Genomic DNA, 57,671 nt, shown 5'->3' on the forward strand with positions numbered 1-57,671 from the left:
CCCCCCCCGGGGCCAGGGCGCTCGACGAGCCCACGCATACGGCGACGGCCCGGTGCCGGAGGAGATCCTCCAGCACCGGGCCGTCGTCGTCGGGCGGGCGGGCCTCAGCCCCCGGAGACGCTCAGCTCGGCCTCGCGCAGCTTCTCCTCGAACTCCTCGGAGAGCTCGCGCGAGTCCAACCACCCGTAGGGCAGGTGCGGCTTCTTGGGCGAGCCCGCACGACCGCGCTGGCCCTCTGCGGCCTCGCCCGGGTACGGCTGGTCGAGGTCGAGCGCGTCGAGCTTGCCGCGCAGCTCCTCGAGCGTGGAGACCATCGCGAGCCCCTGCCGGGCCTCACCGCCCACGGCGTACCCCTTGAGGTACCAGGCCATGTGCTTGCGCAGGTCACGCATGCCCTTGCCCTCGTCGCCCCCGAAGTACTCGATCATGAGCTCGCCGTGGCGGTAGATGGTCTCGGCGACCTCGCGCAGCCCTGGCGTCACGCGTGCGTCCGAGCCCGCGAAGGCCGCCGCCAGGTCGGCGAAGAGCCACGGGCGCCCCTGGCACCCGCGCCCGACGACGACGCCGTCGCAGCCCGTCTCACGCACCATGCGCACGGCGTCCTCGGCCGACCAGATGTCACCGTTGCCGAGCACCGGGATGTCGGTCACGGTCTCCTTGAGGCGCGCGATGGCCGACCAGTCCGCGGTGCCGCTGTAGTAGTCGGCCGCGGTCCGGGCGTGCAGCGCGACGGCCGCGACGCCCTCGGCCTGGGCGATGAGCCCGGCCTCGAGGTACGTCAGGTGGTCCTCGTCGATGCCCTTGCGCATCTTGATCGTCACGGGCACGCCGTACGGCTCGGCAGCCTTGACCGCTGCTCGGACGATCGAGGTGAACAGGTCCCGCTTCCACGGCAGCGCCGAGCCGCCGCCCTTGCGCGTCACCTTGGGCACCGGGCACCCGAAGTTGAGGTCGACGTGGTCCGCCCTGTCCTCGCCCGCGATGATCCTGACCGCGGCACCGACCGTGGCCGGGTCGACGCCGTAGACCTGGGCCGAGCGCGTCGTCTCGTCGTCCTCGAACGTGACGATCCGCAGCGACTCCTCGTTGCGCTCGACGAGCGCCCGGCTGGTCACCATCTCGGCGACGTACAGCCCGGCACCGTGCTCGCGGCACAGCCGGCGGAAGGCCGCGTTGGTCACGCCCGCCATGGGGGCCAGGACCACGGGGGTCTCGACGACGTGGGGCCCGATCCGCAGGGGCGGCAGCACGTGTCCGGTTGCGGGCGCCGGGGTCTCGGGCGCGCGCGAGGCGTCGGAAAGGGTGGGGAGGGTCACCGGGCCATTCTCCCACCATCCCCCCGGCAGACGAAAAGGGCCGCCGTCCACGGCTGGACGGCGGCCCTCACGCCCCGGAGGGCGGGCGTGCTAGGCGCCGAGCAGGCGTGCCGCCAGGTAGGCGGTCACCTGGTCGAGCGCGACGCGCTCCTGCTCCATGGAGTCGCGGTGACGGATCGTCACGGCCTGGTCCTCGAGCGTGTCGAAGTCGACCGTGATGCAGAACGGCGTGCCGATCTCGTCCTGGCGGCGGTAGCGACGACCGATCGCGCCCGCGTCGTCGAAGTCGACGTTCCAGTACTTGCGCAGCTCGGCGGCCAGGTCGCGCGCCTTGGGCGAGAGCTGCTCGTTGCGGCTGAGCGGCAGCACGGCGGCCTTGACGGGCGCGAGGCGCGGGTCGAGGCGGAGCACCGTGCGGACGTCGGTGCCGCCCTTCGCGTTGGGTGCCTCCTCCTCGTGGTACGACTCGACGAGGAACGCCATGAGCGAGCGCGTCAGGCCCGCGGCAGGCTCGATCACGTACGGGACGTACTTCTCGTTCGTGACCGGGTCACGGTAGGTGAGGTCCTTGCCGGAGTGCTCCGAGTGGGTCTTGAGGTCGAAGTCGGTGCGGTTCGCGACGCCCTCGAGCTCGCCCCACTCGGACCCCTTGAAGCCGAAGCGGTACTCGATGTCGACCGTGCGGGTCGAGTAGTGCGACAGCTTCTCCTTGGGGTGCTCGTAGAGACGCAGGTTGTCGCGCGAGATACCGAGGTCGACGTACCAGTTGGTGCGCAGGTCGATCCAGTACTGGTGCCACTCCTCGTCCGTCCCGGGCTCGACGAAGAACTCCATCTCCATCTGCTCGAACTCGCGCGTGCGGAAGATGAAGTTCCCGGGCGTGATCTCGTTGCGGAACGACTTGCCGATCTGGCCGATGCCGAACGGCGGCTTCTTGCGTGCCGCGCCCACGACGTTCTGGAAGTTCACGAAGATGCCCTGCGCGGTCTCGGGGCGCAGGTAGTGCATCCCGGACTCGTCCTCGACCGGGCCGAGATACGTCTTGAGCATCATGTTGAAGTCGCGGGGCTCGGTCCACTGGCCGCGCGTGCCGCAGTTGGGGCAGGCGATCTCGGCGAGGCCGCCCTCGGGGGCGCGGCCCTTCTTCTCCTCGAACTCCTCGATCATCTGGTCCTCGCGGAACCGCTTGTGGCACGAGAGGCACTCGGTGAGCGGGTCGGTGAAGACGCCGACGTGGCCCGAGGCGACCCAGACCTCGCGCGGGAGGATCACCGAGGAGTCGAGGCCCACCACGTCGTCACGGCTCGTGACCATGGTGCGCCACCACTGCTTCTTGATGTTCTCCTTGAGCTCGGTACCCAGGGGCCCGTAGTCCCAGGCGGACCGGGTACCGCCGTAGATCTCGCCCGAGGGGAAGACGAACCCGCGCCGCTTGGCGAGGGAGACGACGGCATCGAGTCGAGAGGGCGCAGTGGCCACGGGCGATCACTCCAGGAAATCGTGTGTACCCCGCACGTGGCTTCGTGCGGGACGGTGCAGGACAGGCGCCCCGGTCGCCGCGACGAGGCGGGCGAGGGTCCGTGGGCGCCAACGTCCCAGGCTACTCGGTCTTTCCCGGCGAGGTGAGTCCGGGGTGACCCGCAGGCCCGACGGCGCGGGCGCCGTCGGGCGGTCGCGTCACCCTGGGTGCGGTGTCACCCAGGCCACACCACCTCTTGTTGACATCCGTTATCAATATCAACGAACATGGAGCCATGCCACTCCTCTCCCGATCGCACCGTGCCGCCCTCGTCAGCTCCGTCGCCCTCGCGACCACGCTCACCCTGGCGGCCTGCGGCTCCGGAGGGACGTCGGGCGGCGGCGGGTCCGGGGGCGACGGCTCGGTCGAGGTGCTCGCGTCGTTCTATCCCCTGCAGTTCGTCGCCGAGCGCGTGGGCGGTGACCGCGTCGAGGTCTCCAACCTCACCCCGCCCGCGGCCGAGCCCCACGACCTGGAGCTCTCGCCCGCCCAGGCACGCACGGTCGGCACGGCCGACCTCGTGGTCTACCAGTCCGGCTTCCAGGCGGCCGTCGACGAGGCCGTCGAGGGCCGTCAGCCGGCTCACGTGGTCGACGCGTCCGAGGCAGCAGGCCTCGAGGCGCACCCGGGCGAGGCGTCCGCCGACGCGAGCGAGGCCAGCGAGGGCACGGCCGACGAGCACGCCGACGAGGAGGGCGCCGACGACGGGCACGACCACTCGTCGGAGAGCGGCCTCGACCCCCACTTCTGGCTCGACCCGACACGACTGGTCCCGGTCGCCGAGCAGGTCGCGGCCGAGCTCACCGCGATCGACCCCGACGGCGCGGACGAGTACGCGGCCAACCTGGCCGACCTCACGGCCGACCTGACCGCACTCGACACCGAGTACGCCGAGGGCCTCGCGAGCTGCGCGAGCCCCTACCTCGTGACCTCGCACGAGGCGTTCGGGTACCTCGCGGAGCGCTACGGCCTCGAGCAGATCGGCATCACCGGGATCGACCCGGAGGCCGAGCCGTCACCCGCCCGCCTGCGCGAGGTCGCCGACATCATCCGCGACCACGGCATCACGACGATCTTCTTCGAGACCCTCACGAGCCCCAAGGTGACCCAGACCCTGGCCCAGGACGTCGGGGTGCAGGCCGCGGTCCTCGACCCGCTCGAGGGCCTGAGCGACACCGGCAGCGACTACCTTGACGTCATGCGGAACAACCTGGAGGCGCTGCGCACCGGCCTGACCTGCGCATGAGCACCTCACCTCAGACCCCACCGGCGATCGAGGGCCGCGGGATCCACGTGACCCTCGGCAACAGCGACATCCTGCGCGGCGTCGACCTCACGGTCGAGCGCGGCGAGGTCGTCGCCCTGCTCGGCGCGAACGGCTCGGGCAAGTCGACGCTCGTGAAGTCCCTCGTGGGGATCGTGCCGCTCGCGGCGGGCCACGTGCGCCTCCTGGGCGCCGACCTGGGCCCGCAGGTCCCGTGGGCCGAGCTCGGCTACGTCCCCCAGCGCGTCTCGGCACAGGCCGGCGTGCCCTCGACGGCCGAGGAGGTCGTCGCGTCGGGCCTCCTTCACGGCCGACGCATCCGGCTGCCCCGCGGCTGGCGCGCGACGGCCCGCGAGGCCCTGGACCGCGTCGGCCTCGCCGACCGCGCGCAGAGCGCCGTGCACGAGCTCTCCGGCGGCCAGCAGCAGCGCGTCCTCATCGCCCGGGCGCTCGCCCGCGACCCCCGGCTCCTCATCCTCGACGAGCCCGTCGCGGGCGTCGACCAGCCCAGCCAGGAGGCGTTCGCCGCGACGCTGACCGAGCTCACGCGCGGCGGCATGACGGTGCTCGTCGTCCTGCACGAGCTGGGCGCGCTCGCGCCGCTCATCCAGCGCTGCGTGGTCCTGCGCCACGGCCTGGTCGTCCACGACGGCGCCCCGCCTCAGGTCACCTCGGCGCACGCCGGACCCGACCACGAGCACCTGCACCCGCACGGCGACGACCCCGAGCGCAGCGCGTCTCCCGGGTCCGACATGGGCCTGACCGACGCCCCGCTCAGCCGCCACTCCCCCACCCCCGCCCGTATCGACCGTGGAGCCGCCTCGTGAACGCCCTGGACGAGCTCGTCGGGATGCTCTCCGACCCCTTCATGCAGCGCGCCCTGATCGCGGCCGTGCTCGTCGGGGTGACCGCGCCCGTCATGGGGACGTACCTCGTGCAGCGCAAGCTGTCCCTGCTCGGCGACGGGATCGGGCACGTGGCCCTGACCGGCGTCGCGCTCGGCTGGCTCGTGGGCGGAGCCATGGGGGTGGTCCCCAACGACGCCCTGGCTATCCCCGGTGCCGTTGTCGCGGCCGTGATCGGCTCCGTGGTCATCGAGCTCGTGCGCGAGCGCGGCCGCACGAGCGGCGACGTCGCGCTGGCCCTGATGTTCTACGGCGGGATCGCGGGTGGCGTGCTCCTCATCGGGGTCGCCGGCGGCAGCTCGGGCAACCTGATGCAGTACCTGTTCGGCTCGATCTCGAGCGTCTCGCCCACCGACCTGTGGCTCACGCTCTTCCTCGGTGCGCTGATCCTCGCGGTCGGGATGGGGCTGCGTGCCGCGTTGTTCGCGGTGAACTACGACGAGGAGTTCTCCCGTGCGTCGGGCCTGCCCGTGCGCGCGCTCAACATCGCGATCGCGGTCATCGCGGCGCTGACCGTGACCGTGGCCATGCGGGTCGTGGGTCTGCTGCTCGTGAGCGCGCTCATGATCGTGCCCGTCGCGATCGCTCAGCTCGTGACCGTCTCGTTCCGGCGGACCATGGCGCTGGCCATGGCCATCGGGGTCGTGGTCTGCGTGGTCGGACTCTCCGTCACGTACTGGCAGACTCTGTCCCCGGGGGCCACGATCGTCGTCCTGGCGATCGCCCTGTACGCGGTCGTGGCGATCCTGCGGCCGGTGCTCCTGCGGCGCAAGCCGCGCGTGTCCCACGACCCGCACCCCGACATCCCCGACGACGTCCACGTGGAAGGTGGCGAGCGATGCAGCGCATGACCCGTCAGCGGGCAGCAGTCTCCGACGCACTCGAGGACCTGCCCGACTTCCGCAGCGCGCAACAGCTCCACGAGCTGCTGCGCGCTCGCGGCGATGCGGTGGGTCTGGCCACGGTCTACCGCACGCTGCAGACGCTGGCCGACGGCGGGTACGTCGACGTCCTGCGCACCGAGGACGGTGAGAGCCTCTACCGCAAGTGCGAGCGCAGCGAGCACCACCACCACCTGGTGTGCCGTGAGTGCGGCACCGCGGTCGAGATCGACGGCCCGACCGTGGAGACCTGGGCCTCGCAGGTCGGGGCAGCCCACGGCTTCACGGACATCCAGCACACCATCGAGCTCTTCGGCACGTGCGCGGCGTGCCGGGCGAAGCAGGACGCGTGAGCGCGGTGCCGGCACTCGTCGGGGCGCTCGCGGACGTGCTCGCCGGCCCGACGGCGTCGCTCACCTCCTCGGGACCTGTCACCTCGGTCGTCTCGGCGGCAGGTGACGAGTCGTCCGGGATCTTCTCGATCGACGGCGTGCCGTACTGGATCATCTACGCCGCGGCGTTCGCGATCGTGTTCGTCCGCGCCCAGGCCACCTACTGGGCCGGCCGCGGCGTCGCCCGAGGGACCGTCAACACGTCGTGGTCGCGGCGCCTCGAGAGCGAGCGCGCCCAGCGCGCGATCTCCACGATCAACACGTGGGGCCCCATCGCCGTCACGCTGTCCTTCTTCACCGTGGGTGTGCAGACCGTCATCAACCTGACGGCGGGCTACACCCGCATGAGGTTCTCCCGCTACCTCGCGGCCCTGCTGCCGGGCTGCGCCATCTGGGCGGCGATCTGGACCACGATCGGCATCGCCACGTTCAACACGGCCGTGCTGCTCGCGGCCCGCAGCCCGGTCGGGCTGGCGGTGATCGTGCTGCTCGTCGTCGGGCTCGTGGCATGGATCGTCGTCGCCTCGCGGCGTCGACGCCGCGCCCGGGCGGCCGACGCCTCCCGGGGGCAGGACGACTCGCCCGAGGGCGACGGCGGCGCGGCGGGCGACCAGCCTGCAGCGCAGGGGGCGGCAGGCACGCAGCCGCACGGAGCCAACCCGTTCGGCGACGTGGCCGACCTGCTGCTCGACTCCACGGACGATGCGCACGACCCCGCCCGCGGCGCGGGCGGGCAGGACCCGAAGCCCTCGCAGGCCGACCGCTCGCGCGACTGACGGAAGCCGACCGTCACGGTCGATCAGGCCGGGGCCCGCCGTGGTCGGCTCGGGAGAGCCGGCCCGTTCAGGAGATCTCGGTGGCCGTCTCGTCGGGCTCGCCCAGGCAGAACTGGTTGCCCTGCGGGTCGGTGAGCACCGACCACCTGTAGCCCGGGATGGTGTGCTCTGCCACGAGGCCCGCGCCGTCGGCGACCAGGCGCTCGACCTCGGCCGCGCGGTCCGGCGCGGACAGGTCCAGGTGGATCTTGTTCTTGCCCGGCGTCGGGTCCTCGACCTTCTGGAAGCCGAGCACGGGGCCCTGGCCGTCGCCCGCAGGCGCGACCTCGAGGAACCAGCCGTCGGCCTCGTCGACGAGACGCCCGCCTGTCTGCCGTGCCCACCACTGCGCCAACGGACGCGGGTCGGTCGAGTCCACCGTGACCATGCCGATCGAGAGTGTCATACCCGGCAGGCTAGCGAGAGGTACCGACACGCGCAGCACGTGCCCCACCAGGGCGCCGGCCGCGACCACCGGGCACACGTTCCTCGGTGAAGGGCTGCCGCCTCGGGAGAGGAACCCTGCGTCTCCCGCGGCGACAGCGCTCCTCCGCGCGTCAGGGGAGGTCGGCCGACTTGTCGATCGCGCCGCCGTAGCGCCGGTCACGGCTCGCGTACTCCTCGACCGCACGCCACAGGCTGCGGCGGTCCACGTCCGGCCAGTGCTCGGGCAGGAAGACCATCTCCGCGTACGCGGCCTGCCAGATCATGAAGTTGGACGTGCGCTGCTCACCCGAGGACCTCAGGAACAGGTCCACGTCCGGCAGGTCCGGCTCGTCGAGGTACTTGGCGACGGTCTTCTCGGTGACCTTCCTGGGGTCCAGGCGACCGGCCGCGACCTCCTGCGCGATCGCCTGCGCCGCGTCCGCGATCTCGGCCCGGCCCCCGTAGTTCACGCACATCGTCAGGGTGCAGGTGTCGTTGCCCGCGGTGATCCGCTCGGCGTCCTCGAGCTCCTTGATGACCGAGCCCCACAGGCGCGGGCGTCGCCCCGCCCAACGCATCCGGACGCCCCAGCTGCTCATCTCGTCGCGTCGACGACGGATCACGTCGCGGTTGAACTGCATGAGGAAGCGCACCTCCTCGGGTGAACGCTTCCAGTTCTCGGTCGAGAACGCGTAGGCCGAGACGTGCTTGACGCCGATCTCGATGGCTCCCGCCACGACGTCCAGCAGCGCGGCCTCACCGGCCTTGTGACCCTCGGTCCGCGGCAGCCCGCGCTCGTTGGCCCAGCGGCCGTTGCCGTCCATGACGATCGCGACGTGGTTGGGCACGAACCGGGCCGGGATGTTGGGCGCGACGGCCCCCGACGGGTGCGGCGGGGGCGGCTGGATCGGTCGGGCCATCAGGCCTCTCCTCCGGCCCGCGGCGTGACCGCTCCGTCTCGTTCCACCATCCGCAGTGATCGCAACGTTCTCTCCAGGTGATATTGGCTGTAGGCGGCCACGAGGCCGCTGGCTTCCTTGCGGTGGCGCGCGTCGGACGCGTCCGCCACGTCCCACTCGCCCGCGAGCAGCGCGGCGAGCAGCGTGAAGGTCTCGGGGGCGGGGGCCGTGGACCCCGGGGGGCGGCACCGACCGCACACCGCCCCGCCCATGGCGACCGCGAACGAGCGGTGCGGGCCGGGCTCACCGCAGCGCGAGCAGTCCGTGAAGCTGGGCGCCCACCCTGCGATCGCGAAGGCGCGCAGCAGGTAGGAGTCCAGGACCAGGCCGGGGGCGTGGGCGTTGACCGCGAGCGAGCGGACGGCCCCCGCGAGCAGCCAGAACTGCTGCACCGCAGGTTCCTTCTCGGCCTCGACCAGGCGGTCGGCGGTCTCCAGCATCGCGGTTCCCGCGGTGTAGAGGCCGTAGTCCTCGCAGATCGCCCGAGCGTAGGGCCCCACGGTCTCCGCCTGGGTCACGACGTCGAGGCTGCGTCCGACGTGCAGCTGCACGTCGACGAACATGAAGGGCTCGAGACGCGCGCCGAAGCGCGACGACGTGCGCCGCACCCCCTTGCCCACGGCCCGGACCTTGCCGTTCTCCCGCGTCAGCAGGGTGACGATGCGGTCGGCTTCGCCCAGCTTCTGGGTGCGGAGCACGATCGCTTCGTCTCGGTAGAGGACCACTCCCCTATTGTCCGCCATGCCACCCACGTCGCGGTGCACGCACCCGGCTCGTGGGCCCATGTGCACAGGTCCCTCACGGATCCGTACCCGTGGGCACGGAGCCACCGCGGGACACGCGAGGCGTGTCGCGCCCGAGCTCCGCACCCACCGGAAGCCGACAGGATCCGCGGTCAGACCGCGGCGCGCTCCGCGCGGTTGACGGCCGAGACGATCGCCTTGAGCGAGGCCGTGGTGATCGACGGGTCGATACCGACGCCCCACAGCACCTCGTCGCCCACCTGGCACTCGACGTAGGCCGCCGCGTTGGCGTCCCCGCCCTCCGACAGAGCGTGCTCGGCGTAGTCCAGGACCCGCACCTCGACCCCGACGTGCGCGATCGCGTCGACGAACGCCGCGACCGGCCCGTTGCCCGAGCCGTCGAGCGTCAGCTCGTCACCACGGTCGAGGACGTCGACGGCCAGGGTGTCCGGCCCGTCCTCGGTCGACGACGCCCGGGTGCCGCGCAGCTTCAGACGACCCCAGGGCTCGAGCCCCGAGCCCGGGTCGACCGGCAGGTACTCGTCCGAGAAGATCCGCCAGATGTCGTCACCCGTGACCTCCTGGCCGCCAGCGTCCGTGAACGCCTGGACGACACGCGAGAACTCGATCTGCAGCCGACGCGGCAGGTCCAGGTGGCGCTCGGACTTGAGCAGGTAGGAGATGCCGCCCTTGCCCGACTGCGAGTTGACCCGGATGACGGCCTCGTACGAGCGCCCGACGTCCTTGGGGTCGATCGGCAGGTACGGCACGCCCCAGACCAGGTCGTCGACGCCCTTGCCCGCGGCCTCGGCCTGCGCGGCCATGGCGTCCAGGCCCTTCTTGATCGCGTCCTGGTGCGAGCCCGAGAACGCCGTGAACACCAGGTCGCCCGCGTACGGGTGACGCTCGTGGACCGCGATCTGGTTGCAGTACTCGACCGTGCGGCGCACGCGGTCCATGTCGGTGAAGTCGATCTGGGGGTCGATCCCCTGGCTGAACAGGTTCATGCCCAGGGTCACCAGGCAGACGTTGCCCGTGCGCTCCCCGTTGCCGAACAGGCAGCCCTCGATGCGGTCCGCACCGGCCTGGTAGCCCAGCTCGGCCGCCGCGACCGCCGTGCCGCGGTCGTTGTGCGGGTGCAGCGACAGGACCACGTTCTCGCGGTGAGCGAGGTGGCGGTTCATCCACTCGATCGAGTCGGCGTAGACGTTGGGCGTGGCCATCTCGACCGTCGCGGGCAGGTTGATGATGACCTTGCGGTCCGCCGTCGGCTCGAAGACCTCGATGACCTCGTTGCAGATCCGCACCGCGAACTCGAGCTCGGTGCCCGTGTACGACTCGGGCGAGTACTCGTAGAAGACGGCCGTCTCGGGGATGGTCTCCTCGAACTTGCGGCAGAGCTTGGCACCCTCCACCGCGATGTCGACGATGCCGTCCTCGTCGGTGCGGAACACGACGTCGCGCTGCAGGCGCGACGTCGAGTTGTACAGGTGCACGATCGCCTGCTTGGCACCGCGCAGCGACTCGTACGTCCGGGCGATCAGGTGCTCACGGGACTGGGTCAGGACCTGGATCACGACGTCGTCCGGGATGTGCCCGTCCTCGATGAGCAGGCGCACGAAGTCGAAGTCGGTCTGGGAGGCCGACGGGAAGCCGACCTCGATCTCCTTGTAGCCCATCTCGACGAGCAGCTGGAACATCTTCAGCTTGCGCTCGGCGTTCATGGGCTCGATCAGTGCCTGGTTGCCGTCCCGCAGGTCCACCGCGCACCAGCGCGGGGCCTTCTCGATGCGCTTGTCCGGCCAGGTCCGGTCCGGCAGCGACACGTCGAACTGCCGGTGGAACGGCTCGTACTTGTGCACGGGCATGCCGGACGGCTGCTGTGCGGAGCGGGAGCTGGTCTGGGGGGTCTGCGCCGTGGTGCTCATCATGTCCTTCGCGATCTCTTCGTCGGTGCTGTTCAGCCGGCACACCAACCACCGCGACGAGGTTGCGGCCTAGAGGGCCTCGTCGCGGCAACGAAGGAGGAGCAGCTGCGTCAGGTGCACGTTGTCACCATACCCCCGTCGGGGACGATGCTCGCGGACGTCCCGCTGGATGACATGCGAGAGGCGGACCCGACGACTCGCCGGAGCGACGTCGTCGGGCCCGCCTCAGCGTGTCCCGTCCGGGTCAGCGACCGCGCGAACGCAGCGCCGCGTCGACCGCAGGGTCTCCCAGGTTGCCGAGCCACTCGAGCAGCGCCGGGTACGTCGACGGGTTCGCCGCGACCTGAGGCCGGAGGTGAGGAGCCTCCTGGACGATCTGCGCGAGGACCTCGAGCGGCGTCGACGGGTCGAGCGCCTGCGCGGCGCTGAAGCCGACCGGCTGCGGGTCCTGGTAGGCCGGCAGGACCGCGGTCTCCCCGGCGGCCTGGGCCGCGTAGCCCGGCCGGGCCGCGTAGCCCGAGCGCTCCTGGACGGCAGGCTGCACGGGGCGTGCGGACTGGACCCCCTGAGCAGGCAGCACCTGCGTCGGCTGGTACTGCTCGACCGGGCGCACGGGCTGGGACTGAGGTTGGGCCGGGCTGTACGGCTGCTGGTTCTGCGCGACCGGCTGCGCCGGCTGCTGGGTCTGTGCAGGACGGTACGGCTCCTGCGCGACGGGCTGCGTCGGCTGCTGGGTCGGCTGGGCCGAGCGGTACGGCTCCTGAGAGACCGGCTGCGCCGGCTGCTGGGCCGGGCTGTAGGGCTGCGCCGAGGTCGGTCGCGACGCGGGGGCGACCGGGTCCTGCTCGTACGCGCCGGCCACCGGACCGTGTCCGTCAGGACCGGTCGCGTAACTCCCGTCGCCGTGCGGTCCGGCGACCGGCTCCTGGGCGGGCTGGGGACGCGCCGGACGAGGCGCCGGCGGCTGCCACACGTAGGCGCTCGGCGCCGCGTCGGCCCCGACGAGGGACGCGGGACGGTTCTCGGCGAAGTGCGTGCGGACCTCGGCGGGCACCATGAGCGCGAACGCCGTGATGGCCGGCAGGCCGAAGGCCAGCAGCAGCAGGTCGATCCCGACCCCGATCCCCAGACCGGCCTGGTTCGCGACGACGATCAGGAGCACGATGGCGAGGACCGCCACGACGCCCGCACCGCCGAGCGCCAACGTCCTGCCCGACACCGCGTCCCGGGCGAGCGCACGACGCGCGACGAGGGTCACGCCCACCATGAGGAGCCCCAGGACGAGCGCGAGGATCACGACGACCCCGCTCAGCCCGGCCGCGAGCCACAGGATCGCCCGGACCACCAGCACCGCGGCGACGAGCAGGACCAGGTCCAGGGTGTTGACCGCCACGGCGACCCACGTCCGGACGGGAGACTCCGACGTCGTGCTGCGGGCGACCGCGGGCGAGGCGGCGACCGCGGCGACCGCCGGGACCAGCAGCAGACCGAACTGTCCACCGCGCAGGCTCTCGTAGCTCACGAGAAGGCTTCCCGTGTTGAGGACGAAGAGCACCGCGAGCGCGATCCCGAGACCGACGAGCACCAGACGCCAGGACTCCTGCTTGCGCAGCACTCCCCACACGGGCAGGCCGACGAGGCCGATCGCGAGCACGGCGACGACCAGGCGCGCGAAGATCCCGACGACGCCGAGCCCCAGCGTCAGGCTGAAGACGAACGCGACGACCGCACCCACGACCGCGAGCGCACCGAGACCGATCAGGACCTTGACCCAGGTCTGGGTCACCGCGCGGTCCTGGTCGACCGGGCCGAGCTCCGCCTGGCGGGGCTGTGCGGCCAGCACGGCCCCCGCGAGACCGAGCGCGAGCCCGGTACCGAGACCGCCCCACCCGTTGCCGGCCGTACCGTTCACCAGGTCCAGCACGAGGTAGACGCCGACCAGCAGCCCGTAGGGCGCGTTCGCCAGGAGGCGGGCCCTGCGGGTCGTGTGCACGGTCCACGTCGTGGGCAGGACACCTGTGCGCGCCAGGTAGGGCAGGGCGAGCGAGAGCAGAGAGAGGACCGAGACGAGGATGACCTCGACCTTGTCCGACGCAGGGTGCCCGAGGTCCCACGGCATGGTCAACGAGACGAACAGCAGGAGCGCCGCGACGCCGTCGCGCACGTAGTCGCTCACCGGGATACCGGCGAAGGGGTTCGCCGGAGCGGCCGGTGACGCGGCGGCGGGCTCGGACGCCTTCTCCTCGGGCTTCCCGGACGGCTTCTCGGACGACGTCGCCGCAGCGTCCGTCGACGAGGCCGTGACGACCTCGGGCGACGACTCGTCGGGTTCCCGGACCGAGGCCCGGGCGAGCGGACCCGTCCCCCCGTTCGATACCTGCTGATCGGGGCCGGGCCCCGGGTCGGTCTCGTTGGTCATCGTGCTCTCCCTACAGGTCGCCCCGGCCTCGGGATCGGTCGAGCACCGGATTCAGGCCATGACGGCCCCGTCAGTTTCTACCGGTTGATCACCGATGGCTCAAGTCTCCCACCAGGAGACCGGTCGACCCCTCAACCTATCCGGACCACTTCCGTGTCCGTGACCGCGAAGAGCTGCCCCTGTGCCGAGACGACTTCTCGGTACGTGGGATCGAGGACGTCTCGCCACTCGAGACCGCCGTCGAACAGGTTCAGCGAGACGAGCTCGGACGACCCCTCGTCCGGGTCGTCCGAGCGACCAGAGATCGTGCTCGTCAGGAGCAAGGAGTCTCCGTCGGTGAACGCCCGGTGCACCTCGCTCGGCAGCCAGCGCCGCCACAGGTCTCGACCCGTGCGCGTCTCGATCGCGATCAGCCGTGACCCCGACTCGACGACCAGGACGTCGTCGGTCTGGAGCCAGATCATCTCGGGCCACTCCTCCCGGTGCCACAGGCGACGCCCCGAGAGCGTGTCGTACCCCGTGAAGCCGGGTGACCGGACGACCAGGACGTGCGGCACCGTCCCGTCGGTCACCGCGGGCACGAACGGCTCACCCGGCAGGACGTACCGCTCGCCGCCGTCGGCCTCGAGCACGTGCACCTCCTCGACCCGACCCGAACGAGGGTCGATCGCGGCCCGGACGCGCAGGTCGTCCGGCAAGGGCCCGCCGGCGGCCCAGCCACCGGGCACGGACCGAGGGCGCGCGTAGCCGGTCGCGTACTCTCCGGACGCGTCGAAGGTCTCACGCAGGTCGGACGCACGGACGTGGAGCAGCCCACGCAGCCCGTAGAGGTCGATCGTCCCGACGTCGTCCTGGCCCGTCGAGCCGACGGCGTCGACCGGATAGCCGGCGGCGTGCAGGACGCGCGTGCGCACGAGCGTCCCGTCGAGGGCCTCCTCCCAGCTCACGACGGCGCGGTCGCCGTCACGCCGCGCGGTCGCCACGAGCCCGCCTGCGAGGGGCGCTGCGGCGGCGGTCGTGCCCGCGAGCTCTCGCGCCCCCACGACCTGCCCCGCAGGGTCCAGGACGGTCACGACGAACGCGGGGCGCGAGGTCGACGGCTCGGCGGGGTCGGCCGGGCCGCCCACGCTGCCCGCCGGCTCCCCTCCCGGGGCCGGGTCGACCTCCGTCACGCACACGAGCGGCGAACCCACGCTCCCCGGGTCGAGCAGGTCCGGCCCGCACGCGCTCTTCCCCCGGGGCAACGAGGCCGACCACAGCGGTTCGCCCGTCGCGACGTCGAGGCCCTGCAGGTCGCCGTCGGCCTCGAGCACGACCTGCCCTTCCACGGCCGCGGGCCATCCACCGCCGGTCGACGCCCGCCAGACGACGTCGGGGTCAGGGGGGACCGACCACAGGCCGCCCGGCTGGGTCGCGACGAGCACCGCCTGATGTCGGTCGGAGAGGCCCCCGACGACCAACGACGCGCCCGTGCCCGCGACGGCGACCGCCACCGCGGCGACGACTAGGGCGCGTACCGGGACCCGGCGAGCACGGGAGGGCAGCGCCTCCCCGCCCGGCGTCGGCGACCCGGAGAGCACCACGGTGCCCGGCGCGCCGGCGCCTTCTCGCACACGACGTCGAGCCCTGCCCGGACCATCCGTGCGGCCCGTACCCGGTCCCGGCGGCGACGGCACGCCACGACCCCCGCCCGTCGCGCTGGGCCCACCAGGTGATCGTCCCCAGACCGCGTCGAAGTCGTCGTCGAGCTCGGCCACTTCGACCAGCTCGACGGCGTGGGCGGAGTGCTCACGACGGCGTGGGGCCACCCTTTCCACGGTAGACCTGATCCGACCGGATGGGGCCGCCGGGCCCCGGTCGTCTCAGCCCAGCCCCAGGAGTCCCCCCTCGTCGGTCACGAGCACGAGCCTTCCCCGGGCGCTGAACGTCCAGGTCGAGAGCTCCGGGACGTCGGCCTCCCAGAGCTCCTGGCCCGAGTCGACCGAGATCGCGGTGACCCGTGTCGCGCCGGTCCCGCTCTGCCCGACCAGGTAGAGGTCCGTGCCGTCCGTGAAGGACTGGCCGTACGCCAGGGTTCCCTCGGCCTCCCAGACCCGTTCGCCGGTCGCCAGGTCGACCCCCCACAACCGGCCGGCACCTGACAGGACGCCGACGTCCCCGACCTGGGCGACCGCACGCTCGAGGGTCCCGTCTGCGGTCCAGAGCGTCCGCCCGGTCCGGCGGTCCAGGGCCGAGAACGTGGGCCGAGCGATCGTCCCGGCCGCGTCCATGACGTCGCCCCCTGCCGAGACGAGCAGAGGTACGTCCGCCGACCCGTCGGTCACGTCGAACAGGACGAGGTTCCCCTCGACGCTGAACGCCCCGTGACCGTCCGGGGCGAAGACCGTCCAGGTCCCGTCGCCCCCCGTCGAGACCCTGCCACCGTCGGGCAGCGTCGAGTCCCACGACATCCCTTCCCGCGCACCGACGGAGCTGCCGTCCGCGTCCAGCGTCGCACTGAGGCCGGTCGCCTCGACACGGAGCTCGTCACCGTCGGGCCACCCCTGCAGGTAGCGCGGGCTCTCCACCCCCTCCCCCGGTTCGGGGACGAGCTCCCGTGACCAGCGCAGCTCCCCCGTGGCCAGGTCCTCGAGCGTCACCACGACCTGACCACCAGAACCCCACGCGAACGTGGCCAGGCCGTCCGTGAAGGCGACGGTCGCCGCAGTGGTCTCCTCGTCCACGGATCGCGCGGTCAGCACGTCTCCCGTCACCGGGTCGACGACCTCGATGCGACGCAGGTGCGCCTCCTCGGAGGTCTCGCCGAAGATCGTCACCGGGCGGTAGCTGGACGTCGTGCAGACGACGGGTCCGGAGTCCGAGCGGGGCCCGCTGCCGATGCACCTCGTCTGGTCCCCGCTGCGGGCTCTCTCCGACGCCGCCGACGACTCCGACGCGCTCCACAGCCGTTCCCCCGTCGTCGGGTCGTAGCCCGCTACGGGATCCCCTGGGACCACGAGCACCCCGTCCACCACGGTGGGCTGGCTCCAGCGGCCCAGGTCCGGCGCGTTGCCGCCCGCGACGGGGTCGATGCGCCAGACCACCGCGACGTCCGGCCCCAGGCTCCGGACACCGCCCGACGACGCAAGGACCCGCTCGATGCGCGCGGCCTCGTTCCGTTCTCCGACCACGAGCCCGCCCACGACGAGCACGATCACGGTGGCGATCGCGGCGCCCAGCAGCGCCCGGGTCCTGCGCGACGGACGACGACCCGACCGCGCTCGACCGGGCACGTCGCGCGACGCCGGACCGTGCGAGACGGACGGGAGGCGAGCTCCGTCGTCGGGCACGCCGCCACGACCGGCTCCCGTCGCCTGCGTCCCACGGGCAGGCAGAGGCCCTGGAGGCTCGTCGACGTCCTCCTCGGCCTCCTCGAGCGCGAACGAACGCATCCGCCCCTCGGAGCCGTCCTTCGTACGTCGTCGCATGACTCGACCCTAGGCGTCCGTCACGTCCGGCGTCAGATGCCCAGCTGGTAGACGCCCCAGTAGGCGAGCGTCACGAGCAGGATCGTGGACCCCGCGACCGTGGCCCACAGCGTCGTGCGCGCACCCACCCCCGTCGCCGGGCGCACCACGACCCCACCGCCCTCGGGGGAAGCCACGACCGCCTTGCGCGCCTGGCGCAGGTCCGACAACCGGTTGATGATGAACGCCGCCGCGACGACCGTCGCCAGGCCGAGCAGGCGGACAGCGATCCACCCTCCCTGGACCACCCAGGAGTCCGTCTTGTAGTCGAGCGCGAGCCGCGCGACCGCGACCAGGTACACGACCAGCCCCACCATCGTGGCGACCGACCCCACGGCCAGCCCCGCGAGCGGCCACCGCAGCCCGGGCGCGAGACGGCCGGCGGCGTGCGGGGCGCGCCGGACCCGGCGCACCGCCCCCGCGACCAGCCACACCAGCGGGCCGACCACGAGCAGCACCCCGCCCACGATCACGAACCCGATGACGATGTCGCCGTTGCCGTACCAGCGAGGGTTGGGCACGGCCGAGGCCAGGTACAGCTGGTTGGGCTGCCCGCCCGCGACCGTCGGCGGGGCGCCCGCGGTCCCCGGCAGACCCTGCACCCAGGCGCTGACGTCCCGCGGGAACTCCGGGACCATGACGTCGTCGATCTTGATGCCGTGGTTGGCACCCTCGTAGTAGCGGACCGTGACGTCGTGGTTACCGTTGGCGCCGGCGTCGGCGATGATGCGCAGCGCGCCCTGCTCGACCGGCATCGACGGGTCGGCCGTGCCGTACGCCACGAGCGTCGGCACCGAGAGCCGCGCGAGGTAGGGCGTGACGTCGAAGTCCGCGTACTCGAACCCGCCGCCAGGCATCTCCATGCCCACCGCGCGCGGGATCGCCCGGAAGACCCCCTGCGGCACCCCCGTGTTGCGCAGGTAGGAGTCGACCGCGAACCCCGCCTGCTGGCGCGGCGGCACGACCGGGGCCGAGACCAGGACGACGAACGAGACGTCCTGGTCCTGGTCCGCGAGCACGGGCGCGACCCAGGTGCCCTCGGACTCGGCGTAGAGCCCCACCCGCTCGGGATCGACCGAGGGCCTGGCGCGCAGGAGGTCGACCGAGCGCTGGTAGTCGTCGGCCATGTCGACGTAGTCCCGGTGCCGCGTCGTGTAGGTGTCGAGCCGCTTGGACGGCACGAGCGTGACCACGCCCGCGCTCGCCAGGTCCGTCGCGACGTCGACGAACGCCTCGTCGGCCGACCCCGTGCCCGCTCCGTGGAGGAAGACCACCCCCGGCAGCCCCTCGGGCGCGTCGACGGGCTCGCGCACGATCCCGTCGACGCTCACCCCGTCGAGCTGGACGACCACGGGGGTCTCCTGCACGGCATAGGTCCCGACCGGCTGGACGTCGGGGCCCTGCCCGCCGATCGTCGTGTCGGGCGTCGAGGGCTCGAGGTGGTCGGTGACGGGCACGGGATCCCACTGGGGGCCCGTGACCGCACCGACCAGTGCGAGGCCGATCGCGAGGGCGGCGCTCGTGGCGGCTGTCCGGAAGATCACCTCAGGATCGTATCGAGGTGTGCTGCAGCGCCGCCTGCGTTCGAGCAGACAGGCGGGGCGTCCCGAGAGCCGACCGGGGGCCCACCCTAGAAGCCGAGCCTGCGCAACTGCTTGGGGTCGCGCTGCCAGTCCTTGGCGACCTTGACGTGCAGGTCGAGGTAGACCCGCGCGCCGAGCAGCGCCTCGATCCCCTTGCGCGCCTCGGTCCCGACGTGCCGCAGCCGCGACCCGCCGCGCCCGATGATGATGGCCTTCTGGCTGTCGCGCTCGACGAACAGGTTGACGCGCACGTCCAGGAGCGGGGGCCTGCCCGCCGCCGGGTTGCCCGAGCCCTCGCGGGGCGTGATCTCGTCGACCACGACCGCGAGGCTGTGCGGCAGCTCGTCGCGCACGCCCTCCAGGGCGGCCTCGCGCACGAGCTCGGCCACCATGACGGCCTCGGGCTCGTCGGTCAGCTCGCCGCCGGGGTAGAGCTCGGGGCCCTTCGGCAGGTGCTTGACGAGGACCTGCTCGAGGACCTCGACCTGGAATCCGTCCACGGCCGAGACCGGGACGATGTCCTGCCACTCGCCCAGCTGGTCGACCGCGAGCAGGTGCTTGGTCAACGTCTCGCGGTCCACGAGGTCCGCCTTGGTCACGACCGCGACGACCGGGGTGGGACGCCGGCCCTTCATCAGGTCCGCGAGCTGGGCCGCGATGTACTTGTCGCCCGGGCCGACCTTCTGGTCTGCGGGCAGGCAGAAGGCGATCACGTCGACCTGCGCGAGCGTCTCACGGACCAGGTCGTTGAGCCGCTCGCCGAGGAGCGTGCGAGGGCGGTGCAGCCCGGGCGTGTCCACGAGGATGAGCTGGGCGTCGGGTCGGTGCACGATGCCGCGGATCGTGTGCCGGGTCGTCTGCGGGCGCCCGGAGGTGATCGCGACCTTCTGCCCGACCAGTGCGTTCGTCAGCGTGGACTTGCCCGCGTTGGGCCGTCCGACGAAGCACGCGAAGCCGGACTTGTGCTCGGGTGCTGCAAGGTCGTTCTGGGTCACCGGTGTGCTTCTCTCTCGTTCGTCTGGCCCGCGCGGCGCGGGTCCTCGCTCGTCCTCCCGGCACGCTCGGCGCGCTCGGGGTGTGTCTGGTGGTCGCGCTCGGAGCGCTCACGGTGGTCGTGGCGCTCCTGGCGATCGGTACGGCCCGACGGCGTCTCGTCCGCCCCGTCCGCCTCGTGCTCCGGGGCGACGGCGCGCACGAGGACCGTCGCGAGCTGCTTGCGCCGTCCCTCGACCCGTTCGCCGACCATGTGCACGCCCTGCGCCTCGGCGACCGATCCCGGGAGCGGGACCTTGCCCAGCGCCTTGGCGAGCAGACCGCCCACGGTGTCGACGTCGTCGTCCTCGATGTCGAGGTCGAACAGCTCGCCGAGCTCGTCGAGCGGCAGCCGCGCCGGGATGCGGAACTCACCGTCGCCCAGGTCCTCGATCTCGGGCCCGGACTTGTCGTGCTCGTCGGTCAGCTCGCCCACGATCTCCTCGAGCGCGTCCTCGATCGTGACGAGCCCCGCGACACCGCCGTACTCGTCGACGACCATCGCGATGTGCGAGGCCGAGGCCTGCATCTCGCGCAGCAGGTCGTCGACGGGCTTGGACTCGGGCACGAAGATCGCAGGACGGGCGACGTCCGCCACCCGTCGCGAGCCGGCCTCTGGCGAGGCGGTGACGACCTTGACGACGTCCTTGAAGTAGACGACGCCCACCAGGTCGTCGACCGACGTGCCCGTGACGGGCAGGCGCGAGAACCCGGAACGCAGGAACAGCGACAACGCCTTGGACAGCGGGGTCGTCGCCGGGGTCGTGATCATGTCGGTCCGCGGGACCATGACCTCGCGGGTCAGGGTGTCGCCCAGCTCGAAGACGGAGCGGATCATCTCCCGCTCCTCCTCCTCGATGATCTCGGACTCGTTCACGCGGTCCACCATGTCGCGCAGCTCGCGCTCGTGCGGGCCGTCGGAGTCGTCCTTCGGGCCCGTGACGCGTGCGACCCAGCCCGTGAGCGCGACCGCCGGCGCCAGCACGCCCGAGAGCAGCAGCAGGACCTGCACGGGGTGCCGACGCCCCAGCGCGCGCGGCGCGATGCGCGCGAACACGAGCGCGACGACGACCGCGAAGACCAGCGCCGCGAGCAGCGCCTGCCACCAGTCCTCGAGCCACACCGAGACCAGGAGCGTGACGCACGCGGCGGCGACCATCTCCGCGACGACGCGCAGGAACGCGAGCGCGGCCGCGGTGTGCGGCGGGTCCTCGGTCAGCGAACGGACACGACGCGCGCGGGCGACGCGCGGCGGAACGGGTCCGCCTGCCCCGCCGCCGGACGTTCCCGCGGTCCCCGTGCCGGCCTCGGCCTCCGCAGCCGCCTCGGCGACCGCGGCACGCGTGACCCGCATGACCGCGCTCTCGCCCGCGCCGAGCGCGCCCGCGAGGACCACGCCGAGCACGGCGAGGACGAGGAGCAGCGCGACGGGGACCTCGGTCATCGGCTGGCGAGGAAGGTCAGCAGGAGCTTGCGCTGGAGCGCGAACATCTCCTTCTCCTCCTCGGGCTCGGCGTGGTCGTACCCGAGCAGGTGCAGGATCCCGTGCGTGGTGAGCAGGAGCATCTCCTCGGCCGTGGAGTGCCCGGCCGTGACGGCCTGCTGGGCCGCGACCTCGGGGCACAGGACGATGTCGCCCAGCTCGCCCGCGGGGGTCACGTCGCCGTCGCGACCGGGGCGCAGCTCGTCCATGGGGAACGACAGGACGTCGGTGGGGCCCGGCTCGTCCATCCAGCGCACGTGCAGCTCGGTCATGACGTCGGTCTCGACGAAGCGGATGCCGAGCTCGCTCTGCGGGTGGACGTGCATGGCGTCCAGGACGTAGCGGGCGAGGGCCGCGAACTCTGCCTCGTCGACCTCGTAGCCGGACTCGTTGTTGATCTCGACGCTCATCAGCGTGCCCCTTGCTCTCGTTGGTCTCGCGGTCTGCCCTGGCGGGAGGTGCCTCCGCGCGCCGAGCCGTGCTGGTGGTTGCCGCCGTCGCGTGCGGGCGGTGCGCTGCTGACGTCCCAGCGGGCGTAGGCGTCGATGATCTCGCTCACGAGGCGGTGGCGGACGACGTCGGTCGACGTGAGCCGGCAGAACTCGACGTCGTCGACCCCGGTCAGGACGTCCTCGATGACACGGAGCCCCGAGGTGGTGCCCCCGGGCAGGTCGACCTGCGTCACGTCGCCCGTGATGACCATCTTGGAGCCGAACCCGAGGCGCGTGAGGAACATCTTCATCTGCTCGGTCGAGGTGTTCTGGGCCTCGTCGAGGATGATGAACGCGTCGTTCAGGGTGCGGCCACGCATGTAGGCCAGCGGGGCCACCTCGATGGTGCCCGCCTCGATCAGCTTGGGGATCGACTCGGGGTCGATCATGTCGTGCAGCGCGTCGTACAGCGGACGCAGGTACGGGTCGATCTTCTCCGAGAGCGAGCCCGGCAGGAACCCGAGCCGCTCGCCGGCCTCGACCGCGGGGCGCGTCAGGACGATCCTGCTGACCTGCTTGGCCTGCAGCGCCTGGACGGCCTTGGCCATCGCGAGGTAGGTCTTGCCGGTCCCTGCGGGACCGATCCCGAACGTCACGGTGCTCGCGTCGATCGCGTCGACGTAGCGCTTCTGCCCGACCGTCTTGGGCCGGATGGTCCGCCCGCGGTTCGAGAGGATGTTGAACGTCAGGACCTCGGCGGGGCGCGACGCCGTCGCGGCCGTGAGCATCGCGATCGAGCGCGTGACGACGTCGGCCGAGAGCTGCGTGCCCGACTCGACGACCTCGACGAGCTCGTCGAGCAGCCGCGAAGCGAGCGCCACGTCGCCGACCGGCCCCTTGACGACGATCTCGTTGCCCCGCGCGTGGACGTCGACCGAGGGGAACCCTGCCTCGACGGCGCGCAGGACGGAGTCACCGCTGCCGAGCAGCGCCGCCATGGAGACGTGGGACGGGACGACGATCCGGTGCTCGACCCGTGTGCTGGGGTGCTGGGCGCCCGGGGCTCCCCGGTCGTCCGTGCCGTTCGTCCTCTGCTCGGTGCGCGCGCGCCCCGGGTCGCGGGAGGAGCCTCCGGGGCCGGGCGTCGACGAGCCGTGCGGCAAGGATGGTGTCGAGGATGGCATGAGCCGGCTTGCGCCGAGGCACTCCTTCTGCAGGTCGGGGAGATTTCGTGGTGCATCCATGGTAACGAGCGCAGCGCCCTGGGTCAGGGCGAATAACGCCCTGACGGGTGTGTCCTGCGCCCGGGACCTCCGTGGGCCGCGACGCGGGTCAGGCGGGGCTCCAGCCCAGCTCCTTGCCGCCGATCACGTGGCCGTGGACGTGGAAGACGCTCTGGCCTGCCCGCGGGCCCGAGTTGAAGATGAGCCGGAACTGGCCGTCGGCCTGCTCGCTCGCCACGGCGTCCGCGAGCGCCACGACGCCCGAGAGCAGCTCGGGGTCGGCGGCCGCGAGCTGTGCGATGTCGCCGTGGTGCGCCCGGGGCACGACCAGGACGTGCAGCGGGGCCTGCGGGTTGATGTCCTTGAACGCGACGGCCTGGTCCGTCGAGGCGACGACCGTCGCGGGGATCTCCCCTGCGACGATCTTGCAGAACAGGCAGTCCGGGTCGGTGGGCCGGGAGGTGTCGTTGCTCGTCATGTCGGCAGGCTACCCCCGGTCACCGGGCCGCAGCCCGGTGACCGCCGGTGCGGTGCGGCGTGCGCTCACGCGGGCGTGCCGTCCCAGCGGCCGAGCCGCTGGACCAGCAGGGCGATCGCGACGGGTCCGGCGGTCGAGGTCCGCAGCACGTGCGGGCCCAGGCGCGCCGTGAGGGCGCCGGCCTCGGTGAGCGCGTCGACCTCCCGCTCGGAGATCCCGCCCTCGGGCCCGACGACGACGAGGACCTCGGGTGCTCGGCCCTCCGCGGCGTCGGCCGGGGACGCGGGGACGGGCAGCGGCACCTCGGCGAGCGGGGCGCTGGCTTCCTCGTGCAGGACGATCACGGCGCCGCCTGCCGCGACGACCTCGCGCGTGCGCTCGACGAGCCCGCGCGTGTCGATCGCGACGTCGACGCGGGGCAGGCGCGCACGGCGGGCCTGCTTGGTCGCGGCGCGCACGGTCGCGAGCCAGCGCGCGCGCGACTTGGCGGCACGGTCCCCGCGCCACACGACGATCGAGCGCTCGGCCTGCCACGGCACGACGGCGTCGGCCCCGACCTCGGTCGCGGCCTCGATCGCCATCTCGTCGCGGTCGCCCTTGGCGAGGGCCTGGACGAGGGTCACCACGACGTCGGGCGCAGGTTCGTGCACGACCTCGTCGACGCGCAGGCCGACCTGGGCGGCCTCGACGGTCTCGATGACGCACCGCAGCCGCAGCCCGTCGCCGTCGACGACGTCGACGTGCTCACCGACCCCCCGCCGCTGGACGACGCCCGCATGGCGCCCCTCGGCGCCGTCGAGCACGTAGAGCGACCCCGCGGGGTACTGCGCGAGCCCCTGGGGCTCTGCGCCGCTCGGCTCGGCGAGGAAGACCGGTGCGCTCATGCCTCAGCGCCCCGAGAGCTTGTCGCGCAGGCGGGAGAAGACTCCCGGGTGCGCGGCCGACAGGCGCGGGTCCGGGCGCTCCTCGCCGCGGGCCTTGGCGAGCGAGCGCAGCAGCTCCTGCTGCTCGTCGTCGAGCCCCGTGGGGACCTGGACCTCGACGTGCACGTTGAGGTCGCCGCGGCCACCCGTGTGCAGGTGGCCGACGCCCAGGTTCTTGAGCGTGACGATCTGACCGGGCTGGGTGCCGGGACGCAGGTCGATCTCCTGCGGGCCGTCGAGCGTCTCGAGCTCGAGGACCGTGCCGAGCGCGGCGGCGGTCATGGGGACCTGGAGCGTGCAGTGCAGGTCGTCGCCGCGGCGCACGAAGATCTCGTGGTTGCGCTCGCGGATCTCGACGTACAGGTCGCCCGCGGGTCCGCCGGCCGGGCCGACCTCTCCCTGCGACGTGAGCTTGATGCGCGTGCCCGTGTCCACTCCCGCGGGCACGTTCACGGTCAGGGTGCGGCGGCTGCGCACGCGTCCCTCGCCCGCGCACTCGGCGCAGGGCTCGGGGATGACGGTGCCGAAGCCCTGGCACGCCGCGCAGGGAGCGGTCGTCATGACCTGCCCGAGGAACGAGCGGGCCACGCGCTGGACCGTGCCGCGCCCGTTGCAGACGTCACAGGTACGGGGCGAGGTGCCGGGGCGACAGCACGAGCCGCTGCACGTCCCGCACACGACCGCGGTGTCGACCTGGAGCTCGCGGCGGGCACCGAACGTGGCCTCCGAGAGGTCGATGTCGAGGCGGACCAGGGAGTCCTGGCCGCGGCGGGCGCGCGGGATGGGGCCGGACTGCGCCTGTCCCCCGCCGAAGAACGTCTCGAAGATGTCCTGGAAGCCGAAGCCCCCGCCCATGCCGCCACCGGCGGCGGACGGGTCCGAGCCGAGGTCGTACTGCTGGCGCTTGTCCGGGTTGGACAGGACCTCGTACGCGCGGGACACGTCCTTGAACTTGTCCTCGGCGGCCTCGCCCGCGACGTCAGGGTGCAGCTCACGGGCCAGCTTGCGGTAGGCCTTCTTGATCTGGTCCTGGCTCGCGTCCCGGGGCACGCCCAGGATCTCGTAGTAGTCGCTCACAGGTCACTCTCTACTAGCGCACGCCGACGGTGGATCGGCGACTTCCGACAACGCCCCGCAGCACGCGCCGGGCCCGAGGGCCCGGTCGCCGCACCCGGTGGCGCAAGAACCATGCTCATGCTGTCAGGACGCGCGACAGGTACCGCGCCACGGCGCGGACCGAGGCGATCGTCCCGGGATAGTCCATGCGGGTCGGTCCGATCGAACCGATCAGCGCGACCGAGTCGCCCTCGTTACCGTATCCGCTCGTCACGACAGAGGTCTCCGCGAGGCCCTCGAGCTGCGTCTCGTGACCGATCCGCACGCTCACCCCGGACTCCGCGGCCATCTCGGTCAACAACCCGAGCAGCACGACTTGTTCCTCGAGCGCCTCGAGGACCGGGCGCAGCGCGTGCTCGAACCTCATCCCGACCCGGGCGAGGTTGGCGGTGCCGGCCAGCACGATGCGTTCCTCGGACTCCTCGGAGAGGGTCTCCTCGACCAGCAGCGCGAGCGAGCGGGCCAGGTCCTGGTGCTCGGGGCGGAACTGCTCGGCGACCTCGGCGAAGCCCTGCCCGAGCTCCGCGAGACGCTTGCCCGCCGCGACCGCGTTGAGCCGCGAGCGCAGCTCGGCGAGCGTCGCCTCGTCCGGGGCCGCGGCGACCTCGAGCGTGCGCTGCTCGACCCGGCCCGTGTCCGTGATGATGACCACGAGCAGGCGGCGGTCGCCGACCGGCACGAGCTCGAGGTGGCGCAGGCCCGACCGACGCAGCGACGGGTACTGGACCACGGCCACCTGGCCCGTGAGCTGGGCGAGCAGCCGCCCCGCCCGCGTCACGACGTCGTCGAGGTCGACCGCCTCGGACAAGAAGGTCTCGATGGCCCGACGCTCGGGCGACGACAAGGGCTTGACCGTCGAGAGCTTGTCCACGAACAGGCGGTAGCCCTTGTCCGTGGGGATGCGCCCGGCAGACGTGTGCGGCTGGGCGATGTAGCCGTCCTCCTCGAGGGCGGCCATGTCGTTACGGATCGTGGCCGGGGACACGCCCAATCGATGCCGCTCGGCGAGGACCCGCGACCCCACCGGTTCCCTGGTGAGGACGTAGTCCTCGACGATCGCACGCAGCACATCGAGCCGTCGTTCCTCGCTCATGACCACCTCCTGCCGATCGTCGCGCGTTCGCACTCTCTACCGTCGAGTGCTAATTCTACGCGGTCGCGAGGAGGTCGCGGGCGACGTGCACATCCTTCTCACGCTCTCTCCGGGAGGTGGCCCGAGAGGGAGGCGCGGCCGACCACGCGCCCCCCGCTCCGCCGTCGGGCCCGACTCCCCCGCCAGGTCTCACCGCGCTGCCCAGGCCGCACCGCGCCCGACGGCGGCGCTCACGTCGCGGACGTCACCTTGCCCTGGGGTGCGGCGTGCGCTCGCGCCCGCAGGTCCACGATCGCGACCACGAGCGAGACCGCGACGAGCGCGACCGTGATGAGCATCGCGGTGCTCGCCGCGACCGCGCCCGTCGAACCACCCGCCTTGAGCGAGTAGTACGTCGAGAGGACCACCGCGATGCCCATGGCCGAGCCCACGCGCTGCCCGAGCTGGAGCATGCTGCCCGCGACCCCCGCGAGCTCGACGGGGACCCGCGCGAGGGTCAGCGTCTGGTTCGGGGAGATGACGGTGCCGCTCCCGATCCCCGCGACCATCATGGTCAGGGCGATGGCCCACCCTCCGGCCGACGCGTCGTCGCCCGTGCCACGGATCGCGAGGATCACGCCCGCGAGCCCGACGAGCACCACGACCAGCCCCGCGACCACGAGCGGACGCCCCCAGCGTGCGACCCCGCGCCCCGCGAGCCACGACGCGACGCCCGACGCGATCGCGAACGGCATGCCGATGAGCCCGGCGTGCAGGGGCGTGAAGTGCAGGTCGTTCTGGAGGTACAGCGTCGCGACGAGGAAGATGCCCGTGAAGCCCGCGAAGTACGTGATCCCCAGCAGCGTGCCGTTGCGGAAGGAGGTGAGCGACAGCACGCGGGGGTCCAGGACCGGCGCACCCGTGGTGCGCTGGTAGCGCCGCTCCCAGAGCACGGTCGCGGCCACCGCGACCGCCCCGACCGCGAGCCACCACCACCGTCCGGGGTCGTCGTCCTGCCCGGACGTCGTGACGAACGGGAGCATGACCGCCACGGTCGCGACCGCGATGAGGACCAGGCCGACCGGGTCGAGCTTGCGCGGGCCGGCCTTGCGCGTCGCCGCGGGCAGGAAGCGGATCGCGAGCGGCAGGACGACCGCGATGATCGGCACGTTGATCCCGAAGATCCACCGCCACCCGTTCTCCTCGCCCGCCGCCTGGATGATCAGCCCGCCGAGCAACGGCCCCAGGGCCGTCGAGATGCCGATCGTGGCGCCGAACATGCCGAACGCCTTGCCGCGCTCGTACCCCGAGAACATCTGCTGGATCAGACCGATGACCTGCGGGTTGAGCAGGCCCGCGCTCGCGCCCTGCAGGAGCCGCGCGATCGCGAGCCACTCGTCGCTCGGCGCCAGGCCCGCGGCGAGGCTCGTGAGCGCGAAGCCCACGAGCCCGACGATGAACAGCGCCCGGCGCCCGCCCGCGTCGCCCAGACGGCCCGCGGGGACGAGCGCGAGACCGAACGCGAGGGTGTAGCCCGCGACGATGAGCTGCAGCTCGGTGGGTCCCGCGTCGAGCGCCTTCTCGATCGAGGGGAGCGCGACGTTGACGATCGACACGTCGAGCATGGTGATGAACCCGACCGCGAGACACAGCCCCAGGACGCGCCAGCGCTGGGGGTCGGGCGCGGCCTGACCGCTCGAAGTGCTCACCGGCCAGTCGTACCACGCCCCGCGCCACGGCACCCGGCGAGCCGCGGAGAGGTTCGCGGGTCGCCGCGCGCCCCTTCCAGGCGCGGGGCCGACCACCGCCTAGGGTGAGGCGGGTGAGCTTCGATCGCTACGGTGCCGACGTCCTGTCCAGCGCGACCCCCGCCCCGGTCCCCCACCGCAGGCGCCCCGTCTCGCGACCCCAGGCCGCCGAGCGCGGCCTGGTCGTCGAGGACGTCGAGACCGGCTGGGTCGGTGCGGTGGTGCGGGTCGAGAAGTCGGGCGGCATGCACATCGTCGTCCTCGAGGACCGCGCCGGTCGCACCCGCACCTTCCCGCTCGGCCCCGGCTTCTGGGTCGACGGCGAACCCGTCGAGCTGACCGCGCCCGTGACCACGCGCGCACCGGCGGCGCCCACGCGCACCGCCTCGGGCTCGCGCGCGGTCGCGGACGTCCGGGCCCGCGTCGCCCGCGGTTCGCGCATCTGGGTCGAGGGCAAGCACGACGCCGAGCTCGTCGAGAAGGTCTGGGGCGACGACCTGCGCATCGAGGGCGTCGTGGTCGAGCTCCTCGACGGCGTGGACAACCTCGCGGAAGCCCTCGAGGACTTCAGCCCGACGGCGGAGCGCAAGGTGGGCGTCCTGGTCGACCACCTGGTCCCGGGCAGCAAGGAGACGCGCCTCGTCGCCGAGGCGCTGCGGGGCGTGCGCCCCGGCACGGTCAAGGTGCTGGGCCACCCCTACGTCGACGTGTGGCAGGCCGTGCGACCAGAGCGCTTGGGCCTGACCACCTGGCCCGTGATCGAGCGCGGCACCGAGTGGAAGCGCGGGATCCTGCGCGAGCTCGGGTGGCCCGCTGCCGAGCAGGCCGACGTCGCCCGAGGCTGGCAGCGCATCCTGGGCACCGTGCGGACCTACGCCGACCTCGAGCCGTCCCTGCTGGGCCGGGTCGAGGAGCTCATCGACTTCGTGACGGCCGACTGAGCTACTTCACGATCCGCACGTCGACCGGGTACCGGGTCGTCTGTCCCTTGCCGACCGTCTGGAAGTTCAGGACGCCGAACACGAGCGACGTGACCCAGACGCCGAAGACCACGAGGCCCTCGATGAAACCGGGGAGCACGAGGTTCGCGCCGACCAGCACGATCGCCACGAGGATCTGGAAGTTGAGCGCCTTCTTGGCCTCGCCGTCCACGACGTAGCTGCGCTCCCGGAAGACCAGCCAGATCACGAGGGGCGCGAGGAAGCCGAGGATGCCGCCCAAGAGGTGCGACAGGCTCGCCCACGTCCTGGTGTCCGCCGGAGAGAGCGGCTGGGCCGGTCCCGGCCGGCCCTGCGGCGGGTACTGCCCCTGCGCGGGGTACTGCCCCTGCTGTCCCGGCTGGGAGTACTGGCCGGCGGGCGGCCCGTAGCCGCCGGCCTGCCCGGGGTAGCCGTTCTGGCCCGGCTGCCCCTGGGGGCCCGGGGCGCCGCCCTGGCCGGCCGGTGGGACGTACTGCCCGTAGTCCGGGACCTGGTCGGAGGAGTGCTGGTCGCTCATCGTGGCCTCTCTGCGGTCGAACCGGACCCTTCGTGACGGACCGGGCGCCCCAAACTAGCCGGTCGCGATCATCGAGGGCCAGCCCGACCAGGTGGTGGTCGGGCTCGTCCTGCGAGCACGGCTCGGGCAGCGGCCGGCCCCGCACGGGGCGACCAGCTCGAACGCCACCGGGCCTCGCCGCCGCTCCTGGGAGCGGCGGCGAGGCCCGGTGGCTTCGTGCGACGTGCTCGGGTCAGACCGGCTGCTCGCCGATCAGACGACGGTAGGCGTAGGCCACCGCGATGTAGGACAGCGGGATCGTGACCAGGAGCCCGATGAAGCAGGCGATGAAGCCCACGATGTTGATGCCGAAGAGCGCCAGGAGCAGCAGGAAGACCGACCCGAAGTTCTTCGCCACGAGCGACCAGCTCGACTTGATCGCGGTGATCGCGTCCTGCTCCTTGTCGAGCGTGAAGTAGTAGACGAAGGTCGAGAAGAGCAGGACCGCGAGACCCGGCAGGACGCAGAGGATCGTGCCGACGGCAGCCATGATCCCGACCAGGAAGGCCGCGAGGATGACGTTCACCACGTTGCCGATCCGGAAGAACGCCGCGACGTCGGGCTTGCGTGCCTGCGACTCGTCGAGAGCACCGCGGGTGAAGAAGGCCGTGATCAGGTAGCCGATGATCGCGCCCACGATCGACAGCACCACGCTGCCGAAGCTCAGGCCGACGGCCTCGAGCATGTTGGTGTCCGTGAACCCGTCGGTGCGGTAGTCCGTGAACCGCTCGAACCCACCGGTGATCCAGTTGAAGACGGCGTTGATGAGGACGAAGATCAGGGCCGCGAGGATCCACGGCAGCGGGTTGGCCCAGAACTTCTTCCACCCGAACCCGATCGCGTCACCGACCGCGAACGGCGCGGCGCCCACGTAGGCGGGCTGCGCCGGGGGCGGGTACGCGCCGCCGGCAGGCGGGTAGCCGCCACCCGGGGGTGGGTAGCCGCCCCCCGGGGGCGGGTAGCCACCGCCAGGGGGCGGGGCGACCGGCGGCTGGCCTCCGGCCGGAGCGCCGTAAGGGGGCGCGGCAGGCGCACCGTACGGAGGCGCCGCGGGCGGCGGGGTCGGCGCACCGTAGGGGGGCGGGGCGACCGGCGGTGCGGTCGGCGGCGTGACCGGCGGTGCGGTCGGGGGCGTCGGCTGAGCGGGCGGCGTCACCGGAGGGGTGGCGGGCTGAGCGGGCGGCGTCACCGGCGGAGTGACGGGCTGCTCGGGCTCGGAGGGAGGCGGCGCGGCGCCCGGCTCGGGCGTGCTCGCGTACGGGTTCTGCGGCGTGGGCTCGTTCTCTTCCGGCGGCGGCCCGCCTGCGGTGTTGTCGCTCATCGGGATCCCTCGGTCGTCGGGGTGCGGCAAGCCACACTGTGAACAGACTGTGACGATCGAACATTTCACAGATCGCTATCAACGATGACGGTTCGGGACGTTTCCCGCCACAGGAGCAGCGGGTGACGACGGCACCCGTCGATGCCGTCTTGCGTCCCGGCGCGGGAGCCTGCGCAGGCACCGCGCGCACCGCGCATGACCAGGGCCGAGCCGGGCGAGGCGCTCAGCCGCGGAGCGCGACCGCCTGCGCGAGCCCGGCCGCGACCACGCTCGCGTAGAGCGTGGTCCCCTCCCCTGCCGGGTGCACGCCGTCGGGTCCCAGGAGCGTCGGCTGGGCCGCGATCGCCGAGCTCCAGTCCGCGACGACGACGTTGCCGAAGCGCTGGGACGCACCGACCATCTCGGCGTTGGCGGCGGGTACCCAGGACCGGTCGGCGTACCCCGTCACGAGCACCACGGTGTGGTCCGGTCCGATCGTCGCGAGGACCTGGTCCATCATCGCGGCGTCGATCGTGCTGTTCGTGCCCAGCGAGACCACGACGTAGGGCCGCAGGCTCCCGGCCGCGCGCACCGCCTCCACGAGCCCGGCGGCGTCCTTCATCTGCCGAGAGACGGCGCCGTCGATGAACACCCCGGGCAGGGCCGCCGTGAGCGCCGGAGCGCTCGCGAGGGTGACCGAGTCGCCGATGATCGTCACCTGGTCACCGGGCGGGGGCGCCGGGGGCGCGGGGTCCTGGGGCGCCGGGGCCGGTGCCTGCGCGTCAGGAGCCGCAGCGTCCGGCGCTGCCTCAGGAGCCGGCGCCTCCCCGGCCGTTGCCGCCCCCGGCTGCTGCGTCCCGGCGGCGACCTCCTGCCCCGCGAGGATCTGCGACTCGACCGAGGACACGGCAGGGGCCCGGACGAACCCGGTGACGGCCAGCCCCACGACGAGCACCGTCGCGGCGAGGGTGACCCACCCGTGCACGGGCAGCGGGTTGCGGCCCGTGGCCCCCCTCCGCGCCCAGGCGACGACGGTACGGACGTAGCCACCGAGCCCTCGTCCCATGACAGGCCGCTCGACGAACCGGTACGACAGCGCCGCGACGACCACGGTCACGACCGTCGCGGTCAGCGCGACCCACGGACCGGGGGTCGCGTACAGGCCACCTCCGCCCGCGACCGCGGCGACCAGGATGAGCACGGGCCAGTGCCACAGGTAGAGCCCGTAGGACCGGGCACCGATCCAGCCCGCGGGGCCCTTGTCGAGCAACCGACCGAGACGGGGTGCGTGCAGGACGAGGTTGACGACCCCGGCGGTGGCCAACGACACGACGAAGAGCCCGCCGCGGTAGGTCGCGGCCCCGTCCCACGGCATCCGGAACATCGCGAGCAGCAGCACGAGGGCCCCCACGGTCCCCGCGCCGAGCACGAACGCCGCGCCTCGCGTGGTCGCGGTCCGCGGGGACTCGCGCACGAGCGTCGGCCTGCCGGTGCGCAGGTGCCAGAAGGCCAGGAACGCGCCGATCATGAGCCCGAACAGGTGCGTGTCGGTGCCGAAGTACACCCGCGTGGGGTCCGTCCCCGGCGCGTACAGCAGCGCCATGGCCACGGCCGAGACCACGGCGAGAGACCCTGCCAGGACCAGGGCCCTGCGTCGGGTGATCCGCAGCGCGAGCACCCCGAGGACCGCGAGGGGCCAGAGCAGGTAGAACTGCTCCTCGACCGCGAGCGACCACAGGTTGGCGAAGAGCTGCGGGGCGAGCCCGCCCGAGTACGTGCTGCCCTGCGCGACGTAGACCCAGTTGCTCGTGAAGGTGGCGGCCCCGGCGACCTGCGCACCGATCCCGACCAGGACGTCACCGCCCACGAGCCCGGCGACCGCCGTGCACGTGAGCACGACGAGCGCGAGCGCGGAGAGCAGGCGGCGCGCCCTGCGGACCCAGAACCGGGTCAACGAGACCGTGCGACGCTCCCGGAACTCGCGGACCAGGAGCGTCGTGATGAGGAAGCCGGAGAGCACGAAGAAGACGTCGACCCCGACATACCCACCCGGGAGCAGCTGCGGCGCGAAGTGGAAGAGCATGACCGAGACGACGGCCAGAGCCCTCAGCCCGTCCAGGCCGGCGATCCGCCGGTACCGGACCGTGGGACGGGCAGGGCGCGAGGGACGCTCGGGCCCGCGTCCGTGAATATCCTCGCGGCCCGACGGCGGAGCGACGGGCTCGGCGGTCGGGTCCGCGAGCGCTCCGGGATCGAGCACGTCGGCTGGTCGCAGTCGTTGCCACACGTCGACGCGTTCCGTCGACGTCCTGGCCTCCCCGGTCTGCACCGAGGCCGACTGTCCGACCATCGTCACCCGTCCGTCAGCTCCCGCACGACCGTGTCTGCCAGCAACCTGCCGCGCAGGGTCAGGACCCCGCGACCGCGGATGGCCGCCTTACCGTCGAGGAGGCCCGCCGCGACCATCCCGGCCACGTTGCGCCGGCCCACCTCGGTAAGGACGCTCAGGTCCAGTCCCTCTCGCAGCCGCACCCCCAGCATGACGCGTTCGAGGTGCGCCTCCTCGAGCGTTAGGAGCTCGCGTCCGGCCGCAGGGCTGTTGCCCGCCTCGAGCAGCGCCGCGTAGCGCCGCGGGTGCTTCACGTTCCACCATCGCACGCCCTCGCGGCCGCCCTGGACAGGCTCGCCCGACGCGTCGACGAGCGACCCCGAGGCCGCGGTCGACACCTCGCCAGCGTCCGTACGGTTCGCCGCTCCACCGATGTACGAGTGAGCTCCGGGGCCGATGCCCCACCAGTCCTCGCCCCGCCAGTAGGCCAGGTTGTGGCGGCAGGCGAAAGCGGGATCCGGTCCCGCCTGCCCGCTCTCCCCCGTGGCCCGCCGCGCCCAGTTGCTCACCTCGTACCACTCGAGCCCGGCAGCGGTCAGCAGCTCGTCCGCGAGCTCGTACTTCTCGGCCTGGTCGTCCTCGCTCGGCAGCGCGATCTCTCCGCGGCGGACCTGAGCCGCCATCTTGGTCCCCTGCTCCACGACGAGCGCGTACGCCGAGACGTGGTCGACCCCGGTCGCCAGGGCAGCCTCGAGGCTCGTGCGCCAGTCGTCGAGCGTCTCGCCCGGCGTCCCGTAGATGAGGTCGAGCGAGACCGCGAGCCCCGCTTCGCGGGCCCAGCGCACCACGTCGGGGATGCGCCGCGGGTCGTGGGTCCGCTCGAGGGTCGCGAGCACGCGCGGCACGGCCGACTGCATCCCGAACGAGACGCGCGTGAACCCCGACTCGGCAAGCTGCGCGAGCGACTCAGGGGTCACCGAGTCCGGGTTGGCCTCGGTCGTGACCTCGGCGCCGGGAACCAGCCCCCACGCGGCGCGCACGCCCGCGAGCATCCTGCCCAGGTCTCCCGCGGGCAGCAGCGTCGGGGTGCCACCGCCGACGAACACGGTCGAGACCGGACGCGACGCCAGGCCGGCCTGGTCCATGACGCGCGCGGCGAGCTCGATCTCCCGCAGGGCCGTGTCGGCGTACGAGGCCTGGCTCGCGCCACCGCCCAGCTCCGAGGCCGTGTAGGTGTTGAAGTCGCAGTACCCGCAGCGCACGGTGCAGAACGGCACGTGCAGGTACACCCCGAACGCGCGACCCGCGTGGTCGTCCGACCCGTCCCCGCCGGGACCGGGCCCCACCCACGCGGGGAGAGCGCCGTCGTCGGGCACGGGGATCCCGTCCGGGAGCGCCGGGCTCATGCCCGCACCCCGGACGCCGCAGAGCGCGCGGTCCCCGAGACGACGAGGACCACGCGCTCACCAGGCAAGCAGCACATCACTTCTTGGACTTGTCCTTCGCGTCCTTGCCGCCGCTGCTGCCCGCACCGTCGGAGGACAGCGCCGCGATGAACGCGTCCTTGGGGACCTCGACCGTACCGATCGTCTTCATGCGCTTCTTGCCCTCCTTCTGCTTCTCGAGCAGCTTGCGCTTACGGCTGATGTCGCCGCCGTAGCACTTGGCGAGCACGTCCTTACGGATCGCACGGATGGTCTCGCGGGCGATCACGCGCGCGCCCACGGCCGCCTGGATGGGGACCTCGAACTGCTGGCGCGGGATCAGCTCCTTGAGCTTCTCCGTCATCATGACGCCGTACGAGTACGCCTTGTCCTTGTGCACGATCGCGCTGAAGGCGTCGACGGTCTGGCCCTGGAGCAGGATGTCGACCTTCACCAGGTCCGCCGCCTGCTCGCCCGAGAGCTCGTAGTCGAGCGACGCGTAGCCGCGCGTCTTGGACTTGAGCTGGTCGAAGAAGTCGAACACGATCTCCGCGAGCGGCAGCGTGTACCGCAGCTCGACCCGCTCCTGGGAGAGGTGGTCCATGCCGCCCAGCACGCCGCGCTTGCCCTGGCACAGCTCCATGACCGCACCGATGAACTCGGTGGGGCACAGGATCGTGGCCTTGACGATCGGCTCACGGATCTCGCCGATCTTGCCGCCCGGGAACTCGCTCGGGTTGGTGACCGTGACGACCGAGCGGTCCTCGAGGGTCACCTCGTAGACGACGTTCGGGGCGGTCGAGATGAGCTCGAGGTCGAACTCGCGCTCGAGGCGCTCGCGCACGATCTCCAGGTGCAGCAGGCCCAGGAAGCCCACGCGGAACCCGAAGCCGAGCGCGACCGAGGTCTCGGGCTCGTAGTTGAGCGCCGCGTCGTTGAGCTTGAGCTTGTCCAGGGCATCGCGCAGGACCGGGTAGTCCGAGCCGTCGATCGGGTACAGGCCCGAGAACACCATGGGCTTGGGGTCGCTGTAGCCGCCGAGCGCGTCCTCCGCGGGCTTGGCCGCGTTGGTCACGGTGTCACCGACCTTGGACTGGCGCACGTCCTTGACGCCCGTGATGAGGTAGCCGACCTCGCCCACGCCGAGCCCCTTGGTGGGGTGCGGCTCGGGCGCGCTCACGCCGATCTCGAGGAGCTCGTGCGTCGCCTTGGTCGACATCATGACGATCTTCTCGCGCGGGTTCAGGCTGCCGTCGACCACACGAACGTACGTCACGACACCGCGGTAGGTGTCGTACACCGAGTCGAAGATCATGGCGCGCGCCGGGGCGTCGGCGTCACCCTGCGGGGCCGGCACCTCCTGGACGATGCGGTCGAGCAGGTCGGTCACGCCCATGCCCGTCTTGCCCGAGACCTTCAGGACGGTCGAGGGGTCGACGCCCACGAGGCCCGCGATCTCCTCGGCGTACTTCTCGGGCTGCGCGGCCGGCAGGTCGATCTTGTTGAGCACCGGGATGATCGCGAGGTCGTTCTCCATCGCGAGGTACAGGTTCGCGAGGGTCTGCGCCTCGATGCCCTGCGCGGCGTCGACGAGCAGCACGGCCCCCTCGCACGCGGCGAGCGAACGCGAGACCTCGTACGTGAAGTCCACGTGCCCGGGCGTGTCGATCATGTTCAGGGCGTAGGGCACGAGCGGCGCCGACGTGTCGTCAGGGTCGTCGCCCTCCCGCACGGCCCACGGCATGCGCACGGCCTGCGACTTGATCGTGATGCCGCGCTCGCGCTCGATGTCCATGCGGTCGAGGTACTGCGCACGCATGGCTCGCGCGTCGACGACGCCGGTCAGCTGCAGCATGCGGTCGGCCAGCGTGGACTTGCCGTGGTCGATGTGCGCGATGATGCAGAAGTTGCGCAGCAGCTCGGGCGGCGTCGCCGCGGGCTGGATGCGGGTGCTCAGCTGGGCGCTGGGGATCGGGGACAACGGGGGTGCGCTCCTGTGGTGGGTCAAGACGGGGCGGCGGACGGCGCCCGGACCTGCGGCTCGGTGCTCGACGACGGAGCGTGAGCCGCCGGGTTCTGCCCGGCAGGTCGCTGGTCGCCGCGCGCAGGGTCGGACAGCAACCATCATTGTCCCACGAGCCCGCACCCGGCAGGCACGGGCGGGCGGGCGCCTGCCCGCGCCGCCCGGCCGTCACGCGGTGCGCGTGATCTCGACCGTGACCTCCAGGTCGCTGGCCGCCGCTCCCGCGTACACGCCCTTGAGGGGCGCGACGTCCTCGTACTCGCGTCCGCGCCCGAGCACCACGTGGTCGAGGCCAGCGCGGCGGCGGTTGGTCGGGTCGTAGCCGCGCCACGCGCCCGTCCACCACTCGATCCAGGCGTGCGACTCCCCCGTGACCGTCTCCCCGACCACCCCGTCCGTGACCGGGTACAGGTACCCGGAGACGTAGCGGGCCGGGATGCCGACGCTGCGCAGCGCGCCCGCGCACAGGTGCGCCATGTCCTGGCACACGCCCTTGCGGGCCAGCCAGGCCTCGGCCGCGGGCGTGTGCGCCGTGGTCACCCCTGGCACGTAGTCGAGCCGGTCGCGCAGCGCGAGGCAGATGGCCTCGGCCGCCGACTCGGGGTCCAGCCCGGCGGCGACGTCGAGCGCGAGGGCCGCGACGTCGTCGGGCACCGCGGTGGTCGCGCTGTCCGTGAGGTACGCCGCCTGGGCGTCCACGACGTCCTCCCCGCCCAGCTCCTCCCACGTGACCTGCGCCCCGCCGGTGGCCGGCGGGGCGACCTCGACCGTGGCGGTCGCCACGATCGTCAGGCGCCGGTGCGGCTCGAGGACCTCGAACGCGGTCACCGTCGTGCCCCAGTAGTCGACGTACTCGTGCGACCACGTGGTCGGCTGGACCGCGACGGCGGCGTCGCGCACGTCCTGCGCCGGGCCCCCCGCAGGCGTCATGCGTGCCTCGTTGTACGACGCCGTCACGGGCGCCTCGTAGTCGAACGTCGTCGTGTGGACCACGCGCAGGGTCCGCCGGCCGGCGTCGCCGACCACCTCGGTGCTCACAGTGCTTCTCCTACCCAGGTCGTGGCGGCCGCGGACGGGAAGTACCGCGCCTTGATCGCGTCGCTCGCGCGCGAGCAGGCGCGCTGGACGCGCTCCATCGCCGCGGGCAGGTCGTCGAGGACCTCCTCGAGCGGGGCGAACTCGAGGCTCGCCCGCACGCTCCCGAGCTCGCGCCGCGCGTCGTCGCTCACCCCGTGACGCCCCTCGGGCTCGAGCTCGCGCAGGCACGCCTCGGCGCTCTCGAGCGCGCACACGATCGACCGCGGGAACAGGCGGTCGAGCAGCAGGAAGCCCGCGGCCCGCTCGTCCGACGCGATCCCGCGATAGACCCGCAGGTACGACTCGTAGGCGCCGCACGAGCGAAGCAGCGTCGTCCACCCGGGGCCCGCGTGCCCGAGCCGCGTCTGGGTCGTCACGAGCCGGGCCGTCATGTCGGCCCGCTCGATCGACCGGCCCAGGAGCATGAAGTGCCACGTCGCGTCGCGGCTCGTGGCCGAGTCCATGAGTCCCGCGACGATCGCCGCCCGCTCGCGCACCCACGAGAAGTAGTCGTGCGGGCGGGCCAGGCGGATGCTGCCCGAGACCTGGTTGCGGGTCGTGTTGAGGCACTCCCACAGCTCGGTCGAGATGATCTCGCGCGCACGCCGGGCGTTCTCGCGCGACGCGACGAGCGACCCCGCGATCGACGACGGGTTGAGCTGGTCGTGGGCCAGCACCCGCAGGACGTGGGCCCGGTCCACGAGCCCCGTGCCGGGCTCGACGGGGTGGTCCATGACCGTCAGGAGCGACCGGCAGGCCAGGTCCTCCGCGGCCCACGGGTCCTCGCTGAGCATCTGGACGTGCACGTCGAGGATGCGGGCGGTGTCGTCCGCGCGCTCGACGTACCGACCGATCCAGAAGAGAGACTCCGCGATCCGGCTCAGCATGGTCGTTCCCCGTCCGTCGCCACGTGCCCCCGGGCCGGTACGGCCCCGGGCTCGCGAGGGACCGCACGCTGGCGGTCGCTCGCCTGCTGCTGTTGCTGCTGCTGGTGCCGGCTCCCGGCACCCTGGGCGGCGTCCGCGGGATTGGTCGCGATCGGGACCCCGGCAGCCACCGCGCCGGACGCCGCGAGCGTGACGGGGGCGACGTCGTCGACCACCTGCCGGGGTCCCTCGCCCAGGACCCACGTGTCCTTGGAGCCGCCCCCTTGCGAGCTGTTCACGACGAGCTGCCCCTCGGGCAGCGCCACGCGCGTGAGCCCTCCGGGCAGGACCCAGACGTCCGTGCCGTCGTTGACCGCGAACGGCCGCAGGTCCACGTGACGGGGCCGGAAGCGCCCGTCGACGAACGTCGGAGCCGTCGAGAGCTGCACCACGGGCTGCGCGACCCACCCGCGCGGGTCCGCCTGGAGCCGCCGGCGCATCGCGTCGAGCTCGGCACGGGAGGCCGCCGGACCCACGAGGATCCCCTTGCCACCCGATCCGTCGACGGGCTTGACGACCAGCTCGTCGAGGCGGTCGAGCACCTCCGCGAGCGCCTCGGGCTCCTGCAGGCGCCACGTGTCGACGTTGGGCAGGAGCGGCTCCTCCGACAGGTAGTAGCGGATGAGGTCGGGGACGTAGGTGTAGACGAGCTTGTCGTCCGCGACCCCGTTGCCCACCGCGTTCGCGAGCGTCACGGTGCCGAGCCGCGCGCACCCGAGCAGCCCCGGGACACCCAGGATCGAGTCGGCGCGGAACTGCACCGGGTCGAGGAACGCGTCGTCGACGCGCCGGTAGATGACGTCGACCCGGCGACGGCCCTTGGTGGTCCGCATGTAGACGCGACCGCCCGCGCAGAACAGGTCGCGCCCCTCGACGAGCTCGACACCCATGAGCCGGGCGAGCAACGAGTGCTCGTAGTAGGCCGAGTTGAAGACGCCAGGGGTGAGCACCACGACCGTCGGGTCGGGGACCCCGTCCGGGGCTGCGGCGAGCAGCGCGGCCAGGAGCCGGCGCGGATAGTCGATCACGCGCCGGATGCGCAGGCTCGAGAACAGCTCGGGGAACGTCTGCACCATGGCCTGCCGGTTGGAGATCACGTAGCTGACGCCGCTCGGGACGCGCACGTTGTCCTCGAGCACCCGGAAGTCGCCCGCCTCGTCCCGGATCAGGTCGATCCCCGAGACGTGCGCCCGCACGCCGTTGGGCGGCTCGATCCCGTACGCGGCCCGGTGGAAGTCGGCCGAGGACAGGATGAGCCGTTGCGGGACCACCCCGTCCGTCACGCAGCGCTGCGGGCCGTAGACGTCCGCGAGGAACGCCTCGAGCGCGCGGACCCGTTGGGCCACGCCCGCGGAGATCCGGTCCCACTCGTCGGCCTCGATGACCCGCGGGACCACGTCGAGCGGGAAGGGACGCTCCTCGCCTGCGACGTCGAACGTCACGCCCTGCGCGAGGTACGAGCGGGCCAGGGCCTCCGCCCGCGAGGAGACCTCGGCCGCGGTGAGGCGGGTCATGGTCGTGTGCACACGCTCGAACCGGGGACGCAGCCCGCCGTCCTCGTCGAGCATCTCGTCCCAGGCCCGTGAGCGGGGATAGTCGTCGAAGAGGTCTGCCATGACGGGGACCGTAGTCACCCGGTGTTCCCGCGGCGTGTCCCCCGTGTTACCGGTCGCGTCCGGGTGTGACGGGCGGTCGACGCGGGGGCCCGACGGCCGGTCCGACGGCCGGTGCGGGACCGCTCGGACCGCCGTGCCGGATACGGGTAGATTGCGGGCGTGGCTCAGAACAAGTGGATCTCCCTGCTCACGGACGCGGCCCGCGCGATCCTCGGCGCGCTCGGCGGGTCGTCGCGATCGGGTGGCTCGGGCGCGGGTGGCTCGTCCTCCGGCCCGACGACGTCGGGCACCCCGCGCGGCATCGCTCCCCGCCCCGGGTCCGGTGCGCCGTCGTCGGGCACCGCGGGCCCCAAGCCGGGACCGCGCACCAAGCCGGGCACCCCGAAGGGCTCCGCGAGCACGCGGCCGGCGGGCCGGAAGCCCGCACCCCAGGGACAGGCTCGCGGGCCGCAGCCCGGTGCCGGCACCTACCCCGGCGACTACACGGGCGCGGTGCGCGCCGAGTACGCACCCCAGCTCGACGGCGACCCGGACCCCGGCGAGATCGTGTGGACCTGGGTCCCCTACGAGGAGGACTTCACCCAGGGCAAGGACCGTCCCGTGCTGCTCGTGGGTCGCGACGGCGGCTGGCTGCTCGCGATCATGCTCACGAGCAAGGACCACTCGCGCGACGCCGCGGACGAGGCCCGCTGGGGCCGGTACTGGCTCGACATCGGCTCGGGCCCCTGGGACGCGCAAGGGCGCGACTCGGAGGTCCGCCTCGACCGCGTGATCCGCGTGGACCCCGGCGCCGTGCGTCGCGAGGGGGCCGTCATGGGCCGCTCGACGTTCGACACGATCATCCGCGAGATGGGCAAGGTCTGAGGCCTCGCACCTGGGCTGCGCCCCTGCCGGGCGCTCCGGCACGAGACCCCGTCACAGGGTCCGCAGGACCCGGCACAGGGCGCGTGCGGACCGTGCGCGAGGGGCGAGGAGGGCGCCGTTCCAGCGTTCTGGCCGATCCTGCGGTCGGCTGGTAGTCTTGGTGGTCGCGTGTCCGCCCAGGTCGGCGGGCACAGTTCCAGCTCCTCTCCAAGGGTTCCCCACCCCCAGTCCCGGAGCTGGAATCGCCCTCTACGACCTATTCGATCGCTTCGGCGAACACACCAGAAAGTCCACACGTGGCTAACATCAAGTCTCAGATCAAGCGCATCAAGACGAACGAGAAGGCTCGTCTGCGCAACAAGGCTGTCAAGTCGGAGCTCCGGACGAACGTTCGCCGCGTTCGCGAGGCCGTCGCCGCCGGTGACAAGGAGGCCGCAACCAGCGCCCTCGTCGTCGCGTCGAAGAAGCTCGACAAGGCAGTCTCCAAGGGTGTCATTCACGAGAACCAGGCTGCTAACCGCAAGTCGGCACTCGCGAAGGCCGTCAACGCTCTCTGAGCCTGACACTCCCTTCCACGCGTGACCTTGTGCGCCCCTGATCCACCTCGGGCAGCACGGTGAACGTCGAGAGGCGCTGCTCCCTCCACGGAGCGGCGCCTCTCGTGCGTCCGGGGGCGGGCGCGGAGAGCTCGTCCTGACCGGCGTGCCCCGGCCGCTGCGATCCTGGCCGGCTCACGGGGTCACCGTCCGCCCGGCCTGCCGAGATCAGCGGCCCGTGCCGTGCGCCCCCGCGATCACCAGGACCGCACGCTCGACCGCGAACACCGGGTCGCGCCCGCCGCCCTTGACCTCGGCATCCGCCTGGGCGACCGCCGTGATCGCGGCCGCGAGGCCTTCCGGGGTCCAGCTCGAGAGGTCCTTGCGCGCCCGGTCGATCTGCCAGGGGGCCAGCCCCAGGTCCTTGGCCGACGCTCCACCACGCCCGCGCATGGCCGCGACCTTGGCGAGCGTGCGGAGCTTCATCGCGAGCACCGCGACGAGCGGCACGGGGTCCGCTCCCGTCGCCAGGGCGTGGCGCAGCAGGGACACGGCCTCGCCCGCCTTGCCCGCCACGGCGGCGTCGGCCACGCGGAAGCCGCTCGCCTCGACGCGCCCGCCGTAGTACCTGTCGACCGTCGCGGCGTTGATGGTGCCCGTCGTGTCCGCGACGAGCTGCGCGCACGCGCTCGCGAGCTCGCGCAGGTCGTTCCCGAGCGCCTCGACGAGCGCCTTGACAGCCCCCGCGTCGGCTCGGCGGCCTGCCGCCTTGAACTCCGCGGCGACGAACGAGAGCTTGTCGGCGTCCTTCTTGATGGCCTCGCACGCCACGACCGGCGCGCCGCTCGCACGGATCGCGTCGAGCATCTTCTTGCCCCGGACGCCGCCGCCGTGCACGACCACGACGGTCGTCTCCGGGTCCGGCGAGGCGACGTAGTCCACCACGTCGGGGATGAGCGCGTCGGCTGCGGCCTCCGCGCCACGCACCACCACGAACTTGGGCTCGCCGAAGAGAGACGGGCTCGCCGCGACCGTCAGCATGCCCGACTGGTAGGTCACGGCTTCGATCTCGGACTTCTCCGCCTCCGTGTCGCGGGCCCGCGCGAGCTCGAACAACGAGTCGACGGCCCTCTCCGCGAGCAGGCCCTCGGGCCCTTGCACCAGCACCACGGGAGCGAGCTCGACCGCGTTCCACGGGAGCGTCGCGGACGGGCGGGCGGAGGTGCGGGAGGGAGCGGGAGCCATGGGCACAACGATCCCACGGGCCACCCACCGGGGGCACATCGCCGACCCCTGACGGAGGCACGGCGTGCCGACGCGGAAAGCTCGCCGGAGGCACGGACCCGTGACCTCGGCGGTCGTCCGCCGGTCCACGGGTCCGGCTCGGACGTCCCGGTCGCGTGGCACATCACCCGTCCTCGCACCCCGCGACCGCGAGCGCCCCGTCGCGCACGACGAGCGCGAAGGTCCCGCACCGGTCGGTGCGCAGCACCGCGGCCCCGACGCCCGCATAGAGGTCGAGGGCTTCCTCGGTCGGGTGCCCGTACGTGTTCTCGCCCGAGCTGACGATCGCGACCGCGGGGCTGAGCGTCGCGGCGAGTCGTGGGGACTGGACGCGTGAGCCGTGGTGCGCGACCTTGACGACGTCGACCGACGCGTCGGGGCCGTCCGCCCGCAGCGTCCGGTCCAGGGCCTCCTGTCCCGCGTCCTCCAGGTCGCCGAGCGCCACGAGCGTCAGCTGCGGGGTGACGACACGCAACGCGATGCTCGCGTCGTTGGCTCCCCCGTCGGCCTCGGCGAGGACGGGCCCTCCGCCTCCGGAGCCGGGCCCGGCGGAGCCACCCGCCTGCAGCACCTCCCACGACACGTCGCCGAGCGTGCCGCCCGCGCCGGGTTCGGCCACCTCCACGGGAACACCTCGGTCGGCGAGGTCGTCGAGCACCCACTCAGCCTGCTCGGCAGGGTCACCGAGCCCGGTCACGAGCGCTCGTCCCACCTGCCGCCCGTCCAGCACGGCGTCGAGCCCTCCGACGTGGTCGGCGTGGAAGTGGGTCAGCACGAGCAGGTCGAGGCGCTCGATCCCCAGGTCGTCGAGGCACCGCCCTGCGGCGTCGCCTGCCGGACCGACGTCGATCATGAGTCCGCGCCCGTCGCCGGTCCGGACCACGAGCCCGTCCCCCTGGCCGACGTCGCACGCGGCCACGACCCAGTCCGGCGGGACGTCTTGACCGGCGGGGGCGATCCAACGGGGCCACGCGATCACCACGCAACCGGCCACTCCCACGGCAACCACGGCCCAGGCCGCGACGAGTTGCAGCGTGGCGCGTCGTCGTCGGGCTGCGAACGCCTCCCGGACACCCGCGCGTACCGCCGTGCGCCACGTGTGCGGCCAGCCGCTCCCCCGGCTCCACGGGACCCGCACGCCCAGCAGGCCCGCCACCCGCCGCCATCGCCACACCAGCACCAGTGCTGCGAGGGTCAGCAGGGCGAGTGCCGACGCGCCCAGCGGACCACCGGGCCACGGCACCTTCGCCCCGGGCAGCCCGGCGAAGGACCGGGCGACCGCCGCGATCCACCAGGACGCGAGGCCCGCAGGCCACGCGAGCACGACCCCGCCGAGCGGGAACCAGGGGGCCACGAGCGTCGCGAGCACCCCGAGCACCGTCGCGGGCACGAGCGCGGGCGCCGCGACCAGGTTCGCCGGCACGGCGTACGTCGCGATCGACGGGTCGAGCAGGACCAGGACCGGCGCGCACGCGAGCTGGGCCGTCAGCGGGACCGCGAGCGCGAACGCCGGCCCTTTGCCGATCCACGGTGCGAGACGTCGTGCCACGGGCTGGGTACCCAGCACGAGCGCGGCGGTCGCGACGCTCGACAGCACGAACCCGTACGAGCGCGCGAGCCACGGGTCCAGCACGAGGAGCACCACGACGATGCACGCGAGCGCGGGGACGGCGCGCGAGGGGCGTCCCAGCCCGATCCCGACCAGCCCGACCACCCCCATGGCCGCGGCACGCAACACGCTCGGGTCGGGATGGACGAGCAGCACGAACCCCGCCATGACGAGGCCCGTCACCCCCATGCGCACACCGCGCGGCGCCCGGGCCAGCGCGCACAGCGCGGTCACGGCCGCCACGACGATCGCGAAGTGCCCGCCCGAGACCGCGGTGACGTGCGTGAGGCCGGTGGTCCTGAGAGCCGCGTCGAGCTCGTCGTCGATGCGCGAGGTGTCACCGACCGCGACGCCCGGGAGCAGCGCACGGGCGTCCGCGGGCAGCCCGTCCGAGGCCGTCAGCAGGTCGGTCCGGAGCGTGTTGACGACTCGCAGCGCGGGCAGGGGCTCGGCCGTCTCGACCGGCGGCCCGCTCGCGACGAGCGTGGCTGCCGCCCGGTCGCCAGGTTCGGCGCGCAGGAGCCGGCCCGACGCGCGGACCTCGGCCCCGTAGTCGACGTCGGCCCAGGACGGGTCGCCCAGCACGCCGACCTGCCCTCCCCCCGGTGCTGTGACACCTCGCCCCTGGACCGTCGTCAGCTCGAGCGTCGTGCGCACGCTGTCCGAGGACCCCGACCACGGGTTGGTGACCTCGACGGCCTCCTTGACGACCCGGCCGACGACCTCGACCGACGCGCCTTCGGCCGCGAGGTCCGCGGCTCCCCCACGTTCCCGCGCGACGAGGTCTGCTGCCCCGCCCAGCAGGACCGCGAGCACGCACGCCGTCACGAGGAGGCACTGACCGAGCCCTCGGGGCGGGTTCGCGCGCCGCACGAGCAGCAGCGCGCCGAGCAGCGCGAGCAGTCCCGCCGCGGCCGCCGCGCCCGCAAGGGCCACCCCGGGCCGCGACGCAGCGAGCCACCACGCGACACCCCAGGCCGCGAGCGCCCCCGGGACCAGTCGAAGGTCGGTCGCCGAGACCTGGCGCGGGGTGAGCACTGGGGCCGCGCCCGGGGCGGGGTGGGGGGGCGGGGGGCCGGGCCGCGGCGCGGCGGGGCGCCGCGGACCTGTGTCCGAGCCTCCGAGGTCGCGGGACCCTGGGGGCGGGAGGCTCAGACGCCCGCTGTGACGAAGCCCTTGAGCCAGTCGAGCAGCTCGGTGGCCTTCTCCGGGGAGTCGGCCTCGACGAACATGCGCAGCACCGGCTCGGTCCCGGAGAACCGCAGGAGCGCCCAGTTGTCGTTCTCGAGGACGATCTTGGTGCCGTCGAGGTGGGAGATGCTCACGACCGGGTAGGGCCCGACGTGCGTGAGCGGGTCCGCCTCGAGGCGACGCGGCACGGCGACGCGCATCTCCGGCGTCGAGTCGACGCCCGCCTCGAGGGTGTAGAGGCGACCCGTGATCTCGTAGATCATCTCGCGCAGCTCGGAGATCTTCTTGCCCGTGCGGGCGAGCATCTCGACGACCAGGGCGCACGCGAAGATGCCGTCCTTGCCGAGGATCCAGCCGCGGACCGTGAGGCCGCCCGAGGACTCGCCGCCGAGGACCGCGCCGATCTCCTCCATGCCGGCCGTCACGTGCTTGAAGCCGACCTTGACCTCGCGCGACTCCTCGCCGAAGTGCGCGGCCAGCCGGTCGAGCAGGTGCGTCGTCGCGAGGTTGCGCACGACGCCGCCCTTCTCGCCGCGGAACTCGTGCAGGTACCAGTAGAGGAGGAGCAGGAGGTCGTTGGTCGAGATGTACTCGCCGGTCTCGTCGACGATGCCGATCCGGTCGGAGTCGCCGTCGGTGGCCATGCCCAGGTCGTAGCGGCCGTCGCCCTGCTTGATCATCGAGATCAGGGTCGACAGACGCTGCAGGTCCGGCGCGGGCGCGATCCCGCCGAACAACGGGTTGTGCGAGGCGTGGATGAACTCGGAGCGCACACGCATGTCGTTGAGGATCGTGCCGAGCGTGAGCTGGCTCGTGCCGTACATGGGGTCGACGATGACCCGCAGGTCCGAGCCGCGGACGGCGTCGACGTCGACGATCTTCTCGATCGCGTCGACGTAGGGCTCGGTGAGGACCTTGTCCACGACCAGGCCCGCCTTGCGGGCGACCGCGAGGTCGAGCGTGATGACGTCGTCGACGCTCAGTGCGTTGGCCTCGTCCTGGTAGCGGTCGGTCTCGTCGTCGAGGGGCAGCGATCCGTCCTGGCGGAAGACCTTCATGCCGTTCCACTCGGGCGGGTTGTGGCTCGAGGTGACGATGATGCCGTAGGCCGCGCCGAGGTACGGGGCCGCGAACGTCACGAGGGGTGTGGGGACGTCGTCGGGCAGGAGGGTGACCGGGATGTTGTTGCCCGCGAAGACCTCGGCCGCCGCGACGGCGGACTCGCGCGAGAGGAAGCGGCGGTCCCCGCCGATCACGACGCCCAGCCCGTCGATGCCCTTGCGGACCGTCTCGTTCGCGATCGCCTGGCACAGACGGCGCACGTTCGCGAGCGTGTATCCCTCACCGATGATGGCGCGCCACCCGCCGGTGCCGAACACGATCTTGGTGTCGGTGTTCTTCTTGGGCATGAAGAGCCGCTTGAGAAGGATGTCCGCGGCCTCCTGGAGCTCCTCGGGGGTGTTGATGCCCCGGACCTCGTCGGTGTCGTAGATCCGGTACGAGGAGATGCTCTTCTGCTTGGCGATGACGCGGCGGGCGAGCTCGGTCAGGCGGTGCTCGCCCTCGGCGAGCATGGCCTCGAGCTCGGCGAACAGCAGGCCGGGGGACGCGACGTAGGCGCCCACGTTGACCTCGGTGGGGGTGCCGCCGCTCCCGGCGTCGGCCGGGCGGTCCTCCTCCTCGAGGATCGCGGTGATCTCACCGTCCTCACGGACGATCCGCCCGTAGGTGGGCAGGTCCTCGGTCACGACGGCCGCGAGCAGCGACAGGTCCGCGCCCTTGAGCGTGTGGCGGGTCAGGAGGCCCAGCAAGGACTCGGAGCGCAGGAGCGGGGTGTCGGCGTAGGCGACGAGGACCTCGCGCGCGGGGATCGCGAAGGCCTCGATCTCGGCACGCGCCGCGAGCACCGCACCGCCGGTCCCCGGCAGGTCCTGCTGCTCGACGTACGTGAGGTCGTCGCCCAGGAGCCCTCGGACCGTGGTGTCGCCGGGGGCGACGACGACCACGATGCGGTCGTCGGCGACGACCTTGCGGACGTTGGCGACGGCGAGCTCGACCACGGTCGCTTCGCCGAGCGGTCGGGTGATGAGCTCGCGCGACGCGTCGTCGTGACCGGCAGCGAGAACCACCGCCGCTCGATCGTTCGTGGTGGCGGGAGCCTGTGCGGCCTGTGGCAGGGTCATGACGTCCTCACTGCTCGGTGATGCGTCGTGCGCGACCTGTGCCGGCCGCGCTCGGTAGGGCACCGGAGAGCCGAGCGAAAAAAGCACGACTCCTTCCAAATCCCTCGTACGAGAGACCGCGGATGCCCGGTACCACCACGATCATAGACACGCGGAGGGCCGTGTCGAGGGGCTGAGGGCGGTTTGGGGTGGAATCCTCACAAAATAATCGCGAGCGCCCTGCCGCGGCCCCGACAGGCCACCGCGGGGCGAGTCCTGTGGGGAGTTCCACCGAGGTCCGCGCCGCGTCGCTACGGTTCTCCCATGACCTCCTACCCGCCGCAGGGTCCCGGCGCGCCGGACCAGGATCCGACGCCCCCGCCGAACCCCTACCTCGCCCCCGGCGGACCCACGCGCCAGCCTCCGCTCGTCCCGTACCAGCCGCCCGTAGCGGGTATCGAGGACGCCCCCGTCGAGCCCGACCCGTACTTCCCTCCCGCGGGCCCCGCGGGGGCCGGGTTCCCGACGGCGCCTCCGCCGGTGGGCAGCCCGCCCCACCCTCCGTACGGTGCGCCGGGGACACCGGTCCACGGGAGCCCCTACGAATCTCCCTACCCGCCCGCACCCGGACATGCGCCCGGGCCGTACCCCCAGGGGCAGTGGCCACCTGGGGCGAACGCTCCGTACCCCGGCGCCCCTCAGGGCCAGCCCCCGGCATGGCAGCAGGGGCCGGCGTGGACGGCGTCGTTCGCTCCTCCTCCCCGACAGAACGGCCTGGCCCTCGCGTCGATGATCACGTCGCTCGCCGGACTGGCGCTGTGCTTCTTCCCCGGGGTCGTCGGCCTGGTCCTGGGCATCGTGGCCCTCCAGCAGATCTCGCGCGACGGGACGACGGGACGCGGGTACGCGATCACCGGGATCGCGGTGGGAGCGGTCATGACGGCACTCCTCGCACTCTGGTTCATCGGCGTCGCGGCGAGCTCCGCATGAGCACCCCGCCCCCCGGGTACGACCCGGACGTCTACTACGCGCCGGGCTGGCAGCCGGCCGCCGCCCGGACCGAGCCCCTCGCCGTGGCCGCGATCCCCACGGGCCTGCTGCTCGGGCCGGTCGGGGTGGGCGTCGGAGCGGCGGCGCTCGCCCGGATCCGGCGGGACGGCACGCGAGGCGTGGGCCTCGCGTGGGCGGGCATCGCCCTGGGCCTGGCCACGTCGCTGACGGCCATCGCCGTGACGGTCGCCCTGCTGCTGGGCGGCGCGGCGACGCGCGCGCTGCCCGCCGACGTGAGCGCACCGCAGGACGCGCACGCGCGGCAGCTCGTCCTGGGGAACTGCCTCGCCGAGCTGCCCGACGACGGCGCCGTCACCACGGTGCGCGTCGTCCCGTGCGGGGACCCGCACGAGGCGCAGGTCGTGGCACGCACGGACTTCTCGACCGACTCCGTGTGGCCGGGCCAGGACGGCGCGGACGCAAAGGTCTCGCGCGTGTGCGTGCCCGCGGTCCTGGCGGACGACGTCGACCCTGCGGGGATCGAGCTCTCGGTCTGGACCCCCTCCGAGGACTCCTGGGCCGAGGGCGACCGGACCGGTCTCTGCCTGGCCGCGACGCCCGTGCTGACCGAGGGATCGCTCATCGACTGAGCCGTCGATCGGCACACCCCGGACCACATGCCTACCAGGTGGTAGGTTTCTCGGATAGTCTCGGACGAACAAGCAGAGCGGCTTGGCCGCGAACCCTGAGGAAGTGCACCGTGAGCAACGAGAACCCCGCCAGCCCCACCACGGCACGTGCCGCCGGACCGCTCGACGTCGAGCGGCTCATCCAGGAGCTCACGCTCGAGGAGAAGGCGTCGTTGACGTCGGGACTGGACTTCTGGCACACGCAGCCCGTCGACCGCGCCGGCGCAGAGGTTCCTGCGGTCATGGTCACCGACGGTCCGCACGGGCTGCGCAAGCAGAGCGGCTCCGCGGACCACCTGGGCCTCGCGAACTCGGTCCCCGCGACGTGCTTCCCCACGGCCGCGGCGCTCGGTTCCACGTGGAACGTCGAGCTGCTCGAGCGCGTCGGACGGGCTCTCGGCCGCGAGACCCGCGCGAACGACGTCGCGGTGCTCCTCGGCCCGGGCATCAACATTAAGCGCTCACCGCTGTGCGGTCGCAACTTCGAGTACTTCTCCGAGGACCCCGTGGTCTCGGGCGACCTGGGCGCCGCGCTCATCAACGGCGTGCAGAGCCAGGGCGTGGGCACCTCGCTCAAGCACTTCGCGGCCAACAACCAGGAGACCGACCGCATGCGCGTCTCGGCCGACGTCGACGAGCGCACGCTCCGCGAGATCTACCTGACCGGGTTCGAGCGGGCCGTCACCAAGGCCTCGCCCTGGACCGTCATGTGCTCGTACAACAAGATCAACGGCACGTACGCGTCCGAGGACCACTGGCTCCTCACCGAGGTCCTGCGCGACGAGTGGGGCTACGACGGCGTCGTGGTCTCCGACTGGGGAGCGGTCTCGAACCGCGTGCCCGCGCTCGCCGCGGGGCTCGACCTCGAGATGCCTGCGACCGGCGGGCGCACCGACGCCGAGGTCGTCGCGGCGGTCCGCGCGGGCGAGCTCGACGAGGCGATCCTCGACCAGGCCGTCCGCCGCCACCTCACGCTCCTGAACCGGGCTCTGCCCGCGCTCGCCGAGCCCGGGACCTACGACGTCGCCGAGCACCACGCCCTCGCCCGCGAGGCCGCCGCCGAGGGCGCGGTCCTCCTGCGCAACGAGCCCGTGGACGGCGCCCCCGTCCTCCCGCTCGACCCGGCCGCCGCGTCCTCGATCGCCGTCATCGGCGAGTTCGCACGCACCCCGCGCTACCAGGGTGCCGGGTCGAGCCAGGTCCAGCCGACCCGCCTCGACGACGCCCTGACGCAGATCAACGCGATCACCGGCTCCGAGGTCTCCTTCGCGGCCGGCTTCGGCATCACGGCCGAGGTGTCCGACGCCGACGACGCGGCCCTCCGCGAGGAGGCCGTCGCACTGGCCCGGGACGCCGGGACGGTCGTCCTCTTCCTGGGGCTGCCCGCGAGCCACGAGTCCGAGGGCTTCGACCGCGACGACATGGACCTGCCCGCGAACCAGATCGCGCTCCTCGAGGCCGTCTCGGCCGTGTGCGCGCGCGTCGTCGTGGTCCTCGCGAACGGCTCGGCCGTCGCGATCGCGCCCTGGCAGGACCGCGCCGCGGCGATCCTCGAAGGCTGGCTCGGCGGCCAGGCCGGTGGCGGGGCGATCGCCGACCTGCTGTTCGGCGTCCGCAACCCGTCGGGCAAGCTCACCGAGACCGTCCCGGTCCGCCTCGAGGACAACGCGTCGTACGGGAACTTCCCGGGCGAGCTCGGGCACGTCCGCTACGGCGAGGGAGTGCTGGTCGGGTACCGCTACTACGACGCCAAGCGCATGGACGTCGCGTTCCCGTTCGGCCACGGCCTGTCGTACACGACGTTCGCGTACGACGACCTGTCGGTCGCGGTCTCGGGCGAGGGCACGACGGCGTCGCTCACCGTGGACGTGACCGTCACCAACACGGGGGACGTCGCGGGCGCCGAGGTCGTCCAGGTCTACGTGGGCGACCCGCAGTCCGCGGTCGAGCGCCCCGAGCGCGAGCTCAAGGCGTTCGGGAAGGTCTCGCTCGCACCCGGCGGGACGCGCACGCTCACGTTCGAGCTCGACGCACGCGACCTGTCGTACTGGCACCCGGTGCTGCGGCGCTGGGTCGTCGAGGGCGGCGAGTTCGTGGTGTCCGTGGGCGCCTCGTCGCGCGACCTGCGCGGTTCGGCCACCGTCACGGTGGTCGGCGAGGACGTCACCCTGCCCCTGACGCCGTCGTCGACGCTGAGCGAGGCCCTGGCCCACCCGGTGGCCGGGGCGATCCTGCGCGACGCCATGGCGGCGGGCGACGACGGGTCGTCGGCCATGGCGATCGACGAGAGCATGCTGGCCATGGCCGGCGACATGCCGCTCCGGGTCATCGCGGCCTTCGACGGCATGATGTTCGACCAGTCGCAGCTCGAGCAGCTCCTCGCGGCAGCCGACGCGGGCTGACCTGCCCACCGCGGGGCGCCTCCGGACCGATCGGTCCGGAGGCGCCCCGCGTCACACCTGGGGTGCTTCCGGTCCGGGAGCCGTGGCACGCGCCGTCGTGCCGTCGTCGGCCAGGACCAGCGCGACGTAGGACCGCAGGCCGGCCGCCATGTCCACGGGCGGGCGGGTACCCCCGCGCTCGAGCAGGAACTGGACCTGGAGGCCGTCCATGAGCGCGATCAGGGCGCGAGCCGTCGACGGGATGTCGGTCCCCGGCCGCAGCCGCCCCTCGGCGGCCCGCTGCGCGAGCTCGCGACGGCTGCGCGCGAGCACCTCGTCGTACCGGTGCTGGAAGAACTCGTGCGCGGGGTGCTCGGGAGACGTCGCCTCGGCCGACAGGATGCAGTAGAGCTCGATGATCCCGGGCCGGGCCGCGTTGCGCTCGACCAGCCGGATCAGCGACTCGAAGTAGTCCCCACCCTCCTCGAGGTCGGCGTAGAAGACCGCGAGATCGACCTCGTCACGGTGCTCGAGCACCGCCTGGAGGAGGCCCGACTTGGTCGGGAAGTGGTGGAGGAGGCCCGGGTGGGAGATCCCGACGCGCGAGGAGATCTCGCGCAACGACGCCGAGTGGTAGCCGACCTCACCGAAGAGCCGCATCGCGGCCTCGAGGATCTCGTCGCGCTTGGCGCGACCCTTCGCGTACCCGCGCGGGGCGATGTCGGACGCCTGGGCGGGTGCTGCCCTGCCGGGCGTCCCTGGCCGGGTTCGCTCCGCCGTCGGGCCGTCGGTGTGCGCGGTGCCTGCCGCTGTACTGGGCATGAGCCCTCCCCTGTCTGTCGGTCGTCACCGGTGCGACACGTGGTCGTGCGCCGATCACGTGACCCTATCGCCCGCAGGTGGGCACGCGTCCGGAGGATGGCCTCCGCGGGACGCCCCGGCGACCGCCCTCGGCGCAGAGGGGCCGCTGTCGGGGACAGGACGCGGCCCACCTCCCACCGACGGACGCCGGGCCCTCCGCCGCAAGTCGCAACCCACCTTCCTCCCTCCGCCAGAAGCGCCCGCCACGGCCCGGAAGACAGGCTGGAGGCACGGCGCGCGGCACCTCGGCAGCGTGGCCGGAGGAGAAGGGATCCCCGATGCCAGCCATCGAGATCGTGGGCCTGCGCAAGTCCTACGGGACGTTCGACGCCGTCCGCGACGTGAGCTTCGCCGTCGAGCCCGGGAGGGTCGTGGGGCTGCTCGGCCCCAACGGCGCGGGCAAGACCACCACGCTCGACGTCCTGCTGGGGCTCGCGTCCGCGAGCGCCGGCACCGCGACGATCCAGGGCAGCCCGTACGCGGCCCTGGAGAACCCCGGCCGGGTCGTCGGCGCGCTGCTCGACGCGGGCGGCCTGCACCCGGGCCGCAGCGGTCGCGACCACCTGCGGGTCCTCGCGACCGCTGCCGGGATCGAGGGCCGCCGGGTCGACGAGGTGCTCGCGCTCGTCGGGATGGACCGGGCGGCCGACCGGCGCGTCCGCACGTACTCGCTCGGCATGCGCCAGCGCGTCGGGCTGGCAGCGGCGCTCCTGGGAGACCCGCAGGTCCTGGTGCTCGACGAGCCGGCGAACGGCCTGGACCCTGCGGGCATGCGGTGGATGCGCGAGGTCCTGCGCTCGTTCGCGGACGGCGGCGGGGCGGTGCTGCTCGCGAGCCACGTCCTGGCCGAGGTCACGCAGGTGGCCGACGACCTGGTCGTGATCGGCCAGGGCCAGGTCATCGCCGACGGCCCGCTCGAGGACCTCGTCCGGGGCGAGTCGCTCGAGGACTTCTACCTGAACCTGACCGCCGAGACCGAAGGAGTGCGCTGATGTTCCGCGCCGAGCTGCTCAAGCTACGCACGACCCGCACGCCCTGGATCCTCGGAATCGTCGCCCTCGCGGGCATGGTCCTGGTCCAGGTCCTGACGATCGCCCTGCCGCGCATCCTGGCGGGGCTCGAGGGCATGGGCGGTGGGGCCACCGTGGGCCTCCAGGCCTCGCCCGAGCTGACCGCCGACCTCGCTCCCGACCTCACGGGCCTCACCGACCTGGGTTCGGCCGCCGTCCAGCGCGCCATGCTGGACCTGCTGGGCAACGGCCCCGCGGGCTCGGGCTCGGCGGGGGTCTCGGTCATCTGCATGCTGCTGCTGGGCGTCCTCGCGATCACGACCGACTTCCGCACCGGCGGGATCGTCCCCACGGCCCTCGTGGTCCCGTCCCGCCTACGCATCCTCGCCGGCAAGGCGGGCGCGACCGCGGTCGTCGCGCTCGTGATCGGCGCCGCGCTCGCGGTGCTCACGGCCCTGGGCCTGTTCGTGGCCGTCGCGTCGTCGCCGGGCGCGCAGCTCATGGTCGGCGCGGGTGACGTCCTGGGCGTGTGGGGGCGCGGGCTCGTGGTCCTGGTGCTGTTCGCGTGGCTGGGGCTGGGCATCGGGACGCTGATCCGGGGTCAGGTCGCCGCGATCCTGGTCGTCGTGGGGCTCGTGGTGGTCGAGCCGTTGATCCAGGCCGCGGTCGTGCTGCTCTCGGGCGGCACGTCGAGCGCGGCGGCGTGGCTGCCGCTGGGGCTGGGGTCGCTCGCGTCGACCGGCCAGAGCGCGACGTCGGTCCTGGGCGGCCTCGCCCCCCTGGGCGTCGGGGCCGCGATCCTGGGCCTGGTCGCGTGGGTCGCGGTCGCGCTCGGGTCGGGCGCGGTGACGTTCCGTCGCCGCGACCTCGTCTGACGGTCCTCTCGCGGCGGCGCCGTCGGGGGCCACGGCCACGTACCGTGGTGCCCGACGGCGCTGCTCACCCGCGTGGGCGTGTCGCCCGGGGTCGGGGCACCCGAGCCCGGGCTCGCCCGCGGCGGTGACCTCACGCACGCACCTGCCCGCCCGACCGACTACCGCACATCGACCGCTCGACCCGAGAGGAGCCTCGTGCTCGACGCACTGCACCGCCGTCTCGCCGCGATCGGCATCCGCACCGCGACGGGTCGCGACGCCCTGCTCGGCGCGGTCGTCGCGGTCCTCACGGTCGGCTTCCTGCTGGCCGTCGAGCGGGTCGCGCTGACGGACCTCGGCATCGTGGTCGACGGCGCGCCCGACTCCCTGCAGTTCTCGACCGGGGGACGGGTCGCAGCGATCGTGATCGTCGTCGCGCAGGCCATGGCGCTCACGCTGCGCCGTCGGGCACCGCTGCTCGCGCTCGCCCTGACCGTGGTGGGCCAGGTCGCGCTCGTGCCGGTGCTCCCCGCGTTCGTCTCGTTCCAGGCGCCCGCGACGCTCGTCGCGGCCTACTCGGTCGGCGCGTACGCACCGCGCCGCACGGCCCTGTGGGCGGCCGGGGCAGCAGCGGGCGTGCAGGTCCTGCTGGGCTTCGTGCTCGGCGGCCCCGTGCCGATCACGTCGACGGGTCCCACGCCCGTCGCGGTCCAGGTCTGGGGCGGGCTGGCGTCCGCGCTCCTGACGTACGTGGCCTCGGCGCTCGTGGGCGCGTACGTCGGCACGCGCCGTGAGCTGTTCGCCCAGCTCCAGGGTCGCGTGGCCCAGGCCGAGCGCGAGCGCGACATGCTCGCGGCGCAGGCCGTCCTGGAGGAGCGCGGTCGCATGGCCCGCGAGCTGCACGACGTCGCCGCGCACCACCTGTCGGGGATCGTCGTCCAGGCGGCCGCGGCCGAGCGCCTGGTCGACCGCGACCCCGAGCGCGCCAAGGAGTCGATGCGCTGGATCCGCACCCAGGGACGCGAGACGCTCGACAACCTCCGCCTGGTCGTCGGCATCCTGCGCAGCTCGTCGCAGGCCGGGCCCGGCGAGCCGGACGAGGAGGCACCGGCCGCGCCGCAACCCACGCTCGACGACGCGGACGAGCTGATCGACCTCGCACGCAGCGCGGGCGCCGAGGTGCGCGACGCGCGGCTGGGCGAGCCGTTCCTCCTGTCCCCCGCGGCGCAGCTCACGGTGTACCGCGTGCTCCAGGAGGCGCTGACCAACGCGCGCCGCCACGCGCCGGGGCGCGCGATCGAGGTCGTGACCGACTACCAGCAGGCCGCGCTCGTCCTCACGGTGACCAACCGGTTGCCGGTCGCGGCGATCAGCACCATGGGGCCGGCCAGGCCTTCCGACCCGTCCAGCGACCCGACCCCTCCCGGTCACGGCCTCATCGGCATGACCGAACGAGCGGCCCTCGTCGGCGGGACCCTCAGCGCGGGACCGGTCCCCGGAGACGGCTGGCGGGTCCGGCTCACGGTCCCCCGGCCGGCCGACGCCGTGTCCCCCACCATCCCCGTGCGCTCGGCGACGTCCGCGGACGAGCCGGGCTCCGCCGTCGGGCAGGAGGCCCCATGACCAGAGTGGTGCTGGTCGACGACCAGGCCGTCGTCCGCGCAGGCTTCACCGTGATCCTCGAGAGCGAAGGCTTCGAGGTCGTGGGCGAGGCGGCGAACGGCACGGACGCCGTGCGCGTCGCGCGCCGGGAGCGTCCCGATGTCGTGTGCATGGACGTCCGCATGCCCGGCGGGGACGGCATCACGGCGACGCGCGCGCTCGCGGGACCGGGCGTCGTCGACCCCGTGCCGGTGCTCGTGGTGAGCACGTTCGACCTGGACGACTACGTGTTCGGCGCCCTGGAGGCCGGGGCGAGCGGGTTCCTGCTCAAGGACGCCGAGCCCGACGTGCTGGTCGACGCGGTGCGGCGCGTGGCGTCGGGCGAGGGTCTCGTCGACCAGACGCTCACGCGCCGCGTGATCGACGAGTTCGCCCGACGACGGTCCCCCGCCGCGCCGGACGAGACCGCCTCGGGACTGCTCACCGCGCGCGAGCACGACATCTTGGCGCTGCTGTGCCGCGGGCAGTCGAACGCCGAGATCGCCGCGACGCTGTTCCTCGAGGCGAGCACCGTGAAGTCGCACCTGAGCCGGATCATGACCAAGACGGGCATGCGCGACCGTGTCCAGCTCGTGGTGTGGGCGTACGAGCACGGGATCGCGGCGCCGTCGGCACGGTGACCCGGCCGAGGTAGAACGTCCTGCGCGAGGTAGTGCGCGCTGCGTCCTATCTCGCGCAGAACGTTCTACCTCGGCGCCACGGGCTCGCTCGGCGCCACGGGCTGGGCGGGAGTCACGGGGAGGTACACCCGGCCGCCCGCGTCCGCGAACTCGCTCGACTTCTCCGCCATGCCGGCCTCGATCGCCTCGACCGACGTCAGCCCGTTCTTCTCGGCGTACTCGCGCACGTCCGCCGAGATCCGCATCGAGCAGAACTTGGGCCCGCACATCGAGCAGAAGTGCGCGGTCTTGGCGGGCTCGGCCGGCAGGGTCTCGTCGTGGAACGCGCGGGCCGTGTCCGGGTCGAGCGAGAGCGCGAACTGGTCGTGCCAGCGGAACTCGAACCGGGCACGGGACAGCGCGTCGTCCCGGAGCTGCGCGCGCGGGTGGCCCTTCGCGAGGTCGGCTGAGTGCGCCGCGATCCTGTACGTGATGACCCCCGTCTTGACGTCGTCGCGGTCGGGCAGCCCCAGATGCTCCTTGGGCGTGACGTAGCAGAGCATCGCGGTCCCGGCCTGGGCGATGA

47 protein-coding genes (1 of these 47 only partly in view) are annotated in these 57,671 nt (G+C 72.8%); 15 read left to right on the forward strand and 32 right to left on the reverse strand.

Going from position 1 to position 57,671, the window contains the following annotated elements:
• Positions 1-104: 104 nt before the first annotated feature.
• Both dusB and H9641_RS03095 read right to left on the reverse strand, forming a co-directional pair.
• The gene (gene dusB, locus H9641_RS03090) at positions 105-1,316 is read right to left on the reverse strand and encodes a tRNA dihydrouridine synthase DusB (protein ID WP_377621279.1); all 1,212 of its coding nucleotides are present in this window, start codon (positions 1,314-1,316) and stop codon (positions 105-107) included.
• Between the two features lie 90 nt (positions 1,317-1,406).
• Positions 1,407-2,795 (reverse strand): glycine--tRNA ligase, encoded by a 1,389-nt coding sequence (locus H9641_RS03095; RefSeq protein WP_191800918.1) that lies wholly within the window; start codon positions 2,793-2,795, stop codon positions 1,407-1,409.
• A gap of 275 nt (positions 2,796-3,070) precedes the next feature.
• Here H9641_RS03095 and H9641_RS03100 point away from each other — a divergent pair, with 275 nt between their 5' ends.
• The 5 genes from H9641_RS03100 to H9641_RS19890 are packed head-to-tail and all read left to right on the forward strand — an operon-like array spanning position 3,071 to position 7,053.
• Positions 3,071-4,081 (forward strand): metal ABC transporter substrate-binding protein, encoded by a 1,011-nt coding sequence (locus H9641_RS03100; RefSeq protein WP_191800920.1) that lies wholly within the window; start codon positions 3,071-3,073, stop codon positions 4,079-4,081.
• On the forward strand, positions 4,078-4,926 hold the full coding sequence (locus tag H9641_RS03105; RefSeq protein WP_191800921.1) for a metal ABC transporter ATP-binding protein: 849 nt from the start codon (positions 4,078-4,080) through the stop codon (positions 4,924-4,926). Before H9641_RS03100 ends, H9641_RS03105 begins: the two co-directional genes overlap by 4 nt.
• Complete coding sequence (locus tag H9641_RS03110) at positions 4,923-5,855, forward strand: metal ABC transporter permease (protein WP_404821918.1); 933 nt, start codon at positions 4,923-4,925, stop codon at positions 5,853-5,855. The genes H9641_RS03105 and H9641_RS03110 overlap by 4 nt, the downstream gene beginning before the upstream one ends.
• Positions 5,843-6,238, forward strand: a complete 396-nt coding sequence (locus H9641_RS03115) for a Fur family transcriptional regulator (protein WP_191800923.1) — start codon at positions 5,843-5,845, stop codon at positions 6,236-6,238. Before H9641_RS03110 ends, H9641_RS03115 begins: the two co-directional genes overlap by 13 nt.
• Positions 6,235-7,053 (forward strand): DedA family protein, encoded by an 819-nt coding sequence (locus tag H9641_RS19890; protein WP_318244356.1) that lies wholly within the window; start codon positions 6,235-6,237, stop codon positions 7,051-7,053. Before H9641_RS03115 ends, H9641_RS19890 begins: the two co-directional genes overlap by 4 nt.
• Positions 7,054-7,120: 67 nt before the next feature.
• On the opposite strand, the gene H9641_RS03125 is transcribed toward H9641_RS19890, so the two are convergent.
• The 17 genes from H9641_RS03125 to H9641_RS03205 all read right to left on the reverse strand — a co-directional run bounded on the left by H9641_RS03125 (position 7,121) and on the right by H9641_RS03205 (position 28,123).
• On the reverse strand, positions 7,121-7,498 hold the full coding sequence (locus tag H9641_RS03125) for a VOC family protein (protein ID WP_191800925.1): 378 nt from the start codon (positions 7,496-7,498) through the stop codon (positions 7,121-7,123).
• A gap of 151 nt (positions 7,499-7,649) precedes the next feature.
• A complete protein-coding gene (locus H9641_RS03130; protein ID WP_191800927.1) occupies positions 7,650-8,438 on the reverse strand; it encodes an isoprenyl transferase in 789 nt (262 codons plus the stop codon).
• Positions 8,438-9,202, reverse strand: a complete 765-nt coding sequence (recO, locus tag H9641_RS03135; RefSeq protein ID WP_191800929.1) for a DNA repair protein RecO — start codon at positions 9,200-9,202, stop codon at positions 8,438-8,440. Before recO ends, H9641_RS03130 begins: the two co-directional genes overlap by 1 nt.
• Before the next feature lie 170 nt (positions 9,203-9,372).
• Positions 9,373-11,148 carry a 2-isopropylmalate synthase gene (gene leuA / locus H9641_RS03140; protein WP_404821920.1) on the reverse strand — a complete coding sequence of 592 codons (1,776 nt, stop codon included), beginning with the start codon at positions 11,146-11,148 and terminating at the stop codon, positions 9,373-9,375.
• A gap of 244 nt (positions 11,149-11,392) precedes the next feature.
• On the reverse strand, positions 11,393-13,567 hold the full coding sequence (locus H9641_RS20450; protein WP_191800933.1) for a DUF7937 domain-containing protein: 2,175 nt from the start codon (positions 13,565-13,567) through the stop codon (positions 11,393-11,395).
• Between the two features lie 131 nt (positions 13,568-13,698).
• Complete coding sequence (locus tag H9641_RS20575; RefSeq protein ID WP_191800935.1) at positions 13,699-15,060, reverse strand: outer membrane protein assembly factor BamB family protein; 1,362 nt, start codon at positions 15,058-15,060, stop codon at positions 13,699-13,701.
• Positions 15,061-15,429: 369 nt separating this feature from the next.
• Positions 15,430-17,034 carry an outer membrane protein assembly factor BamB family protein gene (locus H9641_RS03155; RefSeq protein WP_191800937.1) on the reverse strand — a complete coding sequence of 535 codons (1,605 nt, stop codon included), beginning with the start codon at positions 17,032-17,034 and terminating at the stop codon, positions 15,430-15,432.
• 32 nt (positions 17,035-17,066) lie between these two features.
• Positions 17,067-18,617, reverse strand: a complete 1,551-nt coding sequence (locus H9641_RS03160) for an alpha/beta hydrolase family protein (RefSeq protein WP_191800939.1) — start codon at positions 18,615-18,617, stop codon at positions 17,067-17,069.
• 86 nt (positions 18,618-18,703) lie between these two features.
• The gene (gene era, locus H9641_RS03165) at positions 18,704-19,651 is read right to left on the reverse strand and encodes a GTPase Era (protein WP_191800941.1); all 948 of its coding nucleotides are present in this window, start codon (positions 19,649-19,651) and stop codon (positions 18,704-18,706) included.
• Positions 19,648-21,132 (reverse strand): hemolysin family protein, encoded by a 1,485-nt coding sequence (locus H9641_RS03170; protein ID WP_191800943.1) that lies wholly within the window; start codon positions 21,130-21,132, stop codon positions 19,648-19,650. Before H9641_RS03170 ends, era begins: the two co-directional genes overlap by 4 nt.
• On the reverse strand, positions 21,129-21,581 hold the full coding sequence (ybeY, locus tag H9641_RS03175) for an rRNA maturation RNase YbeY (protein ID WP_056650782.1): 453 nt from the start codon (positions 21,579-21,581) through the stop codon (positions 21,129-21,131). The genes H9641_RS03170 and ybeY overlap by 4 nt, the downstream gene beginning before the upstream one ends.
• Positions 21,581-22,600 (reverse strand): PhoH family protein, encoded by a 1,020-nt coding sequence (locus H9641_RS03180; protein WP_191801151.1) that lies wholly within the window; start codon positions 22,598-22,600, stop codon positions 21,581-21,583. Before H9641_RS03180 ends, ybeY begins: the two co-directional genes overlap by 1 nt.
• A gap of 334 nt (positions 22,601-22,934) precedes the next feature.
• Positions 22,935-23,303, reverse strand: a complete 369-nt coding sequence (locus tag H9641_RS03185; protein ID WP_191800945.1) for a histidine triad nucleotide-binding protein — start codon at positions 23,301-23,303, stop codon at positions 22,935-22,937.
• A gap of 65 nt (positions 23,304-23,368) precedes the next feature.
• Positions 23,369-24,187, reverse strand: coding sequence for a 16S rRNA (uracil(1498)-N(3))-methyltransferase (locus H9641_RS03190; protein ID WP_191800947.1), 819 nt, complete (start codon positions 24,185-24,187; stop codon positions 23,369-23,371).
• 3 nt (positions 24,188-24,190) lie between these two features.
• Positions 24,191-25,303, reverse strand: coding sequence for a molecular chaperone DnaJ (dnaJ, locus tag H9641_RS03195; RefSeq protein ID WP_056650773.1), 1,113 nt, complete (start codon positions 25,301-25,303; stop codon positions 24,191-24,193).
• A 115-nt stretch (positions 25,304-25,418) separates the two neighbouring features.
• Positions 25,419-26,435, reverse strand: a complete 1,017-nt coding sequence (gene hrcA / locus H9641_RS03200; RefSeq protein WP_191800949.1) for a heat-inducible transcriptional repressor HrcA — start codon at positions 26,433-26,435, stop codon at positions 25,419-25,421.
• A gap of 230 nt (positions 26,436-26,665) precedes the next feature.
• Positions 26,666-28,123, reverse strand: a complete 1,458-nt coding sequence (locus H9641_RS03205; RefSeq protein ID WP_191800951.1) for an MFS transporter — start codon at positions 28,121-28,123, stop codon at positions 26,666-26,668.
• A gap of 113 nt (positions 28,124-28,236) precedes the next feature.
• Between H9641_RS03205 and H9641_RS03210 the strand changes: the two genes are divergently transcribed.
• Complete coding sequence (locus H9641_RS03210; RefSeq protein ID WP_191800954.1) at positions 28,237-29,103, forward strand: DUF3097 domain-containing protein; 867 nt, start codon at positions 28,237-28,239, stop codon at positions 29,101-29,103.
• A gap of 1 nt (position 29,104) precedes the next feature.
• On the opposite strand, the gene H9641_RS03215 is transcribed toward H9641_RS03210, so the two are convergent.
• The 8 genes from H9641_RS03215 to H9641_RS03250 all read right to left on the reverse strand — a co-directional run bounded on the left by H9641_RS03215 (position 29,105) and on the right by H9641_RS03250 (position 40,393).
• Positions 29,105-29,659, reverse strand: a complete 555-nt coding sequence (locus H9641_RS03215) for a DUF4870 domain-containing protein (protein ID WP_191800956.1) — start codon at positions 29,657-29,659, stop codon at positions 29,105-29,107.
• A 232-nt stretch (positions 29,660-29,891) separates the two neighbouring features.
• Complete coding sequence (locus H9641_RS03220) at positions 29,892-31,019, reverse strand: DUF2189 domain-containing protein (RefSeq protein ID WP_191800958.1); 1,128 nt, start codon at positions 31,017-31,019, stop codon at positions 29,892-29,894.
• A gap of 223 nt (positions 31,020-31,242) precedes the next feature.
• Complete coding sequence (locus tag H9641_RS03225) at positions 31,243-33,348, reverse strand: acyltransferase family protein (RefSeq protein ID WP_191800960.1); 2,106 nt, start codon at positions 33,346-33,348, stop codon at positions 31,243-31,245.
• Between the two features lie 2 nt (positions 33,349-33,350).
• On the reverse strand, positions 33,351-34,733 hold the full coding sequence (hemW, locus tag H9641_RS03230) for a radical SAM family heme chaperone HemW (RefSeq protein ID WP_191800962.1): 1,383 nt from the start codon (positions 34,731-34,733) through the stop codon (positions 33,351-33,353).
• Positions 34,734-34,809: 76 nt separating this feature from the next.
• Positions 34,810-36,732, reverse strand: a complete 1,923-nt coding sequence (gene lepA, locus H9641_RS03235) for a translation elongation factor 4 (protein WP_191800964.1) — start codon at positions 36,730-36,732, stop codon at positions 34,810-34,812.
• Between the two features lie 210 nt (positions 36,733-36,942).
• Positions 36,943-37,812 carry a transglutaminase family protein gene (locus H9641_RS03240; RefSeq protein ID WP_318244357.1) on the reverse strand — a complete coding sequence of 290 codons (870 nt, stop codon included), beginning with the start codon at positions 37,810-37,812 and terminating at the stop codon, positions 36,943-36,945.
• Positions 37,809-38,738 (reverse strand): alpha-E domain-containing protein, encoded by a 930-nt coding sequence (locus H9641_RS03245; RefSeq protein WP_191800966.1) that lies wholly within the window; start codon positions 38,736-38,738, stop codon positions 37,809-37,811. The genes H9641_RS03240 and H9641_RS03245 overlap by 4 nt, the downstream gene beginning before the upstream one ends.
• A complete protein-coding gene (locus H9641_RS03250; protein WP_191800968.1) occupies positions 38,732-40,393 on the reverse strand; it encodes a circularly permuted type 2 ATP-grasp protein in 1,662 nt (553 codons plus the stop codon). The genes H9641_RS03245 and H9641_RS03250 overlap by 7 nt, the downstream gene beginning before the upstream one ends.
• A gap of 159 nt (positions 40,394-40,552) precedes the next feature.
• On the opposite strand from H9641_RS03250, the gene H9641_RS03255 reads away from it, so the two are divergent.
• Both H9641_RS03255 and rpsT read left to right on the forward strand, forming a co-directional pair.
• Complete coding sequence (locus H9641_RS03255; protein ID WP_191800970.1) at positions 40,553-41,257, forward strand: type II toxin-antitoxin system PemK/MazF family toxin; 705 nt, start codon at positions 40,553-40,555, stop codon at positions 41,255-41,257.
• A gap of 296 nt (positions 41,258-41,553) precedes the next feature.
• Positions 41,554-41,814, forward strand: coding sequence for a 30S ribosomal protein S20 (rpsT, locus tag H9641_RS03260; protein ID WP_056650751.1), 261 nt, complete (start codon positions 41,554-41,556; stop codon positions 41,812-41,814).
• Between the two features lie 207 nt (positions 41,815-42,021).
• Here the strand turns inward: rpsT and holA are convergent, their stop codons facing one another.
• The 3 genes from holA to H9641_RS03275 form a co-directional block, all read right to left on the reverse strand.
• Positions 42,022-43,038: a DNA polymerase III subunit delta gene (gene holA / locus H9641_RS03265; RefSeq protein WP_191800972.1), complete on the reverse strand. Its 1,017-nt coding sequence runs from the start codon at positions 43,036-43,038 to the stop codon at positions 42,022-42,024.
• Between the two features lie 163 nt (positions 43,039-43,201).
• Positions 43,202-45,724 carry a ComEC/Rec2 family competence protein gene (locus H9641_RS03270; protein ID WP_191800974.1) on the reverse strand — a complete coding sequence of 841 codons (2,523 nt, stop codon included), beginning with the start codon at positions 45,722-45,724 and terminating at the stop codon, positions 43,202-43,204.
• Positions 45,725-45,837: 113 nt separating this feature from the next.
• Positions 45,838-48,060: an NTP transferase domain-containing protein gene (locus tag H9641_RS03275; protein ID WP_191800975.1), complete on the reverse strand. Its 2,223-nt coding sequence runs from the start codon at positions 48,058-48,060 to the stop codon at positions 45,838-45,840.
• A 303-nt stretch (positions 48,061-48,363) separates the two neighbouring features.
• On the opposite strand from H9641_RS03275, the gene H9641_RS03280 reads away from it, so the two are divergent.
• The 3 genes from H9641_RS03280 (at position 48,364) to H9641_RS03290 (ending at position 52,120) form a co-directional block, all read left to right on the forward strand.
• Positions 48,364-49,029 (forward strand): DUF4190 domain-containing protein, encoded by a 666-nt coding sequence (locus H9641_RS03280; RefSeq protein WP_191800977.1) that lies wholly within the window; start codon positions 48,364-48,366, stop codon positions 49,027-49,029.
• Positions 49,026-49,679 (forward strand): DUF4190 domain-containing protein, encoded by a 654-nt coding sequence (locus H9641_RS03285; protein WP_225219875.1) that lies wholly within the window; start codon positions 49,026-49,028, stop codon positions 49,677-49,679. The genes H9641_RS03280 and H9641_RS03285 overlap by 4 nt, the downstream gene beginning before the upstream one ends.
• 110 nt (positions 49,680-49,789) lie before the next feature.
• Positions 49,790-52,120 (forward strand): glycoside hydrolase family 3 C-terminal domain-containing protein, encoded by a 2,331-nt coding sequence (locus H9641_RS03290; RefSeq protein ID WP_191800979.1) that lies wholly within the window; start codon positions 49,790-49,792, stop codon positions 52,118-52,120.
• A 51-nt stretch (positions 52,121-52,171) separates the two neighbouring features.
• Here H9641_RS03290 and H9641_RS03295 read toward each other — a convergent pair whose 3' ends face one another.
• Complete coding sequence (locus H9641_RS03295) at positions 52,172-52,921, reverse strand: TetR/AcrR family transcriptional regulator (protein ID WP_191800983.1); 750 nt, start codon at positions 52,919-52,921, stop codon at positions 52,172-52,174.
• Positions 52,922-53,238: 317 nt separating this feature from the next.
• Here H9641_RS03295 and H9641_RS03300 point away from each other — a divergent pair, with 317 nt between their 5' ends.
• From H9641_RS03300 to H9641_RS03315, 4 genes are all read left to right on the forward strand, one after another.
• On the forward strand, positions 53,239-53,952 hold the full coding sequence (locus H9641_RS03300) for an ABC transporter ATP-binding protein (protein WP_191800985.1): 714 nt from the start codon (positions 53,239-53,241) through the stop codon (positions 53,950-53,952).
• Positions 53,952-54,845 carry a hypothetical protein gene (locus H9641_RS03305; protein ID WP_191800987.1) on the forward strand — a complete coding sequence of 298 codons (894 nt, stop codon included), beginning with the start codon at positions 53,952-53,954 and terminating at the stop codon, positions 54,843-54,845. The genes H9641_RS03300 and H9641_RS03305 overlap by 1 nt, the downstream gene beginning before the upstream one ends.
• 195 nt (positions 54,846-55,040) lie before the next feature.
• Complete coding sequence (locus H9641_RS20580; protein ID WP_191800989.1) at positions 55,041-56,447, forward strand: sensor histidine kinase; 1,407 nt, start codon at positions 55,041-55,043, stop codon at positions 56,445-56,447.
• Positions 56,444-57,106 carry a response regulator gene (locus H9641_RS03315; protein WP_191800991.1) on the forward strand — a complete coding sequence of 221 codons (663 nt, stop codon included), beginning with the start codon at positions 56,444-56,446 and terminating at the stop codon, positions 57,104-57,106. Before H9641_RS20580 ends, H9641_RS03315 begins: the two co-directional genes overlap by 4 nt.
• A 65-nt stretch (positions 57,107-57,171) precedes the next feature.
• Here H9641_RS03315 and thiC read toward each other — a convergent pair whose 3' ends face one another.
• Positions 57,172-57,671 carry the end of a phosphomethylpyrimidine synthase ThiC gene (gene thiC, locus H9641_RS03320; RefSeq protein WP_225219876.1) on the reverse strand. It continues 1,264 nt past the right edge of the window, so the window shows 500 of its 1,764 coding nt (coding positions 1,265-1,764); the start codon falls outside the window, past its right edge; it ends in the stop codon at positions 57,172-57,174.

Source organism: Oerskovia merdavium, assembly GCF_014836755.1.
Taxonomy (GTDB): domain Bacteria; phylum Actinomycetota; class Actinomycetes; order Actinomycetales; family Cellulomonadaceae; genus Oerskovia; species Oerskovia merdavium.

What these genes read in the sequence shown, in the direction of transcription:
- H9641_RS03100 (WP_191800920.1), top strand. Translation starts at nt 3,071, where the DNA reads ATGCCACTCCTCTCCCGATCGCACCGTGCCGCCCTCGTCAGCTCCGTC.
- H9641_RS03105 (WP_191800921.1), top strand. Translation starts at nt 4,078, where the DNA reads ATGAGCACCTCACCTCAGACCCCACCGGCGATCGAGGGCCGCGGGATC.
- H9641_RS03115 (WP_191800923.1), top strand. Translation starts at nt 5,843, where the DNA reads ATGCAGCGCATGACCCGTCAGCGGGCAGCAGTCTCCGACGCACTCGAG.
- H9641_RS03125 (WP_191800925.1), bottom strand. Translation starts at nt 7,498, where the DNA reads ATGACACTCTCGATCGGCATGGTCACGGTGGACTCGACCGACCCGCGT.
- H9641_RS03130 (WP_191800927.1), bottom strand. Translation starts at nt 8,438, where the DNA reads ATGGCCCGACCGATCCAGCCGCCCCCGCCGCACCCGTCGGGGGCCGTC.
- leuA (WP_404821920.1), bottom strand. Translation starts at nt 11,148, where the DNA reads ATGAGCACCACGGCGCAGACCCCCCAGACCAGCTCCCGCTCCGCACAG.
- H9641_RS20450 (WP_191800933.1), bottom strand. Translation starts at nt 13,567, where the DNA reads ATGACCAACGAGACCGACCCGGGGCCCGGCCCCGATCAGCAGGTATCG.
- H9641_RS03155 (WP_191800937.1), bottom strand. Translation starts at nt 17,034, where the DNA reads ATGCGACGACGTACGAAGGACGGCTCCGAGGGGCGGATGCGTTCGTTC.
- H9641_RS03170 (WP_191800943.1), bottom strand. Translation starts at nt 21,132, where the DNA reads ATGACCGAGGTCCCCGTCGCGCTGCTCCTCGTCCTCGCCGTGCTCGGC.
- ybeY (WP_056650782.1), bottom strand. Translation starts at nt 21,581, where the DNA reads ATGAGCGTCGAGATCAACAACGAGTCCGGCTACGAGGTCGACGAGGCA.
- H9641_RS03180 (WP_191801151.1), bottom strand. Translation starts at nt 22,600, where the DNA reads ATGGCGGCGCTGCTCGGCAGCGGTGACTCCGTCCTGCGCGCCGTCGAG.
- H9641_RS03185 (WP_191800945.1), bottom strand. Translation starts at nt 23,303, where the DNA reads ATGACGAGCAACGACACCTCCCGGCCCACCGACCCGGACTGCCTGTTC.
- H9641_RS03190 (WP_191800947.1), bottom strand. Translation starts at nt 24,187, where the DNA reads ATGAGCGCACCGGTCTTCCTCGCCGAGCCGAGCGGCGCAGAGCCCCAG.
- hrcA (WP_191800949.1), bottom strand. Translation starts at nt 26,435, where the DNA reads ATGAGCGAGGAACGACGGCTCGATGTGCTGCGTGCGATCGTCGAGGAC.
- H9641_RS03215 (WP_191800956.1), bottom strand. Translation starts at nt 29,659, where the DNA reads ATGAGCGACCAGCACTCCTCCGACCAGGTCCCGGACTACGGGCAGTAC.
- H9641_RS03220 (WP_191800958.1), bottom strand. Translation starts at nt 31,019, where the DNA reads ATGAGCGACAACACCGCAGGCGGGCCGCCGCCGGAAGAGAACGAGCCC.
- H9641_RS03225 (WP_191800960.1), bottom strand. Translation starts at nt 33,348, where the DNA reads ATGGTCGGACAGTCGGCCTCGGTGCAGACCGGGGAGGCCAGGACGTCG.
- hemW (WP_191800962.1), bottom strand. Translation starts at nt 34,733, where the DNA reads ATGAGCCCGGCGCTCCCGGACGGGATCCCCGTGCCCGACGACGGCGCT.
- H9641_RS03245 (WP_191800966.1), bottom strand. Translation starts at nt 38,738, where the DNA reads ATGCTGAGCCGGATCGCGGAGTCTCTCTTCTGGATCGGTCGGTACGTC.
- H9641_RS03250 (WP_191800968.1), bottom strand. Translation starts at nt 40,393, where the DNA reads ATGGCAGACCTCTTCGACGACTATCCCCGCTCACGGGCCTGGGACGAG.
- holA (WP_191800972.1), bottom strand. Translation starts at nt 43,038, where the DNA reads ATGGCTCCCGCTCCCTCCCGCACCTCCGCCCGCCCGTCCGCGACGCTC.
- H9641_RS03275 (WP_191800975.1), bottom strand. Translation starts at nt 48,060, where the DNA reads ATGACCCTGCCACAGGCCGCACAGGCTCCCGCCACCACGAACGATCGA.
- H9641_RS03280 (WP_191800977.1), top strand. Translation starts at nt 48,364, where the DNA reads ATGACCTCCTACCCGCCGCAGGGTCCCGGCGCGCCGGACCAGGATCCG.
- H9641_RS03285 (WP_225219875.1), top strand. Translation starts at nt 49,026, where the DNA reads ATGAGCACCCCGCCCCCCGGGTACGACCCGGACGTCTACTACGCGCCG.
- H9641_RS03295 (WP_191800983.1), bottom strand. Translation starts at nt 52,921, where the DNA reads ATGCCCAGTACAGCGGCAGGCACCGCGCACACCGACGGCCCGACGGCG.
- H9641_RS03300 (WP_191800985.1), top strand. Translation starts at nt 53,239, where the DNA reads ATGCCAGCCATCGAGATCGTGGGCCTGCGCAAGTCCTACGGGACGTTC.
- H9641_RS03305 (WP_191800987.1), top strand. Translation starts at nt 53,952, where the DNA reads ATGTTCCGCGCCGAGCTGCTCAAGCTACGCACGACCCGCACGCCCTGG.
- H9641_RS03315 (WP_191800991.1), top strand. Translation starts at nt 56,444, where the DNA reads ATGACCAGAGTGGTGCTGGTCGACGACCAGGCCGTCGTCCGCGCAGGC.